The sequence below is a fragment of the uncultured Roseovarius sp. genome (assembly GCF_947259555.1).
GTDB lineage: Bacteria > Pseudomonadota > Alphaproteobacteria > Rhodobacterales > Rhodobacteraceae > Roseovarius.
In genome coordinates this window covers 115,343-167,775 of sequence record NZ_CAMYMD010000026.1, presented here as the reverse complement: position 1 = coordinate 167,775, position 52,433 = coordinate 115,343, and the positions used below count along the sequence as shown (strand labels likewise).

Annotated in this window: 52 protein-coding genes and 1 pseudogene (1 of these 53 cut by a window edge); 33 read left to right on the top strand and 20 right to left on the bottom strand. The window is 61.7% G+C overall.

The window, feature by feature from the left end; genetic code table 11:
* The 4 genes and pseudogenes from Q0X85_RS05075 to Q0X85_RS05060 all read left to right on the top strand — a co-directional run.
* Nucleotides 1-293: pseudogene (locus Q0X85_RS05075) on the top strand (succinate--CoA ligase subunit alpha); the annotation flags it as partial.
* A gap of 94 nt (nucleotides 294-387) precedes the next feature.
* Nucleotides 388-1,563, top strand: a complete 1,176-nt coding sequence (locus Q0X85_RS05070) for an ATP-grasp domain-containing protein (protein WP_297769856.1) — start codon at nucleotides 388-390, stop codon at nucleotides 1,561-1,563.
* Nucleotides 1,563-2,459 carry a succinate--CoA ligase subunit alpha gene (gene sucD, locus Q0X85_RS05065; RefSeq protein WP_297769854.1) on the top strand — a complete coding sequence of 299 codons (897 nt, stop codon included), beginning with the start codon at nucleotides 1,563-1,565 and terminating at the stop codon, nucleotides 2,457-2,459. The genes Q0X85_RS05070 and sucD overlap by 1 nt, the downstream gene beginning before the upstream one ends.
* Nucleotides 2,459-3,448, top strand: a complete 990-nt coding sequence (locus tag Q0X85_RS05060) for an NAD(P)H-quinone oxidoreductase (RefSeq protein ID WP_297769851.1) — start codon at nucleotides 2,459-2,461, stop codon at nucleotides 3,446-3,448. Before sucD ends, Q0X85_RS05060 begins: the two co-directional genes overlap by 1 nt.
* 386 nt (nucleotides 3,449-3,834) lie before the next feature.
* Here the strand turns inward: Q0X85_RS05060 and Q0X85_RS05055 are convergent, their stop codons facing one another.
* Complete coding sequence (locus tag Q0X85_RS05055; protein WP_297769848.1) at nucleotides 3,835-5,241, bottom strand: XRE family transcriptional regulator; 1,407 nt, start codon at nucleotides 5,239-5,241, stop codon at nucleotides 3,835-3,837.
* A 147-nt stretch (nucleotides 5,242-5,388) separates the two neighbouring features.
* On the opposite strand from Q0X85_RS05055, the gene Q0X85_RS05050 reads away from it, so the two are divergent.
* Nucleotides 5,389-6,441: a 2-dehydropantoate 2-reductase N-terminal domain-containing protein gene (locus Q0X85_RS05050; protein ID WP_297769845.1), complete on the top strand. Its 1,053-nt coding sequence runs from the start codon at nucleotides 5,389-5,391 to the stop codon at nucleotides 6,439-6,441.
* 141 nt (nucleotides 6,442-6,582) lie between these two features.
* On the opposite strand, the gene Q0X85_RS05045 is transcribed toward Q0X85_RS05050, so the two are convergent.
* The 4 genes from Q0X85_RS05045 to ccmI form a co-directional block, all read right to left on the bottom strand.
* Nucleotides 6,583-6,825: a hypothetical protein gene (locus tag Q0X85_RS05045; RefSeq protein WP_297769842.1), complete on the bottom strand. Its 243-nt coding sequence runs from the start codon at nucleotides 6,823-6,825 to the stop codon at nucleotides 6,583-6,585.
* A gap of 122 nt (nucleotides 6,826-6,947) precedes the next feature.
* Nucleotides 6,948-7,184, bottom strand: coding sequence for a DUF1289 domain-containing protein (locus Q0X85_RS05040; protein ID WP_297769839.1), 237 nt, complete (start codon nucleotides 7,182-7,184; stop codon nucleotides 6,948-6,950).
* Nucleotides 7,174-7,656: a Holliday junction resolvase RuvX gene (gene ruvX, locus Q0X85_RS05035; protein ID WP_297769836.1), complete on the bottom strand. Its 483-nt coding sequence runs from the start codon at nucleotides 7,654-7,656 to the stop codon at nucleotides 7,174-7,176. The genes Q0X85_RS05040 and ruvX overlap by 11 nt, the downstream gene beginning before the upstream one ends.
* Nucleotides 7,653-8,885, bottom strand: a complete 1,233-nt coding sequence (gene ccmI / locus Q0X85_RS05030) for a c-type cytochrome biogenesis protein CcmI (RefSeq protein ID WP_297769833.1) — start codon at nucleotides 8,883-8,885, stop codon at nucleotides 7,653-7,655. The genes ruvX and ccmI overlap by 4 nt, the downstream gene beginning before the upstream one ends.
* A gap of 215 nt (nucleotides 8,886-9,100) precedes the next feature.
* On the opposite strand from ccmI, the gene Q0X85_RS05025 reads away from it, so the two are divergent.
* The 8 genes from Q0X85_RS05025 to rarD all read left to right on the top strand — a co-directional run bounded on the left by Q0X85_RS05025 (nucleotide 9,101) and on the right by rarD (nucleotide 16,938).
* Nucleotides 9,101-10,345: a sarcosine oxidase subunit beta family protein gene (locus Q0X85_RS05025; RefSeq protein ID WP_297769830.1), complete on the top strand. Its 1,245-nt coding sequence runs from the start codon at nucleotides 9,101-9,103 to the stop codon at nucleotides 10,343-10,345.
* Between the two features lie 14 nt (nucleotides 10,346-10,359).
* Nucleotides 10,360-10,689, top strand: coding sequence for a sarcosine oxidase subunit delta (locus Q0X85_RS05020; protein ID WP_297769828.1), 330 nt, complete (start codon nucleotides 10,360-10,362; stop codon nucleotides 10,687-10,689).
* Between the two features lie 64 nt (nucleotides 10,690-10,753).
* Nucleotides 10,754-13,762, top strand: coding sequence for a sarcosine oxidase subunit alpha family protein (locus Q0X85_RS05015; RefSeq protein ID WP_297769826.1), 3,009 nt, complete (start codon nucleotides 10,754-10,756; stop codon nucleotides 13,760-13,762).
* On the top strand, nucleotides 13,755-14,324 hold the full coding sequence (locus tag Q0X85_RS05010) for a sarcosine oxidase subunit gamma family protein (RefSeq protein WP_297769823.1): 570 nt from the start codon (nucleotides 13,755-13,757) through the stop codon (nucleotides 14,322-14,324). The genes Q0X85_RS05015 and Q0X85_RS05010 overlap by 8 nt, the downstream gene beginning before the upstream one ends.
* Nucleotides 14,325-14,435: 111 nt before the next feature.
* The gene (locus tag Q0X85_RS05005) at nucleotides 14,436-15,035 is read left to right on the top strand and encodes a superoxide dismutase (protein ID WP_297769821.1); all 600 of its coding nucleotides are present in this window, start codon (nucleotides 14,436-14,438) and stop codon (nucleotides 15,033-15,035) included.
* Between the two features lie 156 nt (nucleotides 15,036-15,191).
* Complete coding sequence (locus Q0X85_RS05000) at nucleotides 15,192-15,422, top strand: hypothetical protein (RefSeq protein ID WP_297769818.1); 231 nt, start codon at nucleotides 15,192-15,194, stop codon at nucleotides 15,420-15,422.
* Nucleotides 15,422-15,880, top strand: a complete 459-nt coding sequence (locus Q0X85_RS04995; protein ID WP_297769816.1) for a host attachment family protein — start codon at nucleotides 15,422-15,424, stop codon at nucleotides 15,878-15,880. Before Q0X85_RS05000 ends, Q0X85_RS04995 begins: the two co-directional genes overlap by 1 nt.
* 161 nt (nucleotides 15,881-16,041) lie before the next feature.
* The gene (gene rarD, locus Q0X85_RS04990; protein WP_297769813.1) at nucleotides 16,042-16,938 is read left to right on the top strand and encodes an EamA family transporter RarD; all 897 of its coding nucleotides are present in this window, start codon (nucleotides 16,042-16,044) and stop codon (nucleotides 16,936-16,938) included.
* Here rarD and Q0X85_RS04985 read toward each other — a convergent pair.
* Nucleotides 16,899-17,450, bottom strand: coding sequence for a TIGR00730 family Rossman fold protein (locus Q0X85_RS04985; RefSeq protein ID WP_297769878.1), 552 nt, complete (start codon nucleotides 17,448-17,450; stop codon nucleotides 16,899-16,901). The genes rarD and Q0X85_RS04985 overlap by 40 nt on opposite strands.
* Before the next feature lie 104 nt (nucleotides 17,451-17,554).
* Here Q0X85_RS04985 and Q0X85_RS04980 point away from each other — a divergent pair, with 104 nt between their 5' ends.
* The 3 genes from Q0X85_RS04980 to Q0X85_RS04970 all read left to right on the top strand — a co-directional run bounded on the left by Q0X85_RS04980 (nucleotide 17,555) and on the right by Q0X85_RS04970 (nucleotide 21,643).
* A complete protein-coding gene (locus tag Q0X85_RS04980) occupies nucleotides 17,555-19,003 on the top strand; it encodes a LysM peptidoglycan-binding domain-containing protein (protein WP_297769810.1) in 1,449 nt (482 codons plus the stop codon).
* A 64-nt stretch (nucleotides 19,004-19,067) separates the two neighbouring features.
* Nucleotides 19,068-20,888 (top strand): ABC transporter ATP-binding protein/permease, encoded by a 1,821-nt coding sequence (locus Q0X85_RS04975; RefSeq protein WP_297769807.1) that lies wholly within the window; start codon nucleotides 19,068-19,070, stop codon nucleotides 20,886-20,888.
* A 170-nt stretch (nucleotides 20,889-21,058) separates the two neighbouring features.
* A complete protein-coding gene (locus Q0X85_RS04970; RefSeq protein WP_297769804.1) occupies nucleotides 21,059-21,643 on the top strand; it encodes an HNH endonuclease in 585 nt (194 codons plus the stop codon).
* A 6-nt stretch (nucleotides 21,644-21,649) separates the two neighbouring features.
* Here the strand turns inward: Q0X85_RS04970 and Q0X85_RS04965 are convergent, their stop codons facing one another.
* A complete protein-coding gene (locus Q0X85_RS04965) occupies nucleotides 21,650-22,381 on the bottom strand; it encodes a folate-binding protein (RefSeq protein WP_297769801.1) in 732 nt (243 codons plus the stop codon).
* A 65-nt stretch (nucleotides 22,382-22,446) separates the two neighbouring features.
* On the opposite strand from Q0X85_RS04965, the gene Q0X85_RS04960 reads away from it, so the two are divergent.
* Nucleotides 22,447-23,124, top strand: coding sequence for a TIGR04283 family arsenosugar biosynthesis glycosyltransferase (locus Q0X85_RS04960; RefSeq protein WP_297769799.1), 678 nt, complete (start codon nucleotides 22,447-22,449; stop codon nucleotides 23,122-23,124).
* 53 nt (nucleotides 23,125-23,177) lie between these two features.
* On the opposite strand, the gene Q0X85_RS04955 is transcribed toward Q0X85_RS04960, so the two are convergent.
* The 9 genes from Q0X85_RS04955 to Q0X85_RS04915 form a co-directional block, all read right to left on the bottom strand.
* The gene (locus Q0X85_RS04955; RefSeq protein WP_297769797.1) at nucleotides 23,178-23,444 is read right to left on the bottom strand and encodes a glucose-6-phosphate isomerase; all 267 of its coding nucleotides are present in this window, start codon (nucleotides 23,442-23,444) and stop codon (nucleotides 23,178-23,180) included.
* 105 nt (nucleotides 23,445-23,549) lie between these two features.
* A complete protein-coding gene (locus Q0X85_RS04950; protein ID WP_297769795.1) occupies nucleotides 23,550-24,455 on the bottom strand; it encodes a DMT family transporter in 906 nt (301 codons plus the stop codon).
* The gene (locus Q0X85_RS04945; protein WP_297769793.1) at nucleotides 24,452-24,604 is read right to left on the bottom strand and encodes a hypothetical protein; all 153 of its coding nucleotides are present in this window, start codon (nucleotides 24,602-24,604) and stop codon (nucleotides 24,452-24,454) included. The genes Q0X85_RS04950 and Q0X85_RS04945 overlap by 4 nt, the downstream gene beginning before the upstream one ends.
* A gap of 156 nt (nucleotides 24,605-24,760) precedes the next feature.
* The gene (gene acs / locus Q0X85_RS04940; protein WP_297769791.1) at nucleotides 24,761-26,710 is read right to left on the bottom strand and encodes an acetate--CoA ligase; all 1,950 of its coding nucleotides are present in this window, start codon (nucleotides 26,708-26,710) and stop codon (nucleotides 24,761-24,763) included.
* Nucleotides 26,711-26,801: 91 nt separating this feature from the next.
* Nucleotides 26,802-27,557 (bottom strand): ABC transporter ATP-binding protein, encoded by a 756-nt coding sequence (locus Q0X85_RS04935; protein ID WP_297769789.1) that lies wholly within the window; start codon nucleotides 27,555-27,557, stop codon nucleotides 26,802-26,804.
* Nucleotides 27,558-27,571: 14 nt separating this feature from the next.
* On the bottom strand, nucleotides 27,572-28,330 hold the full coding sequence (locus Q0X85_RS04930) for an ABC transporter ATP-binding protein (RefSeq protein ID WP_297769786.1): 759 nt from the start codon (nucleotides 28,328-28,330) through the stop codon (nucleotides 27,572-27,574).
* A gap of 12 nt (nucleotides 28,331-28,342) precedes the next feature.
* On the bottom strand, nucleotides 28,343-29,545 hold the full coding sequence (locus Q0X85_RS04925; protein WP_297769783.1) for a branched-chain amino acid ABC transporter permease: 1,203 nt from the start codon (nucleotides 29,543-29,545) through the stop codon (nucleotides 28,343-28,345).
* 4 nt (nucleotides 29,546-29,549) lie between these two features.
* Nucleotides 29,550-30,581, bottom strand: a complete 1,032-nt coding sequence (locus Q0X85_RS04920) for a branched-chain amino acid ABC transporter permease (RefSeq protein ID WP_297769781.1) — start codon at nucleotides 30,579-30,581, stop codon at nucleotides 29,550-29,552.
* Between the two features lie 107 nt (nucleotides 30,582-30,688).
* Nucleotides 30,689-32,035 (bottom strand): substrate-binding protein, encoded by a 1,347-nt coding sequence (locus tag Q0X85_RS04915; protein WP_297769778.1) that lies wholly within the window; start codon nucleotides 32,033-32,035, stop codon nucleotides 30,689-30,691.
* A 219-nt stretch (nucleotides 32,036-32,254) separates the two neighbouring features.
* On the opposite strand from Q0X85_RS04915, the gene Q0X85_RS04910 reads away from it, so the two are divergent.
* From Q0X85_RS04910 to Q0X85_RS04875, 8 genes are all read left to right on the top strand, one after another.
* Entirely contained in the window at nucleotides 32,255-33,565 is a 1,311-nt protein-coding gene (locus Q0X85_RS04910; RefSeq protein WP_297769775.1) for a helix-turn-helix domain-containing protein, read from the top strand.
* Between the two features lie 72 nt (nucleotides 33,566-33,637).
* Nucleotides 33,638-34,006, top strand: a complete 369-nt coding sequence (locus tag Q0X85_RS04905; protein WP_297769772.1) for a response regulator — start codon at nucleotides 33,638-33,640, stop codon at nucleotides 34,004-34,006.
* On the top strand, nucleotides 34,003-34,275 hold the full coding sequence (locus Q0X85_RS04900) for a hypothetical protein (RefSeq protein ID WP_297769770.1): 273 nt from the start codon (nucleotides 34,003-34,005) through the stop codon (nucleotides 34,273-34,275). Before Q0X85_RS04905 ends, Q0X85_RS04900 begins: the two co-directional genes overlap by 4 nt.
* Nucleotides 34,275-36,959 (top strand): sensor histidine kinase, encoded by a 2,685-nt coding sequence (locus Q0X85_RS04895; RefSeq protein WP_297769769.1) that lies wholly within the window; start codon nucleotides 34,275-34,277, stop codon nucleotides 36,957-36,959. The genes Q0X85_RS04900 and Q0X85_RS04895 overlap by 1 nt, the downstream gene beginning before the upstream one ends.
* An 82-nt stretch (nucleotides 36,960-37,041) precedes the next feature.
* Nucleotides 37,042-38,115, top strand: a complete 1,074-nt coding sequence (locus Q0X85_RS04890) for a FliM/FliN family flagellar motor C-terminal domain-containing protein (protein WP_297769768.1) — start codon at nucleotides 37,042-37,044, stop codon at nucleotides 38,113-38,115.
* 108 nt (nucleotides 38,116-38,223) lie between these two features.
* Nucleotides 38,224-38,550, top strand: coding sequence for a TraR/DksA C4-type zinc finger protein (locus tag Q0X85_RS04885; RefSeq protein ID WP_297769767.1), 327 nt, complete (start codon nucleotides 38,224-38,226; stop codon nucleotides 38,548-38,550).
* A 92-nt stretch (nucleotides 38,551-38,642) separates the two neighbouring features.
* On the top strand, nucleotides 38,643-38,852 hold the full coding sequence (locus Q0X85_RS04880) for a hypothetical protein (RefSeq protein WP_297769765.1): 210 nt from the start codon (nucleotides 38,643-38,645) through the stop codon (nucleotides 38,850-38,852).
* A gap of 101 nt (nucleotides 38,853-38,953) precedes the next feature.
* Nucleotides 38,954-40,924, top strand: a complete 1,971-nt coding sequence (locus tag Q0X85_RS04875) for an enoyl-CoA hydratase-related protein (RefSeq protein WP_297769763.1) — start codon at nucleotides 38,954-38,956, stop codon at nucleotides 40,922-40,924.
* Between the two features lie 12 nt (nucleotides 40,925-40,936).
* On the opposite strand, the gene Q0X85_RS04870 is transcribed toward Q0X85_RS04875, so the two are convergent.
* On the bottom strand, nucleotides 40,937-41,152 hold the full coding sequence (locus Q0X85_RS04870) for a hypothetical protein (RefSeq protein WP_297769760.1): 216 nt from the start codon (nucleotides 41,150-41,152) through the stop codon (nucleotides 40,937-40,939).
* A gap of 398 nt (nucleotides 41,153-41,550) precedes the next feature.
* On the opposite strand from Q0X85_RS04870, the gene Q0X85_RS04865 reads away from it, so the two are divergent.
* From Q0X85_RS04865 to Q0X85_RS04830, 8 genes are all read left to right on the top strand, one after another.
* A complete protein-coding gene (locus Q0X85_RS04865; RefSeq protein ID WP_297769757.1) occupies nucleotides 41,551-41,811 on the top strand; it encodes a DUF2312 domain-containing protein in 261 nt (86 codons plus the stop codon).
* A 538-nt stretch (nucleotides 41,812-42,349) separates the two neighbouring features.
* On the top strand, nucleotides 42,350-43,324 hold the full coding sequence (locus tag Q0X85_RS04860) for a quinone oxidoreductase (RefSeq protein ID WP_297769754.1): 975 nt from the start codon (nucleotides 42,350-42,352) through the stop codon (nucleotides 43,322-43,324).
* Between the two features lie 59 nt (nucleotides 43,325-43,383).
* On the top strand, nucleotides 43,384-44,781 hold the full coding sequence (gene murD / locus Q0X85_RS04855) for a UDP-N-acetylmuramoyl-L-alanine--D-glutamate ligase (protein ID WP_297769751.1): 1,398 nt from the start codon (nucleotides 43,384-43,386) through the stop codon (nucleotides 44,779-44,781).
* 18 nt (nucleotides 44,782-44,799) lie between these two features.
* Nucleotides 44,800-45,405, top strand: a complete 606-nt coding sequence (locus tag Q0X85_RS04850; protein ID WP_297769748.1) for a VOC family protein — start codon at nucleotides 44,800-44,802, stop codon at nucleotides 45,403-45,405.
* Complete coding sequence (locus Q0X85_RS04845) at nucleotides 45,402-45,884, top strand: GNAT family N-acetyltransferase (RefSeq protein ID WP_297769745.1); 483 nt, start codon at nucleotides 45,402-45,404, stop codon at nucleotides 45,882-45,884. Before Q0X85_RS04850 ends, Q0X85_RS04845 begins: the two co-directional genes overlap by 4 nt.
* Nucleotides 45,885-45,929: 45 nt before the next feature.
* Nucleotides 45,930-46,628 (top strand): molecular chaperone DjiA, encoded by a 699-nt coding sequence (locus tag Q0X85_RS04840; protein ID WP_297769743.1) that lies wholly within the window; start codon nucleotides 45,930-45,932, stop codon nucleotides 46,626-46,628.
* Complete coding sequence (locus Q0X85_RS04835; RefSeq protein ID WP_297769740.1) at nucleotides 46,609-47,616, top strand: endonuclease/exonuclease/phosphatase family protein; 1,008 nt, start codon at nucleotides 46,609-46,611, stop codon at nucleotides 47,614-47,616. Before Q0X85_RS04840 ends, Q0X85_RS04835 begins: the two co-directional genes overlap by 20 nt.
* Before the next feature lie 37 nt (nucleotides 47,617-47,653).
* Entirely contained in the window at nucleotides 47,654-48,019 is a 366-nt protein-coding gene (locus Q0X85_RS04830) for a hypothetical protein (protein WP_297769875.1), read from the top strand.
* Between the two features lie 172 nt (nucleotides 48,020-48,191).
* On the opposite strand, the gene Q0X85_RS04825 is transcribed toward Q0X85_RS04830, so the two are convergent.
* The 3 genes in view from Q0X85_RS04825 to Q0X85_RS04815 are tightly spaced (at most 50 nt apart) and all read right to left on the bottom strand, a layout consistent with a single transcriptional unit that may run on beyond the window.
* Entirely contained in the window at nucleotides 48,192-49,727 is a 1,536-nt protein-coding gene (locus Q0X85_RS04825) for a Ppx/GppA family phosphatase (protein ID WP_297769738.1), read from the bottom strand.
* 50 nt (nucleotides 49,728-49,777) lie between these two features.
* Complete coding sequence (locus Q0X85_RS04820; protein WP_297769736.1) at nucleotides 49,778-51,952, bottom strand: RNA degradosome polyphosphate kinase; 2,175 nt, start codon at nucleotides 51,950-51,952, stop codon at nucleotides 49,778-49,780.
* A 49-nt stretch (nucleotides 51,953-52,001) separates the two neighbouring features.
* Nucleotides 52,002-52,433, bottom strand: partial view of a DnaA/Hda family protein gene (locus Q0X85_RS04815; RefSeq protein WP_297769734.1) — the 3' portion only. It continues 246 nt past the right edge of the window; the window shows 432 of its 678 coding nt (coding positions 247-678); the start codon falls outside the window, past its right edge; the stop codon is at nucleotides 52,002-52,004.

Genomic DNA, 52,433 nt, shown 5'->3' with positions numbered 1-52,433 from the left:
CCGATGACGAGACGCAATCGATCATCATGATCGGCGAAATCGGCGGCTCCGCCGAAGAAGACGCCGCACAGTTCCTCGCCGACGAAAAGAAACGTGGCCGCTGGAAACCCACGGCAGGCTTCATCGCCGGACGCACCGCCCCCCCGGGCCGCCGCATGGGCCATGCCGGTGCCATCGTGGCGGGCGGCAAGGGCGGCGCCGACGACAAGATCGAGGCGATGAAATCCGCCGGCATCACCGTCGCCGACAGCCCCGCGGGCCTCGGCGAGGCCGTGCTCAAGGCGATCGGCTGATGCCGCTGTCCAATAAGGTGTAGATCCCCGGAGGCGTTGACTCGATTTGGCCGCTGGCATACCAGAAATTATACCCATAGAGGAGACGCCTCCGATGTTTCTAGCAGAATACCAGTCCAAGGAATTGCTTGCGCAATATGGTGTAGTCGTACCCGATGGACGTCAGGCGCGTTCGCCTGAAGACGCGCAACGGCTCTGCAAGGACATTGATGCACGCAAATATGTCGTGAAGGCACAGATCGGCGCAGGGGGACGTGGCCTGGCCGGGGGTATCCGGTTTGCCGCAACCCCGTCCAATGTCGCGGATGAGGCGCGTCGGCTGCTTGGAGACGTGCTCGTCACCGAGCAAACCGGGTCGGCGGGTGAAACGGTCGAACTGGTTCACATTGAAGCGGCGATTGACATCGTGCAAAGCTGTTTTGTGGCCATCGCGCTCGACCCGTCGAGCGGGGCGCCGATCCTGCTGGCATCGGGCGCGGGCGGTGTGGAGTTTGAGCAGCGTGCGCGCATGGACGAGGATACCGTTCAGGGCTGCGCCCTGCCGCCCGACAGCGCCGAGGCGCGCGACGCGCTCGCGACATTCCTGACAGGCATCGGCATGACCGACGCGCAGGACGCGGCGATTGACGCGATTTATGCCGCACGGCTGGCGTTCATGAGCAACGACATGACCCTCGTCGAGATCAATCCCTTCGCGCGCAGCGCCGACGGGCGCTGGATCGCCGTCGATGCCAAGGTCGCAATTGATCCCAATGCCGGGTTCCGCCGCCCCGAGTTTGCCTCCATGGTGGCCGACCGCCCGGCGCCCGCCGATGAATTGGCGGCCCAGAGACACAATATCAATCTCGTGCGGCTCGATGGCAATATCGGGGTCGTCGCCAATGGTGCGGGCCTCGGCCTTGCCACCAATGACATGATCATGGATGCTGGTGGCAAACCGGCGAATTTCATGGATATCCGCACGACGGCCAGCAGCATGGACGTGGCGCGCGGGATAGAGATCCTGCTGGGTGACGACCGCGTGCGTGCGATCCTTCTGACAATCCATGGCGGCGGCATGACCTCGGCGGACACGGTGGCGGAAGGCGTGAACTTCGCCTATGCCAAGGCCAAGCGCAAGCTGCCGGTGATCGCCTATATCTCGGGCAAACACGCCGATTGGGGGCACCGTATCCTGCGCGAACGCAAGGTGCCGGTCGAAAGCTTCGACACGATCACCGCCGCCGTCGGTCGCGTGGCGGAGCTGGCAAGCCAAGGGAGGGCACGCTGATGGCGATCTTTGTCAATTCTGAAACGCGGGTGATCGTGCAGGGGATGACCGGACGCTCCGGCACGTTCTACACCGATGAAGCGATGCGTTATGGTACAACTTGCGTCGGCGGCGTGCGTCCCGGCAAGGGCGGCGGCTCGCATCTGGGTCTGCCACTCTTTGACTCTGTCCAAGAGGCTGTTGACGCGACGCAGGCCAATGCAAGCCTCGTCATTGTGCCCGCCCAACAAGCCGGCGCCGCCATGCTCGAGGCGATCGACGCCGGGATCGGCGTGATCGTCTGCGTGACCGAGCGCGTCCCGCAACATGACATGAGCCGGGTCAAGCAAGCGCTGCTTGGCACCGATTGCGTTCTGATCGGCCCTAATTCCCAGGGCATTCTGACGCCGGGTCAGTGCAAGATCGGCGTGATGCCCACCGGCAACGCCAAGCCGGGCCATATCGGCATCGCCTCACGCTCTGCATCGCTGACCTCGGAAATCCTTGCACAATGCAGCAAAGCGGGACTCGGACAATCCACCACCGTCGGGATTGGTGGCGACACGCTGCATGGCGTGGGCTTTGTGGACTGCCTCAAGCGGTTCCGCGACGATCCCGAGACGGAGGTGGTTGTGCTGATCGGCGAGATCGGCGGGCGCGGTGAAGAAGAGGCCGCTGCTTATCTGGAGACTGTGGATTATGGCAAGCCCGTGGTGGCCCTCGTCGTCGGGCGGCACGCCCCGCGCGGGCGCCGGATGGGCCATGGCGGTACGCTATCGGCTCTCGGCGGTGGCTCGGCAGCCGACAAGATTGCCCGCCTGCGGGCGACAGGTGTCGAGATCGCGGCGGATGCCGACGACGTGGCGAGCGCCATCGCACGGGCTTCTGCTCATTCCAACAAGACCGGGGCCAAATGATGGCGTCGCTTCCAGATGACATGGCCGTCGTCGAGATGTCAGAGCCCGGTGCGGCAGAGGTTCTCGTACCCGGACGTCGTAAATTGCCCACATGCGGCGCGGGCGAAGTGTTGATCCGCGTGACAGCGGCCGGTGTGAACGGACCCGATCTCGTGCAACGGCGCGGGCATTATCCACCTCCCAAGGGCGCCTCTGATCTTCTCGGCCTGGAGGTGTCGGGCGAGGTGGTTGCCTGCGGTGACGGCGTCAACGACTGGCAACCGGGTGACCGTGTCTGTGCGCTAACCAATGGCGGCGGCTACGCCGAATACGTGGCGGTGGACGCATCCCACTGCCTGCCTGTTCCGCAAGGTGTCGACGAGGTCGGGGCGGCTGGCTTGCCCGAGACGTTCTTTACCGTCTGGAGCAACGTGTTTCTGGATCACGCATTGCCGGAAGATGGCAATTTCCTCGTCCATGGCGGCGCGGGCGGCATCGGCTCCACTGCCCTGCAACTTGGGCGGGCGATGGGCCTCAACGTGCTCACAACCGTAGGCTCTGACGATGCGGCGGAGTTTGCCACCTCTCTGGGGGCCGCGCGGACGATCGACTTTCGAACCGAGGATTTCGTGGCCATCACTCGTGAGGCGGGTGGCGCGGACATCATCCTCGACATCATTGGCGGCGACTATGTCGCGCGCAACATAAAGGCCGCGCGCCATGATGCGCGGATCATTCAGTTGGCGTTCAACAAAGGCTCGAAGGTTGAGATTGATCTAATGCCGATGATGCTCAAGCGGATCAGCTATACCGGATCAACGTTGCGCTCCCGGTCAGAGGCGTTCAAGACGCGGGTTGCCGAGGCGCTGCGGTCCGAGGTCTGGCCGCTCTTCGCGAAAAACGCTTTGCGCCCTGTCACCTACAAAGTGCTGCCATTGGCCGAGGCTGCCGAGGCACACAGGTTGATGGAAGGCGGGAACCATCACGGTAAAATACTGCTCCGACCCTGACTGGGGCACAGAGCCTCTGATGTCGGACCGGTTATTGGCCTGGAGCGGACATTGATTGACCGGTCGAAAGTGCCGCGCGGTCGCAGGGCCGGGGACTGGCGAGGCAACTGCTGGTGCGGGCGCTTTATCCTAGCCAAGTCATACAAAATTCAACACGTTGCGCGCCCTATCAAATCGCCAGGCCGCGGGACGGCCCGGCGATCGCGCGGCACCTTCGGTGCTGTTCGCGCGGGAGGCTCCGAGGTCCGCTCCAGGCCATTCCTGTCGACCTCATTGCCATACCTCAGCCCACAAGAATGGCCCGGAGCGGTCGTCGCACCCTGAGCCTTCGTGTCGCTCGCCTGCACCACGAAATGCAAAGGGCTGGGCCACACCAGCCCCCCTTTTCAACTTTCATAGCGAGTGCTGCCGCGCCTGTGCTCGTCAATCGGCAATTCCATCAAGAGCGGCTGATGCGCGCGCTGCGAACAGGCCTGACGGGGGCAAAGATTGCAATTCAGTCCGATCGGGGCATAGAGCTTGGGATCGTCGAAATTGTAGCTGGACGCGTAGCGCAGTCGATGCGCGTATTTCGCCTCGCATCCTAGGGCGAGGGTCAGGCGGCGGTCCTGTGTCTCTTCGCTGAACACCGGTCTATGCACCGTTCGGCTGACCGTGAAATAGCGTGCGCCGTCCGGCATTTCGACAAATTGCGGCATCATAACACCGGGGGTGTAAAACGCAGTGTGAATGTTCCAGACCGGGCACGAGCCACCATACTCCGCTAGATGGAACGAAGTCGAATTGAAGCGTTTTGTCACGTTTCCGGCCTTGTCGATGCGCAGGAAGAAAAACGGCACGCCGCGTGCCCCCTCCCGCTGCAGGGTCGTGAGGCGCTGGCAGACCTGTTCGAAAGATGTGCTGAAGACTGCGGCAATCCGGTCGAGGTCGTAACGTGCGGCTTCGGCTTCGCGCAGAAAGGCGTCATAGGGCATGAGCAGGGCGGCTGCGAAGTAATTGGCGAGCTCCACCCGAAGCCGCGCCAGTGCATGCTGCGAATCGAGGCCGCTGCGCTCGACAATGGCCGACAGAACCTCGGGGTATTCGACGAGGCACAGCACATGCGCCAGCTGAAAGACCCGGTTGGCGGTATTGAGCGCCTGTGACAGATGCACGACGCCCTCTGTCTCATCGTAGTAGCGCAATGCATCCCCCAGATCGCCAATGCGCCGGATCTGAGTGGTCACGCCGTGGCGTTCTTCCAGGCGCCGCCGCAGATTGAAGAACCGGTCCTCTGGTGAGGCGAAGTCGCTTTGCCACGCGGCCTCCGCCGCCTGCTCCAACTCAGGAAAATGATTGCCGTGATCTCGAAAGAAGTCGTGAATCACGGTCTCGGGGGAGCTTCGTAACAACTCGTCGGCATTGTTGTCTCCCGCAAGACTGAGGATCTTTTCCAAGGCCGTGCGGTAGGCGCCATGCAATTCGAGGAAACGATCAACCAGACGCGGCGCATGATCGACCGCCCCGCGCAATTCCTGAATATCGGGTTGGTCGCCGGAAAATACGGGGTCGCGCACCGCATTGCGCAGATCCGCGACCCGGCGCGCGCTTTCATCTCTTGTCAGGTCGCGCCAGTCCACCGCGTAGACATCAGCGACGCTCATGAGCAGTTGTACAGAGAGGCTGCGCTGATTGTTCTCCAAAAGATTGATGTAAGAGGCGCTTACTCCGAGCTTTCGGGCCATTTCGGCCTGAGTTTGTCCGCGTTCTCGCCGCAACTGGCGCAGCCGGGGCCCGATCAGGGTTTTTGCCATGCGAGAATCCTTACAACATTACAAAAATTAGATTTGTAAGATTTACCATACACACATTGACATTTATTTCGTAGTGGAATCGCCGCATTGCCATATAATGAGCGTTGAATTGAAAAGACGACGTAACAGCAGTCGGAAAGGACAGACATGGCGTATCGCATCGTAATCCTCGGGGCCTCTTATGGCTCACTTCTAGGCACCAAGCTGCTGATGGCCGGACAGGATGTGACATTGGTCTGCCGTCAGGCGACAGCCGATCTAATCAATGCCGAAGGCACAGATGTGCGCATCAAGCTGCGCGACGAGGACGAGCATCGTTCGTTCCCCTCGCATGACCTGCCCGGAAAGCTAAATGCTCTGACACCCGAGGATGTGAATCCTGCCGATTACGATCTGGTGGCGCTTGCCATGTCCGAGCCGCAATATTGCGCCGACAACATAGTGGACCTGCTTGGCCGGATCGCCGCGGCGGGCACGCCTTGCCTGTCGATCATGAACATGCCGCCTTTGCCCTATTTGCGCCGGATCGAGGGGCTCGACACGTCGCGCCTTGAGGCGGCCTATACCTGCCCGCGGGCCTGGGCAGACTTTACGCCCGGGACAGTCACTCTGTGCAGCCCCGATCCGCAGGCCTACCGTGTTCCAGAAGATGGGGCCAACACTCTGCATGTGGGCCTACCGACCAATTTCAAGGCCGCGCCGTTCGAGGACGAGGCCCATAACCGCATCCTGCGGGATCTCGAAAACGCCATCGATGCCGTCAAGGTGGACGGCAAGGATGTACCGGTGAAACTGCGTGTGTTCGATTCGCTCTTTGTGCCGTTCGCAAAGTGGAGCATGTTGCTGACTGGCAATTACCGTTGTGTTCTGTCCGATGGTGCCCGTCCGATCAAAGAGGCCGTTCATGGTGATCCCGAACTGTCCGAACGGATCTACAGCATGGTTGACGAGGTTGTTCGCCGCCTCGGAGCGGATGCTGACGATGCAGTACCTTTCACCAAATACGCCAATGCCGCCAACGGTCTGCTCAAGCCTTCTTCGGCGGCGCGTGCAATCGAGGGCGGTGCAAACCGCATCGAACGAGTCGATATGCTGGTCAAGCTCATTGCCGAGCAGCAAGGTGTGGATACCGCCGAATTTTCGGGCATCGTCGACACCGTGAACGCTAGGCTTGACGCGAATGATCGCAACGTGGCGTAACGTCGTTGGTCGCGCGGGGCCATCACCGGCTCCGCGTGCGCCGCTTCGCCAGAGTATGCCAAAAACAAAGCCCCGACGCGAGCGCCGGGGCTTTGTTCGTTTGGAGCGCGCGTGGCGCGGTCCGAAATCGCGTTTGCCAGATCAGACGGCGCTGATTGTACCTGATTTCCGTGCGACATAGGTCACGATGTCTTCGCGATTCACGCCCATCTTTGCCAACTTGGCATCGCTCAGCTGTGACATGTATTCAACGTCGCGCACCACTTGGTTCGCAGTGATGATTGACTGAAAGAATGAGTCGACCGCACGGAAGGGAGCAAGTGCCAACCGGCTGATATTCCCCAAGAAAGGTTCCCGAGGGGTGGTGTGGGATGAAAAGGCCATGGCGTGTCGCTCCTGCATATGCCGCGTTTGCATAATATATATACTGCGATGCAGCATTTTCCCATACCAATGTATGCAAACCTGCTTTGCACGGGCGTCATGCCTGTCGCTTCAGCTGCGGCTCAGCGGCGTTCCAGCCGCGCCGCACGCCCGCCACGGCGCTTTTTCAGCAGTCCGGCGCGGTCGGGCAGGGCGGCCATCACCTCGCGCCGCTCGGTGCCGCTCATCTTCGACCAGCGGGTGATCTCGTCGATGGAGCGCAGGCAGCCGGTGCAGATCCGTGCCTCGGGGTGCACCACGCAGACCCGCACGCAGGGGCTTTCGACCTCGTCGCGCTGCCACGGTGTTTCATCCGTCATGCTCTGCCCTCATATGCCTCATCCGGTCCAGCACCCCTTGCAGGATATAGGATGCAGCGACGCTATCGATCACCTCTGCGCGACGCTTTCGGGTCGCATCCGCCTCCAGCAGGGCGCGTTCGGCGGCCACGGTCGACAAACGCTCGTCCCAGTAGCTGATCGGCAAATCGGTGAGCCGTTCCAGATTACGCGCAAAGGCGCGGGTCGACTGGCATCTTGGCCCCTCGCTGCCATCCATGTTGCGCGGCAGGCCGAGGATCACGCCGCCCACCTCGCGCGCCGCGATGACCTTTAGCAGATGCTCGGCGTCCAACGTGAACTTGCGGCGCTTCACCGTCTCATGCGGGCTCGCCACCGACCAGAGCCTGTCGGAGAGCGCCACGCCGATGGTCTTGGTCCCCAGATCGAGGCCCATCACGGCCCGCGCGCGCGGCAGGGCGGCGGCGAACGTGGCGATATCCTCGACGATCACTCTGCCACGCCCGCGTTCTCCGCCGCGGCCCGCACGGTGGCAAGGCGGCGCGGGAACTCGGCGAAAACCGCCTGCGCCTCGGTCCAGATGCGGCGCGCGCGCTCGGTCTCACCCAAGACGCCATAGGCGTTGATCAGCCGCGCCCAGTCCTCGGCGGTGCCGCCCTCGTCGGCCAGACGGCTCGCCAGCCCTGCCACCATGCCCCGGATCATCTCTTGCCGGGCCTCGGGGTCCATCTCCTCGGCGGCGTCTATATCGCCCGCCGAGGGGCCGGGCGCGCCGCCCTGCGGTGGAAGCTCATAGCGTTCGCCCGCTCGCGCCGCCAGTTCCTCGATACCCGCGCGAATGGGTGCGATCCAAGGCGCGTCGGGGGTGCTCTCTTCCAGCAGATCGCGCCACAGCCGGAACGCGGCATCGGGCCGGTCGATCTGCGTCATGTAGAGGCCAAGGTAGAATCGCGCGGTCGGCGCGCGCGGGTTGCGGTCGAGGGCGGCGCGCAGTGCGGCTTCGGCATCACTCGAGACATAGCCATTCGTGGCGTTGATCATCAACTCGGCCAGCGTGGCGTAATCGTCGGCGGTGGCCGCCTCACCCTTCACCTCAATGAGCTGCGCCTGCGCCTCTCGCGCCGCTGTCATATTGCCGAGTGCCGCCTCACTGCGCACCAGAAAGCGCAGGCCCTGCTGGTCATTGGGGCGTTCCGCCACAGTCTCGCGCAGCCGCTCAACCAGCGCCATATACTCGTCACTGGTGCCATCGGGCAGGCCGGTCGGCTCGGGCGCAAACCGCTCTTCGGCGGTCTCCTGATCCAGCCGCGCCTCGCGCGCGGCCTCGGAATTGGCGATCCGCGTGGCCATCGGGAGGTCGCCATAGCCCGGTGCGCCGATCTGGGAATAAAGCAACACGCCACCGCCGGTGATCATTGCCACCACCACACCGGCCATCACCAACCCGAGCGCCTTGGGCTGCCCGCCGCTCTCGCCGCCCGCGCGCAGCTGCGCATCGGCGGCCAGGATCTTGCGCGAAATCTCGGCGCGCAGCCGCTCGGCATCCTCGGCCTCAAGTACGCCGCGTTTCAGGTCGCGGTCGATCTCGCGCAGTTGGTCACGGTAGACGTCGAGGTCATAGGCTGCGGGCGGTGCCTCGCCCACCCGACCACGCATCAGGGTCAGCCCCAGAATGGCCCCGACCCCGATCGCAAGGGCCGCCACGATGATCCAGAATGCCATGATCTCTCCTTGGATAACTGGCCCCCATGTAACGACCCGCGCGCGTGGAAAAAAGAGGCATATGGTCACTTCCCCGCGCCGCCTTCGCGCTGCGATGTCGCAATGTCGCTATTGATACGGAAATCGCCGCCCCGGGTATCCTTTCCCCGGCCCGTCCGTCGCATTACGGTGCCAACGCTACGCCCCTTGCGAATCCAACAACCCCGAGAGCGCGCATGAAACACTATTCCGCCTTTGCCGTCGCCCGCGAAGCCCTGCGTTACCACATGGGGTGGGAGCGCGCCTGGGCCTCGCCCGAGCCGAAGAAGAAATACGATGTCATCATCGTGGGCGCGGGCGGGCATGGTCTGGCCACGGCCTATTACCTCGGCAAGAATTTCGGCATCACCAATGTCGCGATCCTGGAGAAGGGCTGGCTTGGCGGGGGCAATACCGGCCGCAACACTACCATCATCCGGTCCAACTATCTGCAGGACCCGTCGGCGGCGATCTACGAGAAATCGCGCTCGCTCTACGAGACGCTGAGCCAGGATTTCAACTACAACGTCATGTATTCGCCGCGCGGTGTGATCATGCTGGCGCAGACCGAGCACGAGGTGCGCGGCTATCAGCGCACCGCGCATGCCAACGCCCTTCAGGGTGTCACGACCGAGTTCATCTCGCCGCAGCGGGTCAAGGAGATCGTGCCGATCATCAATCTAGACGGTCCGCGTTATCCGGTGCTGGGCGGCCTTTGGCAGGCGCGCGCGGGCACCGCGCGGCATGACGCCGTGGCCTGGGGCTATGCGCGCGCCTGTTCGGCCATGGGCATGGACATCATCCAGAAATGCGAAGTGACCGGGATCAGCCGCGAGGGCAGCAAGGTCACCGGCGTCACCACCAATCGCGGCGACATCGCCTGTGACAAGCTGGGGCTGGTCGTGGCCGGTCACTCGGGCCACCTCGCCGATATGGCGGGCTTCCGCCTGCCCATCGAATCCGTCGCGCTTCAGGCACTCGTCAGCGAGCCGATCAAGCCCTGCATGGATTGCGTCGTAATGGCCAACACCGTGCATGGCTACATGAGCCAGTCCGACAAGGGCGAAATGGTGATCGGCGGCGGTACCGACGGCTATAACAACTACACGCAGCGCGGCTCGTTCCACCATGCGGAGGAAACCGTGCGCGCGCTGGTCGAGACCTTCCCGATGGTTGCGCGGCTCAAGATGCTGCGCCAATGGGGCGGGATCGTGGACGTCACCGGGGATCGCTCGCCGATCCTCTCGAAAACCCCCGTCGAGGGCATCTTCATCAACGCGGGCTGGGGTACGGGCGGCTTCAAGGCGATCCCCGGTTCTGGCTGTGGCTTTGCCGAACTTATGGCCAAGGGGCATTCTCCGCTCTGCGACGAGTTTGGCCTCGACCGGTTTTATCAGGGCCGGTTCATTGATGAATCCGTCGCCGCTGGCGTCGCCCACTAAGGAGGACTTGACCCATGCTGATCCTCACCTGCCCCTGCTGCGGCGTTACGGGCGAAGAGACCGAATTTCACCAGGGCGGCGAGGCGCATCTCAAGCGGTTCGGCCCCGGCGCGTCGGATGACGAGTTTCACACCTACATGTTCGCCAAGGAAAACCCCAAAGGCGTGCATTTCGAGCGGTGGCGACACAATAACGGCTGCGGCAAGTGGTTTCACGCCGCCCGTGATACCGTGACGCTGGAGGTCTACGGCACATACCCCGCGCAGACGCTGGAGCCGCCGAAGGAGATCCGCGACGCGATCACCGCCAAGCGCCCCGGCTGGACATGGCGGGAATTCGCATGACCTTTCACTGTTCCAAAAATACTCACAAAACAACGCCCGCCCAAAGGGCCCGAGGGTTCAAGATATGAGCACACGTCTGGCCAAGACCGGTCGCCTCGTCGATCACAACCGCGCCATCGCGTTCACCTTCAACGGCAAGCGCCTGAAGGGCCATCCCGGCGACACGCTCGCTTCGGCGCTCTTGGCCAATGACCAGATGCTGGTGGGCCGGTCGTTCAAATACCACCGCCCGCGCGGCATCGTCGCCTCTGGCGCGGAAGAGCCCAACGCGCTTGTCGGTCTGGGCGAGGGCACCCGGTTCGAGCCCAATCAGCGCGTTACCACGACTGAATTGTTCGACGGGCTGACCTGCATCAGCCAGAACCATTGGCCGAGCCTCGATTTCGATATCGGCGCGGTCAACACGGCATTCGCGCGCTTCCTGCCCGCGGGCTTCTATTACAAGACGTTTATCCACCCTCGCCCGTTCTGGAAACATGTCTACGAGCCGTTCATCCGCCAGTCGGCGGGTCTGGGCAAGGCGTCCAATCCCGGCGATCCGGACCGCTATGAGCATTTCTACTACTTCTGCGATGTGCTTGTCGTGGGCGGCGGCGTGGCCGGTCTGCAAGCCGCTGTGACTGCGGCAGAGGCCGGCTCAAAGGTCATGCTGATCGAGCAGACCGCCCATTGGGGTGGCCGCGCGCCGGTCGATGGGGGCGAGGTGGACGGCCAGCCGGTCGCGGATTGGGTCGATGCCACGATTGCAAAACTGCAAGGCATGCCCAATGTCACCCTGCGCAACCGGTGCATGGGTGCAGGGGTCTACGATCACGGCTATGCCTTGGGCTATGAGCGTGTCGCCGATCACACACCCGGCAGCGATGCGCCGCGTCACCGCCTCTGGCGCATCCGCGCGGGGCAGATCGTGACCGCGACCGGGGCCATCGAGCGCCCGCTCAGCTTTGCGGGCAATGACATTCCCGGCGTCATGCTCGCCTCGGCGGTGCGCGATTACGCGGTCGATTTTGGTGTGTCTATCGGTGACCGCACCGTGGTTGTCACCAACAACGACGACGCGTACCGCACCGCCATCACGCTCAAGCAGCTTGGCCTTGAAATTCCCGTCATCCTCGACGCCCGTCAATCGGGTGGCGGGGCGCTGGCGGATGAGGCGCGCGCGCTTGGTATCCGCGTGGAAAACGGCAAAGGCATCGCAAAGGTCAAGGGCGGCAAGCGCGTCGAAGGCGTCGCCATCTGCGCGCAGGCGGGCGAAGGCGCGGTGCTGGAAGAGATCAAGTGCGACGCGGTAGCGATGTCCGGCGGCTGGTCGCCGGTGGTGCATCTGTGGTCGCATTGCGGTGGCAAGCTGATCTGGGATGAGGCGCATGCGCATTTCCGCCCCGACCCGGCGAACCCGCCGAAAGGCGCCAACGGCGAGGGGTTCGTGATCCCCGCCGGGGCCGCCAATGGCGCGGGCGATTTGGCCAGCGTTGTGCGCGACGCGCATGAAGCCGGTCAGGCGGCGGCAAAGGCCATGGGCCATAAGCCCAAGGGCAAGGCCCCTGAAGCCAGCACCTCGGAGGAGGCCCCGATGCAGCCCGTCTGGCTGATGCCGCAGGGCGCGGGCATCAAGCTGCGGATGAAATCCTGGCTCGATTACCAGAACGATGTGAAGGTGTCGGACGTGCAGCTTGCCGCACGCGAGGGCTATGAGTCAGTCGAGCATGCCAAGCGTTACACCACGCTCGGCATGGCCACGGATCAGGGTAAGCTCAGCAATATCAATGGCTTGGCGATCTTGTCGGATGCGCTGAGCCAGCCCATTCCGCAGACCGGCACCACCACTTTCCGCCCACCCTACACGCCGATTTCGCTCTCGTCGATCGCGGGTGAGGCCAAGGGCGAGATTTTCCAGCCCATTCGCAAGACACCGATGCATGGCTGGCACGAGGCCAATGGTGCCGATTTCGAGCCGGTCGGTCAATGGCGTCGCCCCTATTGCTTCCCCAAGGGCGAAGAGGGACGTCACGAGGCCGTCAACCGCGAGATCAAGCAGACGCGGGCCAGCCTTGCGCTGCTCGACGCCTCGACCCTAGGCAAGATCATCGTCAAGGGGCCGGATGCGGGCCGGTTCATGGACATGCTCTACACCAACATGATGTCCACGCTGAAGCCGGGGCGCTGCCGCTATGGCCTGATGTGCAACGAGAACGGTTTTCTGATGGATGACGGTGTGGTTGCGCGGCTGGATGAGGACACGTTCCTTGTCCACACCACCACCGGCGGGGCGGATGTGATCCATGGCCACATGGAAGACTGGCTGCAATGCGAGTGGTGGGACTGGAAGGTCTACACCGCCAACGTCACCGAGCAATACGCGCAGATCGGTGTCGCCGGGCCGAACTCTCGCAAGGTGATCGAAAAGCTGACTGGGGACGATATCAGCGCTGACGCGCTGACCTTCATGGGCTGGACCGAGATCACCGTCGCGGGCATCCCGGCGCGCGTCTTCCGCATCTCCTTTGCCGGTGAGCTGAGCTTTGAGCTGTCGGTGCCTGCCAGCCATGGCCGCGCCCTGTGGGACGCGCTGCTGGAGGCGGGCGAGGAATACGGCGTCACCCCTTATGGCACCGAGGGGATGCACGTCATGCGCGCCGAGAAGGGCTTTATCATGATCGGCGACGAGACCGACGGCACCGTCATTCCGCAGGATCTCAACATGGACTGGGCGATTTCCAAGAAGAAAGAGGACTACCTCGGCAAGCGCGCACAGGAACGTGAGCACATGGCCGACCCCAATCGCTGGAAGCTGGTCGGTCTGGAGACGCTCGAGGGTGAGGTGCTGCCCGACGGTGCCTACGCCACGGCCCCGGGCACGAACGCCAACGGTCAGCGCAACACCCAAGGGCGTGTGACCTCCACCTACCACTCGCCCACGCTCGGGCGCGGCATCGCCATGGGCCTTGTGCATCACGGGCCGGATCGCATGGGCGAGGTGCTGGAATTTCCCAAGGTCGACGGCGGCATCGTGAAAGCGAAGATCGTCGATCCCATCTTCTACGACAAGGACGGGGAGAAGCAGAATGTCTGAGGCCGTAACCCCCCTGAACGGGGCCCGCTTCGAGGGGCTCGCCACGATTGAGGACGCGGGCCTGACCGGCATGATCACCCTGCGCGGGGATCTGGCGTCCAAAGAGGTGAAGGACGCTGTCCAAAAGGCCGTCGGCCTCGATATACCCGCGCAGCGTCAGGCGGTGAGCGGGCAGGGCAGTGCCGTACTCTGGATGTCACCGGATGAGCTCTTGCTGATCTGCGCCTATGACAGCGTGTCCCAGACCATCGCGACCCTGGAGGAGGCGCTCAAGGGCCAGCATTTCCTCGCTGTCAACGTCTCGGACGCGCGCACCTACCTGCACCTGTCGGGCGCGGGCGCGCGGGAAACCCTCGCCAAGCTCTGCCCGGTGGACCTGTCGGAGGCCGCCTTTACCCCCGGCATGTTCCGCCGCACCCGCATGGCGCAGGTGCCGGCCGCGTTCTGGCTGGATGAGGCGGGCACCTTCCACCTCATCTGCTTTCGCTCGGTGGCCGACTATGCCTTCAATCTGCTGAAAACCGCCGCCCTGCCGGGCGGTGAGGTGGAGATCTACGGCTGAGCCGGGGCAATCCCGACAGAAAAACTCCGGCCTGCAGGGTTGACCTTTGCCCGATCCGCCCACCATGTAAGGGACATCAGATTTTAACGCTAACGAACAGGGGGCATACCCATGGCTTTTGAACTTCCCGACCTTCCGTATTCGCATGACGCGCTCGCCGATCACGGCATGAGCCGCGAGACGCTGGAATATCACCACGATATCCACCACAAGGCCTATGTCGACAATGGCAACAAGGCCGTGGCCGGCACCGAGTGGGAGGGCAAATCGGTCGAAGAGATCATCAAGGGTACCTATGATCCCAAGGCCGTCGCGCAGTCCGGCATCTTCAACAACGCCTCGCAATACTGGAACCACAACCAGTTCTGGGAGATGATGGCCCCCGGCGGCACCGGCATGCCCGGCGAGTTGGAAAAGGCGATCACCGAAAGCTTTGGCTCGCTCGACAAGTTCAAGGAAGATTTCGCCGCCGCAGGGGCCGGTCAGTTCGGCTCTGGCTGGGCTTGGCTTGTCAAGGACACCGATGGCGCGCTCAAGGTGACCAAGACCGAGAACGGCGTGAACCCGCTCTGCTTTGGCCAGACGGCACTGCTGGGCTGTGACGTGTGGGAGCATTCCTACTATATCGACTTCCGCAACAAGCGTCCGGCTTATCTGCAGAACTTCCTCGACAAACTGGTGAACTGGGAAAACGTCGCCTCGCGCATGTGATCCCGGGCCTGACCCGATCGCAGAAGGCCCGCCAATTTGGCGGGCCTTTTTGTTGCGTGTCACTGAGTAGATCTTTGATCCGACGTGGTTTTCTGACGGAACCTGGAGCTCTTCCACACGTTTTCCCCATGAAGCAATGTACAAAGGAGGTGCCCTATGGCCGACCGCGTGAAATCAACCGATGGCAGCCGGGAAACCGAAGAGATCCTTGGCGAAAAAACCGAAAACATGAGACAGTCGCCTTCCGCTGCGGGCCGTGCAGGGGGCGAGATCGCCCGTAAAATAGGAACCCGTGACGAGAAGAAGCGCCACGACGAGACCTCGGCGGGCAAGACCCGTGAGACCGCGCAGGATCAGGACGAGAGCGGCGACAAGGAGAAGATGTAATGGCTGTTCTGACAAACGGCACATGGGTGTTGATCGCGGATGGCGAAAAGGCGCTTTTCTTGCGTAACAGCGTGGATGCCATTTCGCCCGCACTTGATGTGGTTCGCAAGAACGAACAGGAGAATCCGTCGGATTACGACCAGTCCGCGAACCGCCCCGGACGCAAGCAGGATACCGGGGTCGGGCAAAGCTCGGCAATGGACGATACCGACTGGCACGAACTGGCCAAGGAACGGTTTGCGCATGAGCTGGCCGATACCCTCTATAAATATGCGCATCGCGGCGATTTTCAGCGCATCGTGCTCGTTGCAGCGCCGCATGTTCTGGGGGACCTTCGGCAGCATCTTCACAAAGAGGTGCAGGACAAGGTCGTTGCCGAGATTCCCAACGATCTCGCAAACCATCCGCTCGACGCGGTCGAGAAGCTTCTAAAGGTGGAACTCGACCCTAAGCTCTAGCGCGGCTGTGATCCGGTCTGGGGCGCGATGACCCGGGCGGCGCGCGTCCGGGCCGGGTCTACTAAACGGCTTGCAAAATGTACGAGATGTCGCTTTCACCTTGCCCCCGCCGCCTGCTTGCGGCAGCACAAGGATAACTCAGCGAATAGGGCAGGTTTGAAATGCGCGAGGCGACCAAAGGCATCATCGCGATGGTTGCGGCCTGTACGATCTGGGGCCTTTCTGGCATTTATTACAAATTGCTCGATCATGTTCCGCCGATTGAGATTCTCGCCCATCGCACCCTTTGGTCCTGTGCGTTCTTTGCGTCTATCCTCTTCCTGCAAGGGCGTATATCCGTTCTTGGCCAAGCTCTTGCAGAGCGGCGCTCATTGATGATGATCGGGTTTGCCGCCCTGACGATTTCGACAAACTGGTTCGTTTTCATCACCTCTATCCATGTCGGGCGCGCGATGGAGGCGTCTCTTGGTTACTATATTTTCCCCCTTGTGGCGGTTCTTCTGGGGGCACTCGCTTTCCGTGAGCGTCTTGGAAAGGCACAGCTCTTTGCAGTTGGGCTCGCACTCTGCGCGGTTGCGACGCTGACAGTCGGCCTTGGCGTCCCGCCTTGGATCGCGCTTGTTCTGGCCACCAGCTTTGGACTGTATGGCCTTGTTAAAAAAGGCCTTTCAGTGGGGCCGGTCGTGTCCGTCACGGCAGAGGTTTTGCTCCTTTCGCCGATTGCTCTGGGCGTTTTATGGTATTTTCACGCTGATGGTCATGGGGCTTTCGGTATCAATTGGCATGATAGCCTTTTGCTGGCATTCTCGGGCATCCTGACGGGTACGCCTCTTATTCTGTTCAGCTACGCCACCAAGCGCGTCACGCTCGCCACAGTCGGGCTGGTGCAGTACACAAATCCGACGATTCAATTTTTGGTCGCGATGCTGATCTTCCGCGAGGCGTTCAGTTTTTGGCATGCCGTCGCCTTCGCGATGATCTGGACCGCACTTGCGATCTATACTACCGCGAGTCTGCGTCAGGATAGGGCGGCGCGAAGAGCAGTTGTCAAATCCTGAATGGTATCAACGGTTTGTACAAAGGTGTTGAGGCTTTGGTCGGCAAATCCCTCGGAAATCACATGATCCAGCAAATGTGTCAGAGGTGTCCAGTAGGCATCTGTACTCAAAAGGAAAATAGGTTTGTCATGCAATCCGAGCTGCCGCCAGGTCAGGACTTCGAAGAATTCGTCAAGTGATCCTGCGCCGCCGGGCAATACAACGATGGCGTCGGAATTCATGTACATGACCTTTTTCCGTTCATGCATTGTCTCTGTCACGACATATTGTGTCAGGTCGCGTTTGCCCATTTCTCTGGATACGAGATGTTTCGGTATCACCCCGAACGTGCTGCCCCCGGCGGCCTGTGCGGCGCGGGCGGTGGCACCCATCAAACCCACGTCGCCCGCGCCAAAAACCAGCCGCCAGCCATGGCTTGCCAACATTGTGCCGACAGCGGTCGCCGCGTCTTCATACCTCGTGTTGCGGCCAGAGCGCGCACCGCAAAAAACACAAACGGAAGGGGCTGGCATTGCGTGACTCCGGACTGATAAACGGTTGCTTTGACCCCTGATAGCCTTGTTGCTATTGTCGGGCAACCTGGCAGCGGGCCACGGCATGGGGATGTAAGGAAAAAATGAGTAAATTCGGCGGTTTAGGATCTGGGCCTGCGATGGGGGTGGCCGGGCTTGCAGCGGTCGGTCTTGTGGTATTCACGGTCTACCGGAATACCGGCGAGATCGCTGAACCCGATGCAGTGATCACAACGGAGCGCGCGCCTGCGCCAGCGTCCGAGATGGTGTCCGAACCGGAGATGGCCGACAACGATACGCCCGAGGTGAACAAAGCCGAAGTGGCTGAACCTGAACCTGAACCGCGGGATACGCCGCCGATCCCATCGTCTCCTGCCATTGACACATTTCGGCTAGAGCCGGATGGGCAAATGATCGTGGCCGGTCAAGGCGAGCCGGGCTGGGATGTGTCCATTCTTTTGGACGACATCAATATTGGCTCTGTTGCCTCTGATAATGCAGGAAAATTCGTCCAGTTCCTTGATCTTCCGACGAGTGACGCGCCGCGCATCCTTACGCTTAGCATGCGGTCTGGGGAGACTGGCGAGGAGATCGCATCACGAGACGAGATCATTATCGCCCCGACACCGAACGTAGAGGCTGTCGATCCGCAAACCGAGGCTCTGGTTTCGCTGACCGATGCGGTTGCGCCGGAGCCGGAGCCTGTTCGAAAGGCTGTCACAGACACTCAGACGCTGCCGCTTGACCGAAAGGTCATGGGACAGGACGCGGACGTTATGCCGGAGATCGCCGAGGCCGCAGCCCAGATTGACGAAATCATCCCAGAAAACGAGGATGCAGCGCATGGCGAGAGCATTTCTCCCGAGACACAATCCGTGTCTCCGTCGCAGCCCGGAGCCTTGTCCGGCGAGGATGACGCGTTGACGGGGTTGGCCGGCGGCCAACCGGAAACGATCCCTGATCTCGACGGTGACAAAGTGGATCCTGCATCACCCGTGTCCGGTCGTGGACAGACCGTCCTCTTGGCTAATGACAGCGGCATCCGAGTGCTTCAGGCACCGGTTTCAGGCCCGGCACCCGAGGTGATGTCAAGCGTGGCCCTGGATGCGATCAGCTATACGCCAGATGGCGAAGTTGAGTTGACGGGGCGGGCGCAAGGAACTGGTTTCGTGCGTATTTATCTAGACAATAAACCGATCACAACGTCCCGTATCGCGGCTGGCGGAAACTGGCAGACCGAGTTGCCCGAGGTGGATACCGGCGTTTATACCCTGCGCGTTGATGAAGTGGACAGTGCCGGCAAAGTGACCTCGCGTGTCGAGACTCCGTTCAAGCGTGAGGATCAAGCTATTTTGAGGGCAGAGGAGGCGAAAGACACGGCCACGCGTGCCATCCGGGCCGTCACGGTACAGCCAGGCTCTACCCTATGGGCGATTTCGCGCGAAACATACGGGCGCGGCATCCTTTATGTGCGGGTCTTCGAGGCCAACCGGGATCGTATTCGCGATCCCGATCTTATCTATCCCGGTCAGGTCTTTACGCTGCCGCGATAGGCAGGGCTGGCAATCCTTGTTCCTCAGCGCTATCTCTGGGACAAGTGATTGAAAAGGCTAGCTCATGCGCCATGCCAGCATAACAACGACGCAGCCGCCCGCGAATGGCTGGAGTGTGGTGCGCCGCGTTGCACCGTATTTGTGGCCTGCCGATCAGCCTTGGGTCAAGCGTCGCGTCGTATTTGCCGTGATCGCGCTTGTCCTTGCGAAACTGATCAGCGTCGGCACGCCGTTTTTCTACAAGGCCGCGGTCGATGCGCTCGCAGGAGAAGGGCAATCGGCGGCGTGGATGTTGGGCGCCGGGGCGGTCGGGCTGACCGTGGCCTACGGCATGGCGCGGTTGATGACGGTTGGCTTTCAGCAATTGCGTGATGTGATTTTCGCGCGGGTAGCGCAGCGCGCCCTGCGCGCGCTCGCATTAGAGACCTTCCAACATATTCACGCGATGTCAATGCGGTACCATATCAGCCGCAAGACTGGTGGTCTCAGTCGCATCATTGAACGTGGCGTCAAAGGCGTGGAATTCCTGCTGCGATTCCTGTTGTTTTCCATCGGGCCTTTGGTGCTTGAGTTGCTTTTGATTGGAGTGGTGCTCGCGGTTGTTTTTGACATTTGGTATCTGGTGGCCGTTGTAGCCGTCATCGCCGCCTACGTTGGCTTCACCTTCAAGGTGACCGAATGGCGGGTGCGGCTGCGCAAGGAAATGAATGACCAGGATACCGACGCCAACCAAAAGGCAATCGACAGTCTGCTCAATTTCGAGACAGTCAAATATTTCGGCGCAGAGGGCAGGGAAGCGGCACGCTACGATGCAGCGATGGCCGGCTATGAGCGAGCGGCGCTACAGACATCCTACTCTCTGGCATTTCTCAACTTTGGACAGTCCTTACTGATAACCGGCGGCTTGGTGGTCGTCATGGTGATGGCGGCCTTTGGGGTCCAGTCCGGCGCAATGACCGTGGGTGATTTTGTGATGGTCAACGCTTACATGATCCAGATCACCATGCCCCTCAACTTTCTCGGTACCGTTTACCGGGAAATTCGACAGTCTTTGGTTGATATGAGTGAAATGTTCGGTTTGTTAGAAAAAAAGCCGGATGTTGAGGATAAGGTTGATGCCAAGGTTCTGAAAGTAAAAAAAGCATCGGTGCGATTTGATGCGATTGACTTTGGATATGAGAGCGACAGGCCGATCCTCAAGGGGGTTACGCTGGATGTGCCGGAGGGGCGCACAGTTGCCGTGGTCGGGCCGTCAGGCTCCGGGAAATCGACCATCGGGCGGCTGCTGTTTCGCTTTTATGATGTACAGGCGGGCGCGGTGCTCATCAACGGGCAGGATGTGCGCGACGTGACGCAGGACAGTTTGCACGCGGCAGTTGGTGTCGTGCCGCAGGATACGGTTCTCTTCAATGACACGATTGGCTACAACATCGCCTACGGTCGCGCCGGGGCCACTCAGGCCGAGATCGAGGCGGCGGCGCGGGCCGCGCAAATCCATGACTTCATTGTCAGCCTGCCGGACGGATATGCAACGCAAGTCGGCGAGCGCGGCTTGAAGTTGTCGGGCGGCGAGAAGCAGCGCGTGGGTATTGCACGCGCATTGCTTAAAAACCCGCCGATCCTGCTGCTTGATGAGGCGACGAGTGCGCTTGATACGCAGACTGAGCATGAGATTCAGGGTGCGCTCGCGCATGCCGCCGAGGGACGCACGGTGATTACCATTGCGCATCGCTTGTCGACCGTCGCCAATGCAGACAAGATTGCCGTTTTGGATCAAGGTGTTGTGGTTGAACAGGGCACGCATGCCGAGCTTTTGGCAAAGCAGGGGCGGTACGCGGCCCTGTGGCAGCGGCAAGCCAGTGAAGAGGAAGGTGCGGCGGCATAGGTCAAGTGTCACAGGGCGGTTACTTGGCGTCGGTAAACAACCTCTGCACGCGCGCTACATATCGGGCTTGTCAGTCTGTCATCCCGATATATAGTGAATTGAGGACGGGGTGCGGTGCCCGATCTGGCACCTGCGGCCTTCAGGACCGGGGTGAGAGGATAGTCAGTTAGATGGACGGCGATTTCAGGACCGATTTTGTTAGAGAACCCGCAGCACTGCGGCACTTTCCGGCGCTCGTTTTGAATGCCGATTATCGCCCGCTTTCGTACTATCCGCTGTCGCTCTGGACGTGGCAGGAGGCGGTCAAGGCCGCCTGGTCCGACCGCGTGGACATCGTGGCCGAGTATGACCATTGGGTCCGAAGCCCCAGTACCGAGATACGTATACCCTCTGTCATCGTCTTGAAAGACTTTGTAAAACCCCAAAAGCGCGTGGCCTTCACGCGCTTTAATTTATTTCTGCGGGATGAATTCATGTGCCAATATTGCGGGGCACGCGGGGATTTGACGTTTGACCACGTGGTTCCACGTGCCTCCGGCGGTGTGACAAGCTGGGAAAATGTCGTAGCCGCATGTAGCCCTTGCAATCTGCGCAAGGGATCAAAGAGCTTGCGGCGCTCTGGCCTCACGCTCCGCAAGCCGCCCCGGATGCCGGGGGCAGAGCAATTACGAAATCTGGGGCGCAAGTTTCCGCCCAATCACCTGCACGAAAGCTGGCTCGATTTTCTCTATTGGGACGCCGAGCTGGAGGCCTAGCAACGCCTAGAGAGGGCTGACACGAGCCTCTGCGGCCGTAAGCCCAGGCCCCGCGCGGTCAAACCGCAGATAGGCGATGCCGCGCCCGCCTGACTGGGTGTAGAGCGTGCCGGCATGTTTTTCCTCGGGCGTCTTTATCTCTGTGCCCACCGGTGCCGCGCCATCAACTGCGACCAAGGCGAGGCCTTTTCGCAGCTCGGTCTTGTGTTTCATGCGCGCCGTCACCTCTTGGCCCACGTAGCAGCCCTTCTTGAAATCCAAGCCGTTCAAACGATCGAGACCGGCTTCGAGAATGAAGGTGTCGGGCGTGAGTTCAATGCCCGTTTCCGGGATGCAATGGGCGACACGGATCAGGTCAAAATTGCTGCCGTCATCGCCGCCCTCGTCGCCATATGCCCGCCAGCCGAGGTCGGGATGGCGGGGGTCGCCCAAGGCGCCATCGGGAGCGGTGCCCGTGCCGCGCCGTACCTTGATGTCAATCTCGGATATATCGACATCCGCGCGCAGCTTATACATGGCAAGCCGTTTCGCGAGCGCCTGTGCAAGATCCGTATCGACGTCCAGCCAGATCGCATCGCCATGCCGCAGGAGGAAAAAATCGGCCAGATACTTGCCCTGCGGGGTCAGCATCGCGGTATAGAGCAGCCCTTGGTCGAGCTTTGTAAGATCGTTGGTGACAAGCCCCTGCAAGAATGGCTCTGCATCTCCGCCAGTGATCTCGAAAATTGTGCGCGCCATGCCCGTTCCCCTCTGCTTTCCACTGTAATATAGGTCGCGCGGCCAGACACGAAAGGGGTCTTTGCATGCGCGCTGCGCTCTCGGTGATCATTCCCACGCTCAATGCGGCCGAGGCGCTGCCGGGGTGCCTTGCTGCGCTGATCGAGGGGCTTGAGGCGGGGGTGATCCGGGAATTGATCGTGTCCGATGGCGGCTCTGGCGATGCGACATTGAAGATGGCCGATGCGTCAGGGGCGCTAATCCTGCAAGGGGCCCCGTCGCGGGGCGGGCAAATGCGGCGCGGGGCGCAGGTGGCCGGGGGGACATGGCTCTTGTTCCTGCATGCCGATACAGTCATGCCCAAGGGCTGGAGCGAAGCGGTGCGCACGCAGATGGAGGCGGATGGGCCTGCGGCTTTCCGGCTGGCGTTCGATGTCGGCGGGGTGATGCCCTCATTGGTGGCGGGCTGGGCCAATCTGCGCAGCCGCGTGTTCGGATTGCCTTATGGCGATCAGGGCTTGTTGGTTTCGCGCGCTGAGTACGAGGCAGTGGGCGGCTACAAGGACATTCCGTTGATGGAAGACGTGGCGATGGCACGCGCCTTGCGAGGCCGCATCACGCTTTTGCCGTTGGCGGCAAGAACCTCGGCGGCGCGGTATAGACGGGACGGGTGGTTCCGGCGGGGCGCGCGCAACCTGTGGACGCTTGCGCGCTATGTTTGCGGAGCCGACCCGGTCAGCCTCGCGCGGCAGTATCGGCGGTAGTGGCACGTCGGCTTTGGGTGAGCGCCCCAAGACTGCCATCCTAAAGTGTCGGTTCAGCAGGGCACCGTCCGGTAGGTGCCGTCGCCATTCGCATAGGCGCATTGGTTGGAACGGGTGTTGCGCGCGATGAGTGTGCCGGCCGCGGCGCCTGCGAGGGTCGAGAGCACGGTCCAGCCGGCGTTGACGTCGAACACCGCTGCCCCGATCAGCCCCGCGCCTGCACCGAGTGCGGCACCGGTGACCTCGCGGTTGTCACTGGTGTCGATACATCCGGCAAAGGCCAGGCTGGTGATGCTTGCAAGGATCAGGTTGCGTTTCATGATGGGCTCCTTCCTGTGTTGGGTTCTACGGATGCGAACGCAGGATAGGGCAATTTTATTCCCGAGGAAAAACGCGCCTCGGCAAGGGATCGCCGAGGGGGGCTGTCATACCATGGGCGGCGGTGGTCTACGCCGCGCGCCGGACAGGGCGTTGCCCGCGATGGCTGTCAGCAGCACCGCGCCGCCAATCAGCGTGTTTGGCGTCGCGGTCTCGCCCAGCACCATCCAGACCCAGACCGGCCCCAGCACCACCTCGGCCAATGACAACAGGGTCAGTTCGGCGGCTGGCACGGTTTTCGATCCGATGGTGTAGAGGATGAGCCCCGCGCCTACCTGAAAAACCCCCATGCCCAGTGAAATGCCGGTGTCATTGGGCGAGAGCGTGAAACCGAGCCCAAGCACGAGGCAGATCGCGCCCATGATCAGAACGGCGAAGAGACCCGAGAGAAACACCGCAGGCATCATCTCGGTGGCCTTGCCCCACCGCAGCGTGATGGTGAAGCAGGCAAAGCCGAGGGCCGAGCCGATGGCGGCGAGATTGCCCCGGAGCGCGGCCCCCGAGGATTTGTCCCAGACCATGATCGCGATGCCGATACTGGCCACGGCGATGGCCACCCATGTGGCGGGCCGGACGCTTTCGCGCAGGATCAGGCGGCCGAGAATGGCGGCCATCAGCGGGGCCGAGGCAAAGAGCATCATCGCGTTGGCGACCGAGGTGGTCTGCACCGAGTAGATGCCGCCGGTATAGGCCGCGACCAGCGACAGCCCGCCGATCACCCCCGGCCAGCCCATGCGCAGGGCAAGGGTGATCGGGTTCCTGCCGGTGCGCAGGCGGATCACGACGAAGAGTAGCAGGCTCATCGAGATCGAGCGGTAGAACAGGATCTGCCAGACCTGTGCCTCGTCGATCAGGCGGATGCCGAGGCCCACCGTGGACCACAGCACGCCCGCGAAGAACACCAGCGCATAGCCGCGCAGATCGCGCTCGGGCAGGGGGACGGCGAGGGTCACTTGAGGGCCTCGTCCGCAGGGATCTGCGCGGGCAGAACTTTCGCTATGACATCCTGCCCGACAAAGAGCAGCATGCCGGTTTCGATACAGAGAATGCCCTGAAGCGCACGGGACGGCACCGGGGCGGGATGCGCGGATAACATCGCCATTAGCGGTCTTTCACAGGTCTGTCGGGGGTGGGCACGATGGCCTCTTTGCAGCCGTTACATGATTGGATTGCGACTTTCATGTCCGATAGCGACAATATACGAAAAACCCCACAGGCGCGGGGCCTGCGGGGCGATACTCGTTACCTCAAACGGTTCTTAGCCGCGATTCATCCGGTTTTCGATCAACTCGTCCACGACACCCGGATCGGCCAAGGTTGACGTGTCGCCAAGCGAGCCGTAATCGTCCTCGGCGATCTTGCGCAGGATACGGCGCATGATCTTGCCGGAGCGGGTTTTTGGCAGGCCGGGGGCCCATTGGATGAGGTCGGGCTTGGCGATCGGGCCGATCTCGGTGCGAACCCAGGCTTCCAGTTCCTTGCGCAACTCTTCGGTCGGTTCCACGTCGTTCATCAGGGTGACATAGGCGTAGATGCCTTGCCCTTTGATGTTGTGCGGATAGCCCACCACCGCCGCCTCGGCGACCTTGGCATGGGCCACGAGGGCGGATTCGACCTCGGCGGTTCCCATGCGGTGGCCCGACACGTTGATCACGTCATCGACGCGGCCTGTGATCCAGTAATAGCCGTCGGCGTCGCGCTTGCAGCCGTCGCCGGAGAAGTAATAGCCCTTGTATTGCTGGAAATATGTCGCCTCGAAGCGCTCGTGATCGCCCCAGACGGTGCGCATCTGCCCCGGCCAGCTGTCCTTGAGGGCCAGCACGCCGGAGGCTTCGGTATCGGTGATTTCCTTGCCCGATTCCGTCTCCAGCACCACCGGCTCGATCCCGAAGAACGGCAGCGTGGCGCTGCCGGGTTTTGTCGGGATGGCGCCGGGCAGGGGGGTCAGCAGGTGACCGCCGGTCTCGGTCTGCCACCAGGTGTCGACGATGGGGCAGCGGCCCTGGCCGACGTTGTCGTTATACCAGTTCCACGCCTCCGGGTTAATTGGCTCGCCCACGGTGCCCAGCACCTTGAGCGACGAGAGGTCACAGCGGCTGACATATTCGGTGCCTTGCCCCATCAGCGCGCGGATGGCGGTGGGGGCGGTGTAGAACTGGTTGACTTTGTGTTTCTCGCAGACCTGCCAGAAGCGGCTTGCGTCGGGGTAGGTCGGCACGCCCTCGAACATCAGGGTGGTCGCGCCATTGGCCAAGGGCCCGTAGACGATATAGCTGTGGCCGGTGACCCAGCCGACATCGGCGGTGCACCAGAACACGTCGCCTTGGTGATAGTCGAACACCAGTTCCTGCGTCATTGCGGCAAAGACGAGATAGCCGCCGGAGGTGTGCACCACGCCCTTGGGCTGACCGGTCGAGCCGGAGGTGTAGAGGATGAAAAGCGGGTCTTCGGCACCCATTTCCTCGGGCGGGCAATCGGTGGCGGCGTCGCCGGCCAGCGCGTTGTAGTCGTGATCGCGCCCCTCGATCCATGTGGTCTGGCCACCAGTATGCTTGACGACCAGGCATTTCACCTTGTCCGAGCAATGCAGCAGCGCCGCGTCGGTATTGGATTTGAGCGCCGTCTTGCGCCCGCCACGCGGCGCCTCGTCTGCGGTGATGACGACCTTGGCCTGACAGCCGTTGATCCGAGCCGAGAGCGCGTCGGGCGAGAAGCCCGCGAAGACGATGGAATGGATCGCGCCGATCCGGGCGCAGGCGAGCATCGCATAGGCCGCCTCGGGGATCATCGGCAGGTAGAGCACCACGCGGTCGCCGCGTCCCACACCCATATCCTTGAGGACGTTGGCCATGCGGCAGGTGTTCTCGTACAGCTCTCGATAGGTGATGTGCTGCGCCGCATCCTCGGGATTGTCCGGCTCCCAGATGATGGCGGTGCTGTCGCCGCGCGCCTCGAGATGGCGGTCGATGCAGTTGGCAGCGACGTTGAGCGTGCCGTCCTCGAACCATTTGATCGAGACATTGCCGAAGTCGTAATTCACGTCCTTGACGCGGGTGTAGGGCTTGATCCAGTCGATCCGCTTGCCATGCTCGCCCCAGAACGCCACCGGATCATTGACCGAGGCGGCATACATTTCCTTGTATTTCGCGGCGTCCACATGGGCGTTTGCCGCGAACTCTGCGGAGGGGGGGTAGGTGGTGTCGGACATTTGAACAAACCCTTGCTGTCTGCGGTCGATAAAAATTCGGGCCCGCCCCGTTCGTTACAGGGAGAAACAGCCAAGAGCGGGCGTTCCGGCCTCAGATGGCCAGATATTCGGAGCGGAGCTCTTCGTTATCGAGCACTTCCGCTGCCGTACCGTCAAACACGATCCCGCCAGTGTCAAGGATCACGGCGCGGTCGGCAAGCTCCAGTGCGCGCACGGCGTTCTGTTCGACGAGGATAGTGGTGATGCCCTGCTCCTTGATGATGCGCAGGGTTTTCTCGATCTCGTCGACGATCACCGGGGCGAGGCCCTCATAGGGCTCGTCCAGCAGCAGCACCTTGATGTCACGCGCAAGGGCGCGGGCCACGGCGAGCATCTGCTGTTCGCCACCCGAAAGCGTCGTGCCCTCTTGCTTGCGGCGCTCCGCGAGGCGGGGGAAGAGCTCGTAGAGGCGGTCGATGGACCAGCCGATCGGCGGGGCGATCTGCGCCAGTTGCAGGTTTTCCTCGACGGTCAGGCCGGAGATGATGCAGCGATCCTCGGGCACGAGGCCGATACCGGCCGCCGCCGCCTCGTGGCTTTTCATGTTGTGGAGCGGCTGGTGGTCGAGCCATATCTCGCCATGCGTGACCTGAGGGCTGTCCATCCGGGCAATCGAGCGCAGGGTCGTGGTCTTGCCTGCGCCATTGCGGCCCAGAAGCGCGAGGATTTCGCCCTCGTGGACGTTGAAAGAGATGTTCTGGACGATGTAGCTCTCGCCGTAATAGCTCTCCATGTTCCACACCGAGAGGAAGGCGGGGGCGGTTTCGGCGTAGTTCCTGCCTTTGGAAAAGTCGGGTTTGACGTTCATGATCCGCGCTCCTGTCAGGCCGCCGTTTCGCCAAGATACGCTTCGCGCACCTTGGGGTGGCCCTTGATGTTTTCGGGGGTGTCCTCGACCAGCGGGCTGCCCTGCGCCAGAACGGTGATCCGCTCGGCGAGGGAGAACACGACATGCATGTCGTGTTCGATGATCGCGATGGTGATGTCGCGCTCGTCCTTGATCTGTTTCAAGAGGTCGATGGTGTTGTTGGTATCGGCCCGCGCCATGCCCGCCGTCGGCTCGTCGAGCAGCAGCAATTTGGGGGTTTGCGCGAGGCACATGCCGATTTCCAGACGCCGCTTGTTGCCGCGCGACATCGAGGCGGAATGCATGTGGCGCTGATCCTGGAGGTTGAGGTCTTCGAGCATCGCCTCGGCCTGATCAATGATCTCGTTCTCATTGTGCGAGCTTTCGAGCGCATGCATCCGGAATACACCGTCGCGCTTGGCGAAGATCGGGATCATCATGTTTTCCAGCACCGTGAGATCGCCGAAGATTTCCGGCGTCTGGAACACCCGGGAGATGCCCATCTGGTTGATCTCGTAGGGCTTGCGCCCCAGCACTGACTGGCCCTGGAACATGACCGAGCCGGTGTCGGGGATGAGCTTGCCGATCAGCACGTTGAGCAGCGTTGACTTGCCCGCCCCGTTCGGCCCGATGATCGCATGCACCGAGTTTTCCGCGACGCTGAGGTTCACGTCCCCCAGCGCCTGCAACCCGCCGAAGCGCTTGTTGACGTTCTTGACTTCGAGAATGCCCATGTCCTGCGCTCCTTATTCGGCGGGGGTCGATTGGGTGGATTTCTTGGCGTCATCCGGCTTCTTGCGGCGGAAGAGCCGTGCGATGCGCTGGCCACCTTCGACAAGGCCACCGGGCAGGAAGATCACGACGAGCATGAACAGCAGCCCGAGCGTGAGGTGCCAGCCCTTGCCGACGAAGGGATGCACTAGGGTCACCAACAGGTTCTCGATCCCGTCTGGCATGAAGCTGAACCAGCTATGCAGAACGCTGTCGTTGATCTTCGAGAAGATGTTCTCGAAATACTTGATGAAGCCCGCGCCAAGAACCGGGCCGATCAATGTGCCAGCGCCGCCGAGGATGGTCATCAGAACGACTTCGCCTGATGCCGTCCACTGCATGCGCTCGGCACCTGCCAGCGGGTCCATCGAGGCCAGAAGCCCGCCTGCAAGCCCGGCATACATGCCCGAGATCACGAAGGCGGCGAGGGCATAGGGACGCGCGTTGAGGCCGGTGTAGGTCATCCGCGTGTTGTTCGACTTGATCGCCCGCAGCATCATGCCGAAGGGCGAGCGGAAGATGCGGATCGCGATGTAGAAGCTGAGCAGCATCAACACCGCGCAGACATAGTAGCCGACCGAGAAATCGAACGACCAATGGCCCACATTCAGCGTCGAGAACTCGCGCATTTCCATCCCGAAGAGGTTAGTGACCGGGATGGAGCCGTCGGCTGTGCGGCTGACACCGAGGATGCGCGGATCGTCGAGCGTCAGTTGCAGGCCGGTCTCGCCATTGGTGATCGGGGTCAGGACCGAATAGGCGAGGTTGAAGCTCATCTGCGCGAAGGCGAGCGTCAAGATGGCGAAATAGATGCCCGAGCGGCGCAGCGAAATAAAGCCGATGAGCAGCGCGAACAGCCCGGCGACGATCACGCTGAGCAGGATCGCGGGGATGACGTTCATGCTGAGCAGCTTGAACATCCACACCGCCGAATAACTGCCCACCCCGAGAAAGGCTGCGTGACCGAAGCTGAGATAGCCGGTCAGGCCGAAGAGGATGTTAAAGCCAATCGCAAAGATCCCGTAGATCGCGAAGCGCTGCATCAGGTCCGGGTAGCCCGCGTTGAACTGTGCCATCGCGCTGTCGGTGGGGAACGGGTTGAGGATGAAGGGCGCGCCCAATGCCAGAACGGCGACGATGAGCAGCAGCGAGAAGTCTCTTTTATTCAGTCCGAGCATTGTCTTATTCCTCCATCACGCCTTTACGGCCCATCAGGCCCCGCGGACGGGTCAGCAGAATGATGATGGCCACAAGATAGATGATGATCTGGTCGATACCGGGGAGAATCGACTTGATTTCGTTCATCGAGGCAAAGCTTTCGAGCACACCCAAAAGGAAGCCCGCAAGCACTGCGCCCGGCAGCGAGCCCATGCCGCCGACCACCACGACGACGAAGCTCAGCACCAGGAAATCCATGCCCATGTGATAATTCGGCGAGTTGATCGGTGCGTACATCACCCCGGCGAGCCCGGCCACGGCGGCGGCGATGCCGAACATGATGGTGAAGCGTTTGTCGATGTTGATGCCCAGAAGCTGCACCGTTTCGCGGTCGGCCATGCCGGCGCGGACAACCATCCCGAAGGTAGTGAATTGCAGGAAGGCGAACACCCCGCCGATGATCACGGCGGCGAAGGCGAAATAGACCAGACGCCAGTAGGGGTAGATGATCGCATTGGGATCAAAGCCCAGCATCACCCCGAAATCGAACGAGCCGCGGAACACGTCGGGCGCGCCGGTGGGGATCGGGTTGGCCCCGTAGAAATACTTGATGATCTCCTGCAACACGATGGCAAGACCAAAGGTCACGAGGATCTGGTCGGCATGCGGACGCTTGTAGAAATGCTTGATCAGCCCGCGTTCCATGACAAAGCCGATGGCGACCATGACCGGGATCGAGAACAGGATCGCGAGCGGCACCGCCCAGTCTATGATCGCGCCGCCCATATCGGGACCGAGCCAGTCCTCGACATAGGTGGTCTTGACCTTGGCGGGGTTGCCGAGAAAGTCGGTCTTGTTCGGGTCGATCGTCTCGTAGCTGAGGTTGAGGATACGAGACAGCGTGACGGCGCAGAACGCGCCGATCATGAACAGTGCGCCATGGGCGAAATTGACGACCCCGAGCGTGCCGAAAATCAGCGTCAGGCCAAGCGCGATGAGCGCATAGGCCGAGCCCTTGTCGAGCCCGTTGAGAATTTGAAGAATGATTGCGTCCATTGTTCCCACCCATGGGTTAGAGGCGATGCTGGTCTTCTTGTGCGAAAGCGAACCGCCAGGGGAAGCGGCCGCGCGCGGCGTGCGCGCGACCGGTCAGTCACGTCAGGTCACGCGCCCGGGTTGCAGGCCCCAAGCTCGCCGCCGGCGAACATCGGGTGATCGGGTTCGTAGGTGACCTGTGCGGCGGGTGTGACCTCGACCACTTCGAGGAGGTCGAATTCGCTGGTCGGGTTCTCTTTCCCGCGCACAACGAGCACGTCCTTGAAGCACTGGTGGTCTTCGGCACGATAGAGCGTCTTGCCGTTGCCCAGACCGTCGAACTCGAAGCCTTCGAGCGCTTCGCCCACGGCGCAGGGGTTGAAGCTGCCCGCACGGGTGACGGCATCCGCATAGAGCAGGGTCTGGCAATAGCAGGTATGCGCCGCCTGAGAGGGCGGGAAGCCATATTTTTCGCCGAAGGATTTGACGAACGCCTTGGAGGCATCGTCGGTCAGCGACCAGTGCCAGTTTGTCGAGCCGTGAATGCCCTTCACGTTCTCGCCCGCACCACGTGCCATCAGGCGCGAGTAAAGCGGCACGACGATCTCGAAGTTCTTGCCGTTGACTTCTTTTTCGCGCAGGCCGAACTGCACGGCGTTGGTCAGCGAGTTGACCATGTTCCCGCCGTAGTGGTTCAGGACCAGAACATCGGCACCCGAGTTGAGAACCGGCGCGATGTAGGACGAGAAGTCGGTCGCGGCGAGCGGGGTCTTGACCGTGTTGACGGTCTCCCAGCCCAAGGCCTCGGTCGAGGCGACGATCGATTCTTCCTGTGTCCAGCCCCAAGTGTAGTCGGCGGTCAGGTGATAGGCCTTGCGGTCCGAGCCGTAGAGGCTCTGGAGCACCGGAGCCAGAGCGGCACCTGACATGTAGGCGTTGAAGAAGTGGCGGAAGCCGTTGGCCTTCTTGTCCTTGCCGGTGGTGTCGTTGGAGTGCGTCAGACCCGCCATGAAGATCACGCCCGCCTCTTGGCAGAGGCCCTGCACGGCTACAGCCACGCCCGAGGACGAGCCGCCGGTGATCATGATCGCGCCGTCTTTTTCGATCATCGACTTGGCCGATGCGCGCGCGGCGTCGGATTTGGTCTGGGTGTCGCCGGTCACATACTCGACCTTCTTGCCCATGATGCCGTTGCCTTGCAGCGCCTTGGAGCTGAAGGTGTTCATCATGCCGCCGTCGCCGCCACCGTTGAGGTGCTCGACCGCAAGCTCGTACGCGCGAAGCTCGTCCGCGCCCTCATCGGCGTAGGGTCCGGTCTGCGGCACGTTGAAGCCGAGCGTCACCGAGCCGCCGGTGGGCTCGTTGGTGAAGGCCGCGGCGCTGGATGCGGTGAAGATCGTCGGCAGCGCGACGCCGGCCCCGGCGATGGCGCTGGTCTTGATCAGACCCCGACGCGTCAGGTTCGATTTGGACATGGATTCCTCCCATTATGAAAATCGCGGGAAGGGCCTCCTCTTGCGCCTCCCCTGCGCACAACCGTGCAGTTCAAGTATGAGGGAGGCCTAGAAAATTACGCAACAACTGCTTTTTCCAGAACAATTTTTTTGTAAACTTATAGACAGAATGGGCGCGTACGTTGTAAAAAAATTCTCGCGCAGGCGCAGCAAGATCAACGAGTGAAAGGGAAATTTCTAATGCCGAATCGGCTCATGATCGGTACCCGCATACGTGAACGTCGGGTGTTGAGCGGAATCAGGCAGTCCGATCTTGCGCGACAGGCCGGAATATCGCCCTCTTACCTGAATTTGATCGAACACAACCACCGTAGAATCGGTGGCAAGACCCTGTTGAAACTGGCTGAAGTGCTGGATGTAGAGCCGTCGCTTCTCTCTGACGGTGCGGAGGCCACCTTGCTTGCCGGGCTGCGCGAGGCGGCGGGCGAGCCTGACGGCGAAGGCCCGGAACTCAGCAGGATCGAGGAGTTTGCGGGGCGTTTTCCCGGCTGGGCGAGCCTTTTGAATGAGCTCTGTCGCCGCAACCAGGCCCTTGAGCGTACCATCGAGACCCTCACGGACCGGCTTGCGCATGATCCCTTTCTGGCCGATTCGCTTCACGAGGTGATTTCGTCCGTGACTGCGATTCGTTCCACATCGTCGATTCTTGTAGAAACCGAATCGCTGGAACCGGAATGGCAGGCGCGCTTTCACCGCAACATCAATGAAGACAGTGCCCGGTTGACTGAGGGCGCTCAGGCGCTTGTGCGTTATCTCGAAGCGGCGCCCAACAAAGAGGCCGAAGTGCAGTCGCCTCAGGATGAAATGCACGCCTATCTCGCGGCACGTGAGCATCATGTGGCAGAGCTGGAGCGCGATATGGCGGGGCCACGCGATGTAGCGCGGCTCGTGGAAGCGGCTGCCGCGCAGGGCATGTCCAGTCCGGCCCAGAGCCTTACCCGTGATGTTCTCTCGCGATATCTTGACGATGCCCGCGCGCTTCCTAAACGTGCATTCTTGTCACATATCGAGGCCATCGGGTTGAAGCCGGCAGAGTTGGCTGAGGCGACCGGGGCCGACATGGCGTGCGTTTTTCGGCGGCTCGCGACCTTGCCGGAGGCTGAGGTTGGACCAGTCGGTCTGGTGGTTTGCGACACCTCGGGCACATTCCTGTTGCGCAAGCCGTTAGACGGGTTCGCGATGCCGCGTATCGCGGGCGCCTGCGCGCTCTGGCCGCTTTTCCAGGTTCTTGGCCAGCCACAGCGCCCGACACGGCTACGTTTGCGCCAGGCTGGACGCGGCGGCGAGGTCGTGGAGGCGTTTGCCGTTGCCGTTCCCACAGGGCCCGTCAGCTTTGAGCATCCTCCGTTGACCTTGGCGCATATGTTGCTCTTACCCGATCCGGGAGAGACGGCTGGCAAGGTGCGAGAGTTGGGTGTGAGTTGCCGGATTTGCCCCATTAAGGACTGCGTGGCACGGCGTGAGCCGTCAATCATCGCAGAGGGCTTTTGACTTGGGCCGTGAGATTGGGAATAGTTGCGCGGGGCGTCTAGCGACGCACGCATCGGAGGGGAGGCCGGTTGCATGGGGAAAAAGGTTCTGCTGATCGAAGATGAGCCGAATATAATCGAGGCGGTGAGTTTTATCCTGTCGCGGGATGGCTGGGACGTGAAGACCCATTCCAACGGGCATGATGCGATGGAGGCGGTGCGTCTGCGCGAACCTGACCTTATCATTCTGGACGTCATGCTGCCGGGCAAGAGCGGTTTCGATATCCTCGCTGAAATCCGGGTGGATGCGGATTTCGCGGCGACACCCGTGCTGATGCTGACGGCTCGCGGCCAGACGAAGGATCGCGAGATGGCCGAACGCGCAGGCGCCAGCCAATACATGACCAAGCCGTTCTCCAATGCCGACGTTCTGGCGGCGGTGCGTGATCTGGTGGGGGCATGAACCCCGAGCGCGGCCCGGTCTTTCTGGCGCGGCGTACCTATCGGCGTCGCCGTCTCGCCGATGGTGCGCGGCTCTTGCCAGTGCTTGGGGGCGTTCTGTTTTGCGTTCCCCTTTTGTGGAAGGGCGGCGCTCGCGCTCTCGGCACGGCGGAAGCCATGTTCTATGTTTTTGGCCTTTGGGCCGTATTGGTGGCGATATCGGGCGTGATCTCGCGCCACCTGCGTGCCAGTGACATTGAAGAGGATCTTACGGACGGCGAGGAGGGCTAATGGCGATCCTCAACGTCCTCATTTTAGTCTGCGTGCTCTATGTGGTGCTGCTCTTCGTGGTGGCCTTTGGCGCGGATCGTGCGGCGGCGCAAGGACGGGGCAGCTGGCTGGCCTCGCCCCTTGTCTACACGCTGTCGCTGTCGATCTACTGCACCGCCTGGACGTTTTACGGCGCAGTCGGGTTTGCTGCGCGCTCGGGCCTGGAATTCGTGACGATCTACCTCGGCCCGACGCTGGTGATGATCGGCTGGTGGTGGACGCTGCGCCGCCTCGTGCGGGTCGGGCGCAGTCAGCGCATCACCTCGATCGCCGACCTGATTTCATCGCGCTATGGCAAGTCGAACCTGCTGGCGGTGCTGGTGACGGTGCTCGCCGTGATCGGCACCACGCCCTATATCGCGCTGCAACTGCAATCAGTGACACTGTCCTTTGCCGCCTTTGCCGAGACTGATCTCGCGGCCACCACCTTGCCCGACATGCAGTCGACCGCGCTCTGGGTAGCGATGGGGCTGGCGCTGTTCACTATCCTCTTCGGTACCCGCAACCTCGATGCCAACGAGCGTCATCACGGCGTGGTCATGGCCATCGCGATGGAGGCCGTCGTCAAGCTCTGTGCGCTGCTCGCTGTCGGGGTGTTCGTGGTCTGGGGGTTGGCGGATGGCATTGCGGGCACTCTCGACAGGATCGAGGCGTCGGAGATTGCGCGCTTTGAGGTGTCGAGCGCGCGCTGGGTCGGGTTGACAATGCTGTCGGGGGCGGCGTTTTTGTGTCTGCCGCGGATGTTTCAGGTCATGGTGGTCGAGAACGAGAACGAGGATCATTTGCGCACCGCCGTATGGGCCTTTCCCGCCTATCTCATGCTGATGAGCCTGTTTGTAATCCCGATTGCCGCCGTCGGGCTCGACATGATGCCCGAGGGGGCCAATCCTGACCTCTTCGTGCTGACACTACCGCTGATGGACGGGCGCGACGGGCTGGCGATCCTGTCCTTTCTGGGCGGGTTCTCGAGCGCCACCTCGATGGTGATCGTCGCGGCCATCGCGCTCTCGACCATGGTGTCGAACCATGTGGTCATGCCCATTTGGCTGCATTTCTCGGGCGGTGCGGCGATGGTCTCGGGCGATGTGCGCAACGTGGCGCTGCTGGCAAGGCGGCTGAGCATCGCGGGGGTGGTGTTCCTCGGGTATCTCTATTTCCGGCTGTCGGGCGGTGGCACGGCGCTGGCGGCGATCGGCCTCATCGCCTTTGTCGGGGTGGCGCAGTTTCTGCCGGCGCTGATGGGGGGGCTGTTCTGGCGCGGGGCCACCAAGACCGGTGCGCTTCTGGGGCTGAGCCTCGGGGCGGCGGTGTGGCTCTATTGCCTGTTCCTGCCCAGTTTCGGCCCTTCGCTGATCCTGCCGCAATCGGTCTTTGATCACGGGCTCTGGGGGCTGACATGGCTGCGCCCCTATGCGCTGTTCGGGGCCGAGGGGATGGATCCGGTCGTGCATGCGGTGATGTGGTCGATGTTGATCAATACCAGTGTCTTCGTGGCGGGCTCGCTGCTCAGCTTTCCACAACCGCTGGAGCGGTTGCAGGGCGCGCAATTCGTCAATGTGTTCGATCATTCCGGCACGCCCGGCGGCTGGACCGGGGGCATGGCGCAGAGCGAGGACCTGCTGATCATGTCGCAGCGCATAATGGGCGCGCGCGAGGCGCAGGCGCTCTTTGCCGCCGCCGCGCAGCGGCAAGGCGTGGCGGGCTATCTGCCCGAACCCAGCCCCGATTTCCTGCAAGAGCTGGAGCGTGTGCTCTCGGGGTCAGTGGGGGCGGCGACGGCGCATGCGATGATCAGCCAGATCGTCGGTGGCGCGGCGGTCTCGGTCGAGGATCTGATGGCGGTGGCCGACGAGACCGCGCAGATCATGGAATATTCAAGTCAATTGGAGGCCAAGAGCCAGGAATTGGCACGCACCGCGCGGCAATTGCGCGAAGCGAATGAGAAACTAACGCAGATATCCGTGCAAAAAGACGGCTTTCTGAGCCAGATCAGCCATGAGTTACGCACGCCGATGACGTCGATCCGCGCGTTTTCCGAGATCCTGCGCGATACTGGGGATCTGAGCGCGCAAGAGCAGAGCAAATACGCCTCGATCATCCACGACGAGGCCGTGCGCCTGACGCGGCTTCTCGATGATTTGCTTGATTTGAGCGTGCTGGAAAACGGTCAAGTTGTGCTGAACACGCAAACCGGACGTCTGGACGACCTTCTGGACCGGGCCGAGCGTGCGGCGGGCGTGCAGGGGGGCGCGCTCAGGGTTGTGCGCGACCGCCTTGCCGAAGATGTGGAACTGACCAGTGATCTCGACCGGCTGGCGCAGGTGTTCATCAACCTCATTGCCAATGCGCGCAAATATTGCGACGGGCAACCGCCCGTCCTGACGATTCGCCCCACGATCACTGATGGGCAACTGGTGCTTGATTTTTCCGATAACGGCTCAGGCATCCCGGCCAAGCAGCAGGCCGTGATTTTCGAGAAATTCTCGCGCATCGGCGAGACCAAAGCTGGTGGTGCGGGGCTGGGCCTTGCCATCTGCCGCGAGATCATGGCCCGGCTCGGTGGTTCGGTCAGTTATCTGCCCGGTCAGAAAGGCGCGGCGTTTCGTGTGAGCCTGCCTCTGGAGATGCGGCTGGCGGCACAGTAAGCCGTCCAGCTCTAAAGGAAATCGTAACCAAACGCCCGCTACTCTCCCTCAGAGAGCTTCAGAAAGGGGCAAAGGCGGGCGCATGGGGTCGCAGGATCACAGTTCGATCATTCAGCGCAAGGCAAAGGCGGCGCGCGACGGCTTTGAGTCGCGTGAGATGACGCCAGCCAAGGCACTGCGCCTGTCTCTGGCGCGTGAGGCCGATGCGCTCTTTGATTTGGCGATGACCGTTGTGACGATCGAGCAGACCCGCGTTGGCTTGGCGGATATCAGTGGCGCGTTGAGCGAGCAGGGCTTGCTTGTCTTGCTGGATGGCGCGGGCGCTGCTCGAGGGGCTCTCTGTCTCGACACTCAGTTTCTGGCGGCGCTGATCGAGGTTCAGACAACCGGCGCTGTACATCCCGGCGTGGCCCGTCCGCGCGTGCCCACGCGCACGGACGCGGCGATGGTCGCGCCTCTGATAGATGCGGTCCTTGCCGGAGTTGACGCGCAGATGCGTGATGCGGTTGCCGGGTATCGGCCCCGTGGTTTCAGCTTTGGTGATATGGTCGAGGATACGCGAGCGCTCGCCTTGCTTCTACTGGCCCCAGAATTCGACGTTCTGCGGCTCAATGTCGATCTTGGACCGGGGATCAAGACTGGACGCCTAGATGTGTTACTGCCGGTGGATATCTCGCCTCGCATACCGACAGATGACGCAACCGTGGCGGGTGATGGACCGGTCGGGTTGGGCAACGTTGTGATCAATGCGCCATTGGTTCTCGACGCGGCGATGGCGCGTCTTCGTATTCCCCTGCGGGATGTATGGGCCTTCAAGATCGGTGATCTGGTGCCGGTTCCGCGCGAGGCGATTGGCGAGACTGAACTTTTGGGGCCCAAGGGGCACTTGGTGGCCACGGCGCGACTCGGTCAGATGAATGGATGGCGGGCCCTGCGTTTGATCGCGGGCGGGGCCGGACCTTTGCCTGATGGCGCGCGCGCCGATACGCGAGGCGCAGATGGTCCCGTGCCTTCGCCGTCGACAGTCTCTCCTGTGTCGCCGCTGGATGCCCCGATTGACCCGCCCTCGCCGGACGTGACCAACAGCCATGCCTCGCCGTCTCGCGCCGAGATCACAACCTACAGCGCGCCGCCCGATATGCGGGAACCGGTCTGATTCGGGGCTGTATGGGGTAGGGGGTCCATGGCGATGGGCCGCTATTGACCTGCATCAAGGCATCTGGACACCGTTACTGCTACCTTGGGTCCAAAATGGAGGATCGACATGCTGGAAGAGCGGAATTATCGCGCCGTCCTCATGAGGCGGCTGGGAGAGTTGGACAAGCGGCTGCATGCCATTGAGGATGAGCTGGACGCGCCCAAATCCAAGGACTGGGACGAGGCCGCCATCGAGGGTGAAGGTGATGAGGTCCTGGAACTTCTCGGGCAGCACGGACAAGAGGAGGTTGCGCGCATTCGCGCTGCGCTGGAGCGTATTCGTCAGGGCAGCTTCGGTCTTTGCAGCGTCTGCGGCGAGCAGATTTCTGCCGACCGCCTCGACATTCTGCCGGAAACTCCGGTTTGCCGGTCCTGTGCCGCGCGGATGTCATGACGTGCGTCATTTGAACATCACGATTTGAAGTTACGGTATGGTCGACAGGTGGCTGACACGTTATGGTTGTAGTGTCGTCAGGGAGAGGGATCATGAGACCAATAAAAGCAGAGTTGGACCGGCTGCACGATCAGATCGGGCAAACCCACGTCGAAACGCGCTATCACTTCGAGCCTGAGCTGCGCCAATTGATCGAGCTTATGCGCGCTGAAGGTGTGGCCGTGCCCGACAAGACCAAGCGCCTGCACGAGACATTGCTTTGTGAGGCGATTGAAGCGCAGTTCGACAACATGCCCGTGTGAAACCTGCAGCCTTTACCGCCAAAAGCTTGCGCATGCAGATTTTCTTCGTAGTAATTGTGGCGTAACGGTATTTGGCGTGGTGGGGCGTTTTGACGGCACAAGTGACTCAGGACATTGTGGACGGGGTCGCGGTCCTCCGATTGGATCGCCCCGTTGCAAACGCGCTCGCCCCTGATTTGCGACGGGATCTGCTGGCGGCGTTGGATGCCGTTGCTGAGGATGCCGATGTCCGCGCGGTCGTGTTGGCAGGGGCCGGGGCCGGATTCTCGTCCGGTGTGGATCTGACCGAATATGAGGAAGCCCTTGCCCCCCCATGGATCGGTGCGCTTTGCCTTAGAATAGAAAATTTTCCAAAACCGGTGGTTGCTGCCTTGCATGGTGCGACTTTTGGCGCCGGTTTTGCCTTGGCACTGGCGGCGCATGCGCGCGTCGCGCGGTCGGACGCTCGACTCGCCCTGCCAGAGATCAGTCTCGGAATGATGCCGGGTGGAGGCGTGACACAGCGCGTGCCGCGTCTTGTCGGAGCTCAGGTCGCGCTGGAATTGATGCTGAGCGGGCAGACTGTCACGGCGTCCGATGGGCGTTTGCGCAGGCTCTTTGCCCAGGTGACAGCGCAGGATCCGATCGCGGCGGCGATAAAACTGGCGACCGGTCTGGCGGTACAAGGTGAGTGGCCGTGCAGCTGTGATACCGAGCGCGGTCTGTCGGATCCGATGGGCTATCAGCGTGCTATCGCTGCGGTAGCAGAGCACCTCAAGGGGTCGGGTGGGGCTGCTGGCGATATCCTGCGCGCAGTCGAAGCGGCGCAGCTTTTGCCATTTGCGCAGGGGCTTGAATTTGAAGAAACGCTTTTTGAGGATCGCTTGCGTAGCCCCGACGCGCGGGCGCAGCGCCATGTCTACGCCGCCGAACGCCGCGCCGGCGGCATGCCGGAGCTGCGGAATGGTCAGGCGCGCGCTTTGCGCAAGGTCCTGCTGCGGGGCGAAGGGCTTGGCGATGTCGCGCTGGCGCTGATCGAGGCGGGGCGTGATGTGCAATCGGATGCCCCGGATGTCCCCGCAGCGGCGCGGTCCGCGCTTGAAGGCATGGTCAAGCAGGGCCGTATTGACGAGGCGACATGCGCCGCGCGTTTGGGCTGCCTCAAAGAGGCCGGGGGCGAGGCCACCGCCGATCTGGAACTGAATGCGCGAGGCGCAGCTGACACGGCGACGGGATTCGTCGTGCCGCTCGATTCCGGCGGCGGCCTTGCCGGAGCGAGACTCGGGTTGCGGTTCTATCGCCCGGCTCACCGGTTGCGACTGACCGAGATCGCAGTGTCTGGCGACGCAGACCAAGGACGTGTCGCGAGCCTCGCGCGGTTTTGCGCGGATCTGCGCTGCATGCCGGTGCGCGCGGCGCAGCCTGCGTCGGGCCCGGGGCTGGGGCACGTTATGATGGGTGCGCTGTGCCTCGCCGCGCTGGAAATGGTGCGTGGAGGCATGACGCCTCTCAGGGTCGATCAGGCGGCGCTGCGTCTTGGGCTGCGGGCCGGGCCGTTTCTGATGATGGATCAGGAGGGGCTGCCATCTGTCGCAGAGCGGCTTCGCATCGTGTCTGACTGGCTCGGTTGTCGGCAACCCGGCCCCGATGATCCGCTTTCAGAGCGGCTGGCAAAGGGGGCGAAAGGGCGTGCGGTCGGACGCGGGTTTTACGATCATCCGTCCGATGGGCCCCGTCCGCCAAAAGGGATGGCCGGACCCGGACGAGATCCATCTGACATTCTGGGTAAAGTGCCGCCGCGCCATGCGCTGCACGCCGCGCTCGTTGGTACGGCTTTAAGGCTGTTGGAGCGCGGTGCGGTCCAGCGTGCTTCGGATATCGACGTTATCATGGTGCGCGGGTACGGGTATGAACGCGCGCATGGTGGTCCGCTTTTCGCGGCGGATCAGCGTGGTCTTCTGGCGCTTCTCAATGACATGAAGGCACTTGCCCCACTCGGATTGCCAATCTGGACACCGCCCGAGAGACTTGTGGACATGGTCAAGAACGGTGACGGGTTCTTTGGGCGGGCTGCTGCTATCGCCGCGACCTGAGTGACGTTCCGCCTAGCCGAGCAAAATTCCCACAACCACCATCATCAAGCCGAATACCGATAGCAACAGTGCTCCGGTGTTCAGGGGGACGACCTTTTGTATGGCCGCACGCAGCGCCTCGTCAGATTGCGCGGTCTTACGCGCTTTCCAGACGGTAACGATGCACCATGCAAGCGCAACGAGCCCGGCGAGAGAGAGGGCGGCCCCGAACCAGATCAGAATATCCATCGCTTGCTCCCACAGCGTCACGGTGGTGGCGCTAGAGTAAATTGCACCGCAATGCAAGCTGCCGCGACAGAACACGCTTGCACCACCCCTGACACAGCGGTAGGCAGAAGCCCCCAACCGCCCGGAGAGCAGGCCATGAATGAGGTGAATTCCGTTAGCAGTGATCGCGGTACTGCGGCCTCACTTCGCCAGGTCATCGCGAGGTTCGGGCGTCTTGACGTCGAATAGAAGAGCCCTGCCGAACAACAAGAATAGGTCACTCACAGGCAAAGCTGCGGAACTACACTTATCTTCAGTCAAGTGTATCGCACGCGAAAGACGAACGCTTTGTTTGGAAGACATATGCTTTGAAAACGTAGTCTCGGCGCCGACAAATTGAGATCAAACCGGAGTTCCGAATGGACCAACAAAACGAGATGTCGTCCTACAAAGTGACCGCAGACGAGCTACGCCAATTCGTAGAACGCATAGAGCGTCTCGAGATGGAAAAGAAGGATATCGCAGATCAGATCAAAGAGGTCTTTGCGGAAAGCAAGGCGCGCGGATACGATCAAAAAGCGCTTCGCACCCTGATTAGTCTGAGAAAGAAAGACAGCGATGAAGTTGCCGAACAAGAGGCGGTATTGCAGCTCTACAAAGAAGCCTTGGGAATGAGCTGATAGCCGCATACGGAATTCGTGCTGCAAGCGAGTATTCCACAACGAAAGCAGGCTTGCCGCCATCTTTCCGAGATCGACATATGTCGCCAATCCCGACTAGAGCCTTCTTGACTTAGGGCGTCCCGCGACCAAACCGGCCTCGGACGTCCTGATCTTTGCGGGCTTTGTGATCGAAGTATTGGATTTCAAATGCGACTTGCGGCTGGACACGAGCCGTTCCGCCCATCTGCTTGCCGCATCGCCCAAATCAAAAAACAACGCCACTGCGTTCCGCTCTGTTTGGGTGCGTGCCAATTTTGCGATACCATTCGCGGTTTCTCCGTCTCCTGTTGTACCGGACAACGGCTGTGTGTTTGAGAGGGCTCCGGAATGCCCGTTTTGTCGCCGCACAGGGGACTGGCCAAGGATACTGTGCTGCGCGGCGTCTGGGGCGCGTGTGACAGGCAAGGCATTGCTTTCCAGCTGGAAGTGCACTTAATTCGCCGCAACGGACATGCGCCAAATACCGCATCGTCACAAAAAGGGAGCACGGAAGCAAATGGCACGCACGGTTATAATCGAACAGGCAGGCGGTCCCGAGGCATTGCAACTCGTTGATAGGGACGTGGGCGAGCCGGGGCCGGGCGAAATCCGAATCCGGCACAAGGCCTGTGGTCTCAATTTCATTGATGTCTATCAGCGCACCGGTCTCTATCCGCTCACCCTGCCACATGCGCTGGGCATGGAGGCGGCGGGCATCGTCGAGGCGGTGGGCGAGGGCGTTACGCATCTCAAGGAAGGCGATCGCGCTGCCTATGCCGCCACTCCGCCGGGCGCCTATTCCGAGGCGCGCGTCATGCCCGCCGCGCAGGTCTGCCCGCTGCCGGACGGGATTTCTTTTGAGGATGCGGCCTCGATCATGTTGCAGGGCATGACGGTTGAATATCTCTTTCATCGGGTATGGCCGCTCGAGCAAGGTCAGACCGTGCTCTTTCACGCGGCTGCCGGAGGCGTGGGGCTTCTTGCGTGTCAATGGGCGCGATCCGAGGGGATCAACCTGATCGGCACCGCAGGAACGAACGACAAGTGTCAGCTTGCGCGCGAAAATGGGGCAACGGCCTGCATCAACTATCGTGACAAGGATTTCGTCGCTGAGGTCGAGGCTCTGACGGACGGCGCAGGGGTTGATGTGGTGATGGACGGGGTCGGAAAGGACACGTTTGACCGCTCGCTCGATTGCCTCAAGCCATTGGGCATGATGATGTCCTTCGGCAATGCCTCGGGTCCGGTCGAGCCGGTGAGCCTTTTGACGCTGGCAGGAAAGGGCTCGTTGAAGCTGACGCGCACGACGCTCTTTACCTTTCTGGCGGATCACGCCCGCTGTCAGGCCATGGCACGCCATCTCTTTGAAAAGATCGAGAGTGGAGCGGTCAAGGTCAACATTGGACAGACATTTCCGCTCGACAACATAGCCGACGCGCATCGTGCACTGGAAGGTCGGCAGACAACAGGATCGACCATTCTCACTCTATGAGCTGAATGCGTGCCGTGCTTGGGGCGCCAAGAGCTGGAAACGGTCCAAAAGGGGGCGGAATGATACCAGTCAGGGGATATTCCGGGGCAAAGGTCGCAGTCCTCGGGTTGGGCCGTTCCGGCCTTTCGGCGGCACGCGCCCTGCGCGCAGGCGGGGCCGACGTGCTGGCGTGGGATGATATCGAAACGGCGCGCGATGCAGCGCAGTCAGAGGGCTTTGCCATTGTCGATCTGACACGAGCAGATGCGTTTCACGGCGTTGCCACGCTTGTCGTCAGCCCCGGTATCCCGCACCTCTACCCCTCTCCCAATCGGGTCGTTTCTGCTGCGCTGAATGCCTGTGTGCCGGTGGACAACGACATCGGCCTTTTTTTCCGGTCACTGGCGACCGATGATTGGAACAGTTTCGATGTGACACCCAAGGTGATCGCGGTAACGGGCAGCAATGGCAAATCCACCACATCGGCGCTGATTAACCATGTTCTGCAAGAGGCCGGACGCGGCGCGCAGCTGGCCGGTAATATCGGGCGCGGGGTGCTCGATATAGACCCGCCGGGGGATGGCGGTGTTATCGTCCTTGAACTCAGCAGCTATCAGACAGAGCTTGCACGGGCTTTGACGCCTGATGTCGCGGTGTTCACCAATCTTTCGCCAGATCATCTGGACCGGCACGCGGGTCTCGGTGGCTATTTCGCAGCCAAGCGCCGGCTCTTTGCCGAAGGCGGGCCGGATCGTGCGGTGATTGGCGTCGACGAGGCCGAGGGATCGTATCTCGCCGGGCAGATGGCCGAGGGGCCGGGCGACGATCGGGTGATCCGAGTGTCGGTTGCACGCAAGCTCTCCGGTCCGGGTTGGACCGTCTCCGCGCGCAAGGGGTTCTTGTCCGAATATCGTCGGGGCAAGCAGGTGGGCTCCATAGACCTGCGCCCCATTATCGGACTGCCGGGCACGCATAACCACCAAAATGCCTGTGCCGCGTATGCCGCTTGCCGGACCTTGGGCTTTGCGCCGCGAGTGATCGAGTCCGGGTTTCATAGCTATCCGGGCTTGCCCCATCGCAGTCAGCGGTTCGCTGAAAAAGCCGGCGTGGCGTTTGTCAATGACAGCAAGGCAACGAATGTGGACAGCGCGCTCAAGGCGCTTCTCGCCTTTGATAATGTCCGCTGGATCTGCGGTGGTCTGCAAAAAGAGGGCGGGCTCGACGCTCTCGCACCCGGTCTTTCGCATGTGCGCAAGGCCTATGTGATCGGCCGAGAGGCCGCAGCGTTTGCCATGGGGATCGCAAAGGTCGAAACAGAGGTTTGCACCACCATGGCCGAGGCCGTGGCGCAGGCGATGAAAGAGGCTGAGCCGGGCGACGTTGTCCTTCTGGCCCCGGCGGCGGCAAGTTTCGATCAGTATGACAATTTTGAGCAGCGTGGTGAGGATTTCATGGGGCAGGTGCGCGCGCGTCTCTGACACGAGAGAGGAAGGGTTATGCAGCTTGATCATCTGGCGGTTGCGGCGGAGACCTTGGAGGCCGGGCGCGCTTTGGTTGAGGACCGGTTAGGCCTGCCATTGCAGGCTGGCGGACAGCATGCACATTACGGTACCCATAATCTGCTTATGGGCCTGGCCGAGGGGCTCTATCTGGAGGTAATCGCAGTTGATCCCGTGGCGCCTGCACCGGACTATCCGCGCTGGTTCGATCTTGACCGGTTCAGTGGCGCGCCACGCCTTTCAAACTGGATCTGCGCCGTGGATGATCTGGAGGCGGCGATTGCGCGCCATCCACAGGGCGGTGCTCCGGTCGATCTGGCGCGTGGTGATCTGCGATGGCGGATGGCGGTGCCCGGAAACGGTGCTCTGCCCCGTGACAACTGCTTCCCTGCGCTGATCGAGTGGCAGGCGGGCGGACACCCGTCGGCGCGGCTGGCACCATCGGGCGCACGGCTGGAGCGGCTGATCGTGGCGCATCCCGAGGCGGGTGCGTTGCGCTCGGACCTTGGCGATCTGACCGATCCGCGCGTGGTATTCGAGGCGGGCGCGCCGGGGCTGCGCGCCGAGATCGCCACGCCGCACGGGATGAGGGTGCTCGAATGATCCTGCGCCGGGCGGAGTCGGGTGATATTCCCGCGATACTTGGCATATGGAACCCGCTTATTCGCAATACGTCCGTGACCTTCACCACGGTTGAAAAGACGGCCCAAGGGCTCGCCGATGATATCGCGGCGCGAGGCGGTGCCTTTCTGGTGGCCGAGGCCGATGATGGCGTGGTCCTCGGCTTTGCGACCTACGGCGCGTTTCGGGCCGGTCCGGGCTATGCCCATACCGCTGAGCATAGTGTGATCCTGTCGCAGCAGGCACGCGGTCAGGGCGTCGGACGTGCACTGATGACGCAGCTGGAACAACAGGCGCGCACCGATAAGATACATGTTCTGATCGCCGGGGTGAGCAGTGAGAACGCGGGGGCCATTGCCTTCCACCGCGCCATCGGCTTCGACGAGGGGCCGCGCCTGCCAGAGGTTGGGTGCAAGTTCGGGCGCTGGATGGATTTGATCCTTTTGCACAAGCGGTTGTAACGGTTTGCGCTGACACCGTCCGCGATTGAGGGTAGGATTTTGTCCATGTCGATCTGGACACGCATATCCGAGGCATTGCAGGCACTGGCCAAGGGCGAGAGCCTCGCGACCGTGTTCGACCGCCTGCGCAGCCCGCCAGAGCGCAGCGTGGCCTTTACCATTGCCGTGATCGCGCTGTCTGCCAAGATGGCCAAGGCTGACGGGTTGGTGACACGTGACGAGGTGACGGCCTTTCGCGAGGTGTTCCAGATCGCGCAAGAGGAAGAAGACAACGCCGCGCGCGTGTTCAACCTCGCGCGCCAGGATGTGGCGGGGTATGAGGACTATGCACGCCGTATCGCGCGAATGTTTGACGAGGCGCCCGATACGCTCAGCGATCTGCTGGAGGGGCTGTTTCACATCGCTCTTGCGGACGGTGTATATCACCCCAAGGAAGATGCCTTTCTGGCGAGGGTGGCGAATATCTTTGGTCTGGATGACGTGCAGTTTCGCCGCCTGCGAGCGCGCTTCGTAGAGGGCGAGCGGCCCGACCCCTGGTCTGTTCTGGGGGTGACGGCGGATATGCCGCTCGCCGAGATCCGCAAGGTCTGGCGTCAAATGGTTCGTGATTGCCACCCTGACCGGATGCACGCGCGGGGCGTACCCAAGGAGGCGGTGAAGCTGGCCGAGAAGCGGTTGGTGGACATCAATCGCGCCTGGGAGGAAATCAGCGAGGCCCGCGGCAATGCGGATCGCAAGCTATAACGTCGAATGGTTCAACGCTCTTTTCGATGACGCCGGTCATCTGCTGGACGATGGAGAATGGTCAGCCCGCTATGACGTCACACGCGGCGCACAACTGGCCGCGCTTGGCATCGTCTTCACGGCGATGGATGCGGACGCGATCATGGTTATCGAGGCGCCCGACAGCAACAATCGCCGCGACAGCGCGACAGCGCTGGAGAACTTTGCTGCATTCTTCGGCCTCAGGACGCGTCGGACGCTGATTGGCTTTGCCAATGACACGCAGCAGGAGATCGCGTTTATGTACGATCCTGACATCCTGAGCGCCACGCATGATCCGAAGGCAGGCGAGGTGCCGAGGTTTGATGGCCATCTAAGGATCGACCTTGATATTGACGACCGCGCCGACAAGGTGAGGTTTTCGAAACCGCCCCTTGAAGTGGCAGTGCAAACGCGGTCTGGCAGGGCTTTCCGGATTATCGGTACACACCTTAAGTCCAAGGCCCCGCACGGTGCGAGCAATCGCGATGCGGCGATGCGCATCGGTATCGCAAACCGGCGCAAGCAGTTGGCGCAGGCGGTCTGGCTCCGGCAAAGGGTAGAAACCCATCTGGCGGCTGGCGAGCCACTGATGGTGATGGGGGACCTCAATGATGGCCCCGGTCTCGACGAATACGAGCACCTGTTCGGCCGGTCGTCGGTCGAGATCATCATTGGGGACGGCGCAGAGACCGCGCTGCGGCTCTATGATCCGCACGCGCGCGCGGCCCTGACGCAGAGGATCGGGGCAGGGCAGAGCACCGCACGCTTCTACCTGCGCGATCAGAAACGCTATATGCAGGCGCTTCTCGATTATATCCTCATTTCGCCCGACCTGATGGCGCGGCGGCCGGTCTGGCGCATCTGGCATCCCTTTGACGATCCCGCCTGCTGGGGTAATCCAGAGTTGCGCGATGCGCTGCTGACAGCGTCAGATCACTTTCCGTTGACGCTGGAGATCGAGCTATGATCTTAAAATCTCAAAGAGGGAGGTTTATATGAGACCGATGAAACGAAGCTGCCTGATCTTGGCCCTGTCTTTTGCCCTTGCACTGCCTGCCTTTGGCCAAGAGGCGGAAGAGGAAGGGCGTTCGCTTATGGAGGAGGGCGCGCGCCTCTTTTGGGAGGGCATTCGGCGCGAGATGGGACCGGCACTTGAGGATCTTCGGGGACGCGCCGAAGAAATGGAACCCGCGCTGCGTGAGTTCGTCGAGGAAATGGGGCCGGCACTGAACGAGCTGATGGAAAGTGTCGGGGATCTGAGTGCCTACCATGCGCCTGAAATGCTCCCCAATGGGGATATTATCATCCGCCGCAAGACGCCGCAGGAAATGCAAGATGATCCGGTACCGAAGGGCGAGATCGAGCTCTAGCAGGGCTTGAGCTCGGTTGGCATTTTCGACAGTTGAGGTGCAGTACCAATGCGCGGAATAAAGCTGCCCAAGGCACTGCCGCGCAGCGCCCGCCCGACGGTCGGGCACAGCGCGGCCTGTCTCTGGCTGCGTCAAAGGTCGCTCATCGCCAGACCAACCCAAGAGCGCGGCTTTAACGGACCACCGCCTTGGCCTCCAGGGCAGAGGCGAGTGCGTCAAAGCGTGCGCGCGCGACCTCGCCGAAGAGCGGAGCAGCCTCGTCAGACAGGCGCAGCTCGAGCACTCTTTTCTTGGGAAACCAACGCAACTCGCCAAGCCGCGCGTTTTTCTTGAGCCATAGCATAGCGGCAAATCGCATCGCCTTGCCCACAACCTCGGCCTCATGCCGGTCCTTGTCCGAGATCAGCTCTTCCAAATCCGAAAACCGGCTGTTCTCGCGTTTGTTGGAATAGCGGTGCAAAAGCGCAAGGCCGAGAAAAACACGCTCAGAATGCTTGAGACCGCCGAGATTGGCGCGAGTCGCGTTATCAAAGCAGACCTCAGCGCGGTAATCTGGGTGGGCACGCCAGCTTACATCGTGCAAGAGGCACGCGGCGCGAATGATGCGGCGGCGCTCAGGGCTTGCGGATTTGAAGATCGGCAAGAGAAAGTGGTAGATCACCTTGCCGAATCCCGGCAGCCGCGCGTCTTTGTGCTCGGCAAACCGGCAGGATTCGATGAGCGGATCACGATCACGCAAAAGCTGTGGCATCTGCTCGTAAAGCAGCCCCTCTCGAATGCCATAGCTCGACACGGCGATGTCGCGCGGCTTGAAAGTTCTGAGCACTTCGCGCAGAACCTCGGCCGCCTGCGGTACAAGACTGATCCGGCTCGATGAGACGCCGGATTGCGCGCGCAAGGTCTCGGCGTCGGTCTTTTCGATATGCTTGATCGTCGCGCGCAGGTCGACAGGGCGCATGCGGTATTCGTGCAAAACCTGAAGTGGATAGCCGCGCCGTGCCATGTCTATCTTGGCAATAGCCCGCCAGGACCCTCCCACCAGAAACAAACGGTTTTTCTGTTCGCCCAGTTCGTCGCGCATGGTTGAAAGCGTATTTCGTATGTGCGCCTTGCGGCCTTTCTTGCCACCCTTGATGCCCATCAACTTGAACGGACCGAGCGGCGAGGATATCCGCGCGCCGACCTTGCCGTCGTCGATCGCGGCCAATTCCATGGAAGAGCCGCCGATGTCGCACACCAACCCGTAAGAGCCGGGCCACCCCAGAAGCACGCCTTGAGCTGAGAGCCGCGCCTCTTCGCGCCCGTCAATGACCCAGAGCTTCAATCCGGTTTCGCGCTCGACCTCGGCGCAGAAGTCCGCACCGTCCTCCGCATCGCGCACCGCTGCTGTGGCGACTGTCACAAGTGGGCCGGTATCCATACCATTGCCAAGCATCTGAAACCGTCGCAGCGCCTCGATTGCGCGTTTGCGCCCTTGCGGGTTGAGGCGGCCTGTCTCTGACATGCCGGCACCCAGGGCGCACATGATTTTCTCGTTGTAGAAATAGGCAGGACTGCGGGCCGCGCCATCAAACACCACAAGGCGAACCGAGTTCGATCCGACATCGACTACGCCAACCCGGCTCAAGGCGCGGGCGGTTGGACTATCAAACAGCGGGCGCCCGAATGGGCCACCATCGGGTTCCGCAGGATCGCTTGTACCGTCCATGTTCGCCCCAGTCTCGTGCGCGTCCTCTATGCGATAGGCGTACGCGCGGGTCAATCCTCGGTATGGGTGAGTTTTGGCACGTCAGATGCCCCGGCAGAGCCACGTCCCGAAAGTGACGGGTTCTCCATGAAGAAACGATGGCAGTTGAACGAAAACTCACCTTCGGGCTTGATCGTCCGCGAAAACGTGCCGTCGGGTGCCATGACCCAGGTTTGCGCAACATCGGCCATGTTGGCCGCCATGATCTGGCTCACGATCTGCGCCTTGACTGTGGCGTTCTCGATTTCAACCAGCGTCTCGACCCTGCGGTTGAGGTTCCGTCCCATCCAGTCGGCGGACGAGATGAAGACGCGTGCCTTCTTGGAAGGCAGGCCCGCCCCGTTACCGAAACAGACGATGCGGGAATGTTCCAGAAACCGGCCGACGATGGACTTTACCCGAATATTGCTCGACAGCCCCTTGATGCCTGGCCGCAATCCGCAGATCCCGCGCACCACGAGGTCAATCTTGACGCCTGCCTCGGAGGCCGCGTAGAGCGCGTCAATCACGTCCGGTTCGATCAGCGAGTTCATCTTGCCCCAGATCGAGGCGGGCTTGCCCGCGCGCGCATGCTCTGCCTCCTTGCCGATCAAGTCGATCAATCGCGTCTTGAGCGAAATTGGCGAAATGGCAAGGTTCTCAAGGCTTTCAGGTTGTGCATAGCCTGAGATGTAGTTGAACACCTTTGTCGCGTCCCGCCCGAGCTTGGCATCGCAGGTGAAAAAGCTCAGATCTGTATAGATGCGCGCGGTAATCGGGTGATAATTGCCTGTCCCGTAGTGTGTGTAGGTCACGAGGGTGTCGCCCTCACGCCGCACCACCGTGGAAATCTTGGCGTGGGTTTTCCAGTCCACGAAACCGTAAACCACATGCGCGCCCGACCGCTCAAGCCGCCGCGACTGCCGGATGTTGGCCGCCTCATCGAACCGCGCCTTGAGCTCTACCAGTGCCGTGACCGATTTGCCCTCCTCGGCGGCCTCGCACAGCGCCTCCACGATGGGCGAGTTGCGCGAGGTGCGGTAGAGAGTCTGCTTGATCGCCAGCACGTCGGGGTCGCGCGCCGCCTGTTGCAGAAAGCGCACCACCATGTCGAATGTCTCGTAGGGGTGATGGAGCAGCATGTCTTTTTGCCGGATGGCGGCGAACATGTCGCCGTCATGGTCTTGAACCCGTTCGGGCACGCGCGGTGTGAAGGAGGGCCACAAAAGGTCGGGACGGGCGTCGAGAACCAGTTCCTTCAGATCGGCGAGCCCGATCATTCCGTCAACTTCAACCACCTCGTCCGGGATCACGTGCAATTCCTGCATGATGACATCGCGCAGCGCCTCCGGTGCCCCCGAGGTGATCTTCATCCGCACCACTTCTCCACGGCGGCGACGCTTCAGCGCGACCTCGAACTCGCGCACGAGATCCTCAGCTTCGTCCTCGACCTCTAGGTCACTGTCACGCAGCACGCGGAATGCACAATGTCCGACATAGCGGTAGCCGGGAAAGAGGCTGTGAAGATTCAGCAGCAGCAACTCCTCAAGCGGCAAGAAGCGAAACGTGCCCTCCGGTGCGGACAGAGATACGAAGCGGTCGATCTGCTGCGGGATCGGCAAGAGCGCCTGCAGCGGCTTCTTGTCCGATTTGCGCTCGAGTTGGAGCGCGAGGCTGTAGCCCAGATTTGGAATGAAAGGGAATGGGTGGGCCGGATCGATGGCCATTGGAGACAGGACCGGAAAGACCTTGTGAAGAAAAACCTTGGCAAGAACCTCTTTGTCGGACTCGCTGAGCGACGTGTGATCGAGGATCGAGATCTTCTCGCCCTCCATCTCTATGCGCAGTGCCTCATAGGTGTCCTGTTGCGCCTCAAGCAATCCGCGGGCGTTCTCGTTGATGAGCACGAGTTGCTCAGCAGGTGTCAGGCCGTCAACGGCAGGTGTGATGTTGCCGGCCTTGGCCAATTCGCGCAGACCGGCGACGCGTACATTGTAGAATTCGTCGAGATTGGTGGCTGAAATGGACAGGAACCGCAGCCGCTCCAGAAGCGGCATGCGCGGATTCTGCGCCTCTTCCAGAACGCGCCAGTTGAAGCCGAGCCAGCTCAGCTCACGATTGAAGAATCGTCCAGGCCCGGTAACGTCAAGATCTGGAAAGTCGACCGGAGAGGGTAGCGGGGTCTTTAGAAAATCAGCGTTTGTCATGGCGGCCTTATGGCGCTCTCTTGTAACGGAATGGTGACGCAGAATGGCGTTAGTGGCTCCGATTGTCCAGCACTTGCGCGGCGAGGGATCGGTTGACCGAGCGGCCCTCTGCCATGGCGGCGGCGTCGAGGGCGACAACCACATCACGCGCCGCTTCGAAAGACCGGTCCATGCGTCGTGCAAGATAGGGAATAGTGTCGGGGCTGGGAGCAATCTGGCGGTCTGCGAACAGTTTTGTCAGCACGGCAGCCAACAAGGCATCATCGGGTGCGCGTAACTGGGTCAGCAGGGTGCCTTGCATGCGGCTCATCAGATCCGGCAGGCAAAGCGGCCAGAACTGCGGCGCGCTGCGTGCTGTCAACAAAAGCGCGTGGCCCTCGGCAAGCGTCAGGTTGTGCAAGTGAAAGAGCGCCTCCTCGGCATCCCGATAGCCGGCCACGTGGTCGATATCCTCGACGGCGACCGAGCCCGCGGCAAGCGA

Bases quoted from the DNA above. Each gene is read 5' to 3' on its own strand.
- Q0X85_RS05070 (WP_297769856.1), top strand. From the start codon at position 388: ATGTTTCTAGCAGAATACCAGTCCAAGGAATTGCTTGCGCAATATGGT.
- sucD (WP_297769854.1), top strand. From the start codon at position 1,563: ATGGCGATCTTTGTCAATTCTGAAACGCGGGTGATCGTGCAGGGGATG.
- Q0X85_RS05060 (WP_297769851.1), top strand. From the start codon at position 2,459: ATGGCGTCGCTTCCAGATGACATGGCCGTCGTCGAGATGTCAGAGCCC.
- Q0X85_RS05055 (WP_297769848.1), bottom strand. From the start codon at position 5,241: ATGGCAAAAACCCTGATCGGGCCCCGGCTGCGCCAGTTGCGGCGAGAA.
- Q0X85_RS05050 (WP_297769845.1), top strand. From the start codon at position 5,389: ATGGCGTATCGCATCGTAATCCTCGGGGCCTCTTATGGCTCACTTCTA.
- Q0X85_RS05045 (WP_297769842.1), bottom strand. From the start codon at position 6,825: ATGGCCTTTTCATCCCACACCACCCCTCGGGAACCTTTCTTGGGGAAT.
- Q0X85_RS05040 (WP_297769839.1), bottom strand. From the start codon at position 7,184: ATGACGGATGAAACACCGTGGCAGCGCGACGAGGTCGAAAGCCCCTGC.
- ccmI (WP_297769833.1), bottom strand. From the start codon at position 8,885: ATGGCATTCTGGATCATCGTGGCGGCCCTTGCGATCGGGGTCGGGGCC.
- Q0X85_RS05025 (WP_297769830.1), top strand. From the start codon at position 9,101: ATGAAACACTATTCCGCCTTTGCCGTCGCCCGCGAAGCCCTGCGTTAC.
- Q0X85_RS05020 (WP_297769828.1), top strand. From the start codon at position 10,360: ATGCTGATCCTCACCTGCCCCTGCTGCGGCGTTACGGGCGAAGAGACC.
- Q0X85_RS05015 (WP_297769826.1), top strand. From the start codon at position 10,754: ATGAGCACACGTCTGGCCAAGACCGGTCGCCTCGTCGATCACAACCGC.
- Q0X85_RS05010 (WP_297769823.1), top strand. From the start codon at position 13,755: ATGTCTGAGGCCGTAACCCCCCTGAACGGGGCCCGCTTCGAGGGGCTC.
- Q0X85_RS05005 (WP_297769821.1), top strand. From the start codon at position 14,436: ATGGCTTTTGAACTTCCCGACCTTCCGTATTCGCATGACGCGCTCGCC.
- Q0X85_RS05000 (WP_297769818.1), top strand. From the start codon at position 15,192: ATGGCCGACCGCGTGAAATCAACCGATGGCAGCCGGGAAACCGAAGAG.
- Q0X85_RS04995 (WP_297769816.1), top strand. From the start codon at position 15,422: ATGGCTGTTCTGACAAACGGCACATGGGTGTTGATCGCGGATGGCGAA.
- rarD (WP_297769813.1), top strand. From the start codon at position 16,042: ATGCGCGAGGCGACCAAAGGCATCATCGCGATGGTTGCGGCCTGTACG.
- Q0X85_RS04985 (WP_297769878.1), bottom strand. From the start codon at position 17,450: ATGCCAGCCCCTTCCGTTTGTGTTTTTTGCGGTGCGCGCTCTGGCCGC.
- Q0X85_RS04980 (WP_297769810.1), top strand. From the start codon at position 17,555: ATGAGTAAATTCGGCGGTTTAGGATCTGGGCCTGCGATGGGGGTGGCC.
- Q0X85_RS04975 (WP_297769807.1), top strand. From the start codon at position 19,068: ATGCGCCATGCCAGCATAACAACGACGCAGCCGCCCGCGAATGGCTGG.
- Q0X85_RS04970 (WP_297769804.1), top strand. From the start codon at position 21,059: ATGGACGGCGATTTCAGGACCGATTTTGTTAGAGAACCCGCAGCACTG.
- Q0X85_RS04965 (WP_297769801.1), bottom strand. From the start codon at position 22,381: ATGGCGCGCACAATTTTCGAGATCACTGGCGGAGATGCAGAGCCATTC.
- Q0X85_RS04960 (WP_297769799.1), top strand. From the start codon at position 22,447: ATGCGCGCTGCGCTCTCGGTGATCATTCCCACGCTCAATGCGGCCGAG.
- Q0X85_RS04955 (WP_297769797.1), bottom strand. From the start codon at position 23,444: ATGAAACGCAACCTGATCCTTGCAAGCATCACCAGCCTGGCCTTTGCC.
- Q0X85_RS04945 (WP_297769793.1), bottom strand. From the start codon at position 24,604: ATGGCGATGTTATCCGCGCATCCCGCCCCGGTGCCGTCCCGTGCGCTT.
- acs (WP_297769791.1), bottom strand. From the start codon at position 26,710: ATGTCCGACACCACCTACCCCCCCTCCGCAGAGTTCGCGGCAAACGCC.
- Q0X85_RS04935 (WP_297769789.1), bottom strand. From the start codon at position 27,557: ATGAACGTCAAACCCGACTTTTCCAAAGGCAGGAACTACGCCGAAACC.
- Q0X85_RS04930 (WP_297769786.1), bottom strand. From the start codon at position 28,330: ATGGGCATTCTCGAAGTCAAGAACGTCAACAAGCGCTTCGGCGGGTTG.
- Q0X85_RS04925 (WP_297769783.1), bottom strand. From the start codon at position 29,545: ATGCTCGGACTGAATAAAAGAGACTTCTCGCTGCTGCTCATCGTCGCC.
- Q0X85_RS04920 (WP_297769781.1), bottom strand. From the start codon at position 30,581: ATGGACGCAATCATTCTTCAAATTCTCAACGGGCTCGACAAGGGCTCG.
- Q0X85_RS04915 (WP_297769778.1), bottom strand. From the start codon at position 32,035: ATGTCCAAATCGAACCTGACGCGTCGGGGTCTGATCAAGACCAGCGCC.
- Q0X85_RS04910 (WP_297769775.1), top strand. From the start codon at position 32,255: ATGCCGAATCGGCTCATGATCGGTACCCGCATACGTGAACGTCGGGTG.
- Q0X85_RS04905 (WP_297769772.1), top strand. From the start codon at position 33,638: ATGGGGAAAAAGGTTCTGCTGATCGAAGATGAGCCGAATATAATCGAG.
- Q0X85_RS04900 (WP_297769770.1), top strand. From the start codon at position 34,003: ATGAACCCCGAGCGCGGCCCGGTCTTTCTGGCGCGGCGTACCTATCGG.
- Q0X85_RS04895 (WP_297769769.1), top strand. From the start codon at position 34,275: ATGGCGATCCTCAACGTCCTCATTTTAGTCTGCGTGCTCTATGTGGTG.
- Q0X85_RS04890 (WP_297769768.1), top strand. From the start codon at position 37,042: ATGGGGTCGCAGGATCACAGTTCGATCATTCAGCGCAAGGCAAAGGCG.
- Q0X85_RS04885 (WP_297769767.1), top strand. From the start codon at position 38,224: ATGCTGGAAGAGCGGAATTATCGCGCCGTCCTCATGAGGCGGCTGGGA.
- Q0X85_RS04880 (WP_297769765.1), top strand. From the start codon at position 38,643: ATGAGACCAATAAAAGCAGAGTTGGACCGGCTGCACGATCAGATCGGG.
- Q0X85_RS04870 (WP_297769760.1), bottom strand. From the start codon at position 41,152: ATGGATATTCTGATCTGGTTCGGGGCCGCCCTCTCTCTCGCCGGGCTC.
- Q0X85_RS04865 (WP_297769757.1), top strand. From the start codon at position 41,551: ATGGACCAACAAAACGAGATGTCGTCCTACAAAGTGACCGCAGACGAG.
- Q0X85_RS04860 (WP_297769754.1), top strand. From the start codon at position 42,350: ATGGCACGCACGGTTATAATCGAACAGGCAGGCGGTCCCGAGGCATTG.
- murD (WP_297769751.1), top strand. From the start codon at position 43,384: ATGATACCAGTCAGGGGATATTCCGGGGCAAAGGTCGCAGTCCTCGGG.
- Q0X85_RS04850 (WP_297769748.1), top strand. From the start codon at position 44,800: ATGCAGCTTGATCATCTGGCGGTTGCGGCGGAGACCTTGGAGGCCGGG.
- Q0X85_RS04845 (WP_297769745.1), top strand. From the start codon at position 45,402: ATGATCCTGCGCCGGGCGGAGTCGGGTGATATTCCCGCGATACTTGGC.
- Q0X85_RS04840 (WP_297769743.1), top strand. From the start codon at position 45,930: ATGTCGATCTGGACACGCATATCCGAGGCATTGCAGGCACTGGCCAAG.
- Q0X85_RS04835 (WP_297769740.1), top strand. From the start codon at position 46,609: ATGCGGATCGCAAGCTATAACGTCGAATGGTTCAACGCTCTTTTCGAT.
- Q0X85_RS04830 (WP_297769875.1), top strand. From the start codon at position 47,654: ATGAAACGAAGCTGCCTGATCTTGGCCCTGTCTTTTGCCCTTGCACTG.
- Q0X85_RS04825 (WP_297769738.1), bottom strand. From the start codon at position 49,727: ATGGACGGTACAAGCGATCCTGCGGAACCCGATGGTGGCCCATTCGGG.
- Q0X85_RS04820 (WP_297769736.1), bottom strand. From the start codon at position 51,952: ATGACAAACGCTGATTTTCTAAAGACCCCGCTACCCTCTCCGGTCGAC.